The 41,170-nt window shown below is 61.6% G+C and carries 36 protein-coding genes and 1 tRNA gene; 23 read left to right on the top strand and 14 right to left on the bottom strand.

The window, feature by feature from the left end; genetic code table 11:
- Nucleotides 1–505 precede the first annotated feature (505 nt).
- Nucleotides 506–1,465 carry a tetratricopeptide repeat protein gene (locus SH809_05720; protein MDZ4699184.1) on the bottom strand — a complete coding sequence of 320 codons (960 nt, stop codon included), beginning with the start codon at nt 1,463–1,465 and terminating at the stop codon, nt 506–508.
- A 79-nt stretch (nt 1,466–1,544) separates the two neighbouring features.
- Nucleotides 1,545–3,527: a serine/threonine-protein kinase gene (locus SH809_05725; GenBank protein ID MDZ4699185.1), complete on the bottom strand. Its 1,983-nt coding sequence runs from the start codon at nt 3,525–3,527 to the stop codon at nt 1,545–1,547.
- A gap of 175 nt (nt 3,528–3,702) precedes the next feature.
- Between SH809_05725 and SH809_05730 the strand changes: the two genes are divergently transcribed.
- Complete coding sequence (locus SH809_05730; protein ID MDZ4699186.1) at nt 3,703–4,521, top strand: hypothetical protein; 819 nt, start codon at nt 3,703–3,705, stop codon at nt 4,519–4,521.
- A 262-nt stretch (nt 4,522–4,783) separates the two neighbouring features.
- Entirely contained in the window at nt 4,784–5,470 is a 687-nt protein-coding gene (locus tag SH809_05735) for a 2-phosphosulfolactate phosphatase (protein MDZ4699187.1), read from the top strand.
- Nucleotides 5,471–5,519: 49 nt separating this feature from the next.
- Here SH809_05735 and SH809_05740 read toward each other — a convergent pair whose 3' ends face one another.
- Nucleotides 5,520–6,638: an alpha/beta hydrolase gene (locus SH809_05740; protein ID MDZ4699188.1), complete on the bottom strand. Its 1,119-nt coding sequence runs from the start codon at nt 6,636–6,638 to the stop codon at nt 5,520–5,522.
- A 459-nt stretch (nt 6,639–7,097) separates the two neighbouring features.
- Here SH809_05740 and SH809_05745 point away from each other — a divergent pair, with 459 nt between their 5' ends.
- On the top strand, nt 7,098–7,631 hold the full coding sequence (locus tag SH809_05745; GenBank protein ID MDZ4699189.1) for a DinB family protein: 534 nt from the start codon (nt 7,098–7,100) through the stop codon (nt 7,629–7,631).
- Nucleotides 7,632–7,641: 10 nt separating this feature from the next.
- Here SH809_05745 and SH809_05750 read toward each other — a convergent pair whose 3' ends face one another.
- Nucleotides 7,642–8,049, bottom strand: coding sequence for an ACT domain-containing protein (locus SH809_05750; GenBank protein ID MDZ4699190.1), 408 nt, complete (start codon nt 8,047–8,049; stop codon nt 7,642–7,644).
- Between the two features lie 112 nt (nt 8,050–8,161).
- Here SH809_05750 and SH809_05755 point away from each other — a divergent pair, with 112 nt between their 5' ends.
- Nucleotides 8,162–8,854 carry a DUF1080 domain-containing protein gene (locus tag SH809_05755; protein MDZ4699191.1) on the top strand — a complete coding sequence of 231 codons (693 nt, stop codon included), beginning with the start codon at nt 8,162–8,164 and terminating at the stop codon, nt 8,852–8,854.
- Between the two features lie 77 nt (nt 8,855–8,931).
- Here the strand turns inward: SH809_05755 and SH809_05760 are convergent, their stop codons facing one another.
- Nucleotides 8,932–9,465 (bottom strand): ferritin, encoded by a 534-nt coding sequence (locus SH809_05760; protein ID MDZ4699192.1) that lies wholly within the window; start codon nt 9,463–9,465, stop codon nt 8,932–8,934.
- 145 nt (nt 9,466–9,610) lie between these two features.
- On the opposite strand from SH809_05760, the gene SH809_05765 reads away from it, so the two are divergent.
- The 3 genes from SH809_05765 (at nt 9,611) to SH809_05775 (ending at nt 13,470) form a co-directional block, all read left to right on the top strand.
- The gene (locus tag SH809_05765) at nt 9,611–11,182 is read left to right on the top strand and encodes a response regulator (GenBank protein MDZ4699193.1); all 1,572 of its coding nucleotides are present in this window, start codon (nt 9,611–9,613) and stop codon (nt 11,180–11,182) included.
- Between the two features lie 72 nt (nt 11,183–11,254).
- A complete protein-coding gene (locus SH809_05770; GenBank protein ID MDZ4699194.1) occupies nt 11,255–12,520 on the top strand; it encodes a PP2C family protein-serine/threonine phosphatase in 1,266 nt (421 codons plus the stop codon).
- A gap of 8 nt (nt 12,521–12,528) precedes the next feature.
- On the top strand, nt 12,529–13,470 hold the full coding sequence (locus tag SH809_05775) for a calcium/sodium antiporter (protein ID MDZ4699195.1): 942 nt from the start codon (nt 12,529–12,531) through the stop codon (nt 13,468–13,470).
- A 23-nt stretch (nt 13,471–13,493) separates the two neighbouring features.
- Here the strand turns inward: SH809_05775 and SH809_05780 are convergent, their stop codons facing one another.
- The 4 genes from SH809_05780 to SH809_05795 form a co-directional block, all read right to left on the bottom strand.
- On the bottom strand, nt 13,494–14,021 hold the full coding sequence (locus tag SH809_05780; protein MDZ4699196.1) for a DsrE/DsrF/DrsH-like family protein: 528 nt from the start codon (nt 14,019–14,021) through the stop codon (nt 13,494–13,496).
- 57 nt (nt 14,022–14,078) lie between these two features.
- Nucleotides 14,079–14,390, bottom strand: a complete 312-nt coding sequence (locus SH809_05785; GenBank protein MDZ4699197.1) for a TusE/DsrC/DsvC family sulfur relay protein — start codon at nt 14,388–14,390, stop codon at nt 14,079–14,081.
- A gap of 18 nt (nt 14,391–14,408) precedes the next feature.
- Nucleotides 14,409–15,662: an FAD/NAD(P)-binding oxidoreductase gene (locus SH809_05790; protein MDZ4699198.1), complete on the bottom strand. Its 1,254-nt coding sequence runs from the start codon at nt 15,660–15,662 to the stop codon at nt 14,409–14,411.
- Between the two features lie 266 nt (nt 15,663–15,928).
- Nucleotides 15,929–18,064 (bottom strand): carboxypeptidase-like regulatory domain-containing protein, encoded by a 2,136-nt coding sequence (locus SH809_05795; GenBank protein ID MDZ4699199.1) that lies wholly within the window; start codon nt 18,062–18,064, stop codon nt 15,929–15,931.
- A 200-nt stretch (nt 18,065–18,264) separates the two neighbouring features.
- On the opposite strand from SH809_05795, the gene SH809_05800 reads away from it, so the two are divergent.
- From SH809_05800 to SH809_05815, 4 genes are all read left to right on the top strand, one after another.
- Nucleotides 18,265–18,543, top strand: a complete 279-nt coding sequence (locus tag SH809_05800) for a PAS domain S-box protein (protein MDZ4699200.1) — start codon at nt 18,265–18,267, stop codon at nt 18,541–18,543.
- 34 nt (nt 18,544–18,577) lie between these two features.
- The gene (locus tag SH809_05805; GenBank protein MDZ4699201.1) at nt 18,578–19,162 is read left to right on the top strand and encodes a hypothetical protein; all 585 of its coding nucleotides are present in this window, start codon (nt 18,578–18,580) and stop codon (nt 19,160–19,162) included.
- 268 nt (nt 19,163–19,430) lie between these two features.
- The gene (locus SH809_05810; GenBank protein ID MDZ4699202.1) at nt 19,431–19,640 is read left to right on the top strand and encodes a cold shock domain-containing protein; all 210 of its coding nucleotides are present in this window, start codon (nt 19,431–19,433) and stop codon (nt 19,638–19,640) included.
- A 232-nt stretch (nt 19,641–19,872) separates the two neighbouring features.
- Nucleotides 19,873–20,013, top strand: a complete 141-nt coding sequence (locus SH809_05815; protein ID MDZ4699203.1) for a hypothetical protein — start codon at nt 19,873–19,875, stop codon at nt 20,011–20,013.
- A 530-nt stretch (nt 20,014–20,543) separates the two neighbouring features.
- Here the strand turns inward: SH809_05815 and SH809_05820 are convergent.
- Nucleotides 20,544–21,359, bottom strand: coding sequence for a hypothetical protein (locus SH809_05820; GenBank protein MDZ4699204.1), 816 nt, complete (start codon nt 21,357–21,359; stop codon nt 20,544–20,546).
- 274 nt (nt 21,360–21,633) lie between these two features.
- Here SH809_05820 and SH809_05825 point away from each other — a divergent pair, with 274 nt between their 5' ends.
- Genes SH809_05825 through SH809_05835 form a run of 3 tightly spaced genes read left to right on the top strand, consistent with a single transcriptional unit; the run spans nt 21,634 to nt 22,162 of the window.
- Nucleotides 21,634–21,891 carry a type II toxin-antitoxin system RelB/DinJ family antitoxin gene (locus SH809_05825; protein MDZ4699205.1) on the top strand — a complete coding sequence of 86 codons (258 nt, stop codon included), beginning with the start codon at nt 21,634–21,636 and terminating at the stop codon, nt 21,889–21,891.
- On the top strand, nt 21,892–22,101 hold the full coding sequence (locus SH809_05830) for a type II toxin-antitoxin system mRNA interferase toxin, RelE/StbE family (protein MDZ4699206.1): 210 nt from the start codon (nt 21,892–21,894) through the stop codon (nt 22,099–22,101).
- Nucleotides 22,091–22,162 carry a hypothetical protein gene (locus SH809_05835; protein MDZ4699207.1) on the top strand — a complete coding sequence of 24 codons (72 nt, stop codon included), beginning with the start codon at nt 22,091–22,093 and terminating at the stop codon, nt 22,160–22,162. The genes SH809_05830 and SH809_05835 overlap by 11 nt, the downstream gene beginning before the upstream one ends.
- Nucleotides 22,163–22,269: 107 nt before the next feature.
- Here the strand turns inward: SH809_05835 and SH809_05840 are convergent.
- Together SH809_05840 and SH809_05845 are read right to left on the bottom strand one after the other, a co-directional pair.
- Nucleotides 22,270–22,342, bottom strand: a tRNA-Glu gene (locus tag SH809_05840).
- Nucleotides 22,343–22,388: 46 nt separating this feature from the next.
- Complete coding sequence (locus SH809_05845) at nt 22,389–23,456, bottom strand: hypothetical protein (protein MDZ4699208.1); 1,068 nt, start codon at nt 23,454–23,456, stop codon at nt 22,389–22,391.
- Between the two features lie 191 nt (nt 23,457–23,647).
- Between SH809_05845 and SH809_05850 the strand changes: the two genes are divergently transcribed.
- Entirely contained in the window at nt 23,648–26,131 is a 2,484-nt protein-coding gene (locus tag SH809_05850) for a TonB-dependent receptor (protein MDZ4699209.1), read from the top strand.
- A 7-nt stretch (nt 26,132–26,138) separates the two neighbouring features.
- Here the strand turns inward: SH809_05850 and SH809_05855 are convergent, their stop codons facing one another.
- Nucleotides 26,139–27,359: an MFS transporter gene (locus SH809_05855; protein MDZ4699210.1), complete on the bottom strand. Its 1,221-nt coding sequence runs from the start codon at nt 27,357–27,359 to the stop codon at nt 26,139–26,141.
- A 269-nt stretch (nt 27,360–27,628) separates the two neighbouring features.
- Between SH809_05855 and SH809_05860 the strand changes: the two genes are divergently transcribed.
- The 7 genes from SH809_05860 (at nt 27,629) to SH809_05890 (ending at nt 39,558) form a co-directional block, all read left to right on the top strand.
- Nucleotides 27,629–30,490, top strand: a complete 2,862-nt coding sequence (locus SH809_05860; protein ID MDZ4699211.1) for a TonB-dependent receptor — start codon at nt 27,629–27,631, stop codon at nt 30,488–30,490.
- Between the two features lie 184 nt (nt 30,491–30,674).
- Nucleotides 30,675–32,342, top strand: a complete 1,668-nt coding sequence (locus SH809_05865) for a T9SS type A sorting domain-containing protein (GenBank protein ID MDZ4699212.1) — start codon at nt 30,675–30,677, stop codon at nt 32,340–32,342.
- A gap of 189 nt (nt 32,343–32,531) precedes the next feature.
- Complete coding sequence (locus tag SH809_05870; GenBank protein ID MDZ4699213.1) at nt 32,532–33,371, top strand: UDP-2,3-diacylglucosamine diphosphatase; 840 nt, start codon at nt 32,532–32,534, stop codon at nt 33,369–33,371.
- Nucleotides 33,372–33,413: 42 nt separating this feature from the next.
- On the top strand, nt 33,414–34,538 hold the full coding sequence (locus tag SH809_05875) for a glycosyltransferase family protein (protein MDZ4699214.1): 1,125 nt from the start codon (nt 33,414–33,416) through the stop codon (nt 34,536–34,538).
- A 247-nt stretch (nt 34,539–34,785) separates the two neighbouring features.
- Nucleotides 34,786–35,589, top strand: coding sequence for an energy transducer TonB (locus SH809_05880; protein ID MDZ4699215.1), 804 nt, complete (start codon nt 34,786–34,788; stop codon nt 35,587–35,589).
- 154 nt (nt 35,590–35,743) lie between these two features.
- Entirely contained in the window at nt 35,744–37,519 is a 1,776-nt protein-coding gene (gene recJ / locus SH809_05885; GenBank protein MDZ4699216.1) for a single-stranded-DNA-specific exonuclease RecJ, read from the top strand.
- A gap of 278 nt (nt 37,520–37,797) precedes the next feature.
- Complete coding sequence (locus SH809_05890; GenBank protein MDZ4699217.1) at nt 37,798–39,558, top strand: FG-GAP-like repeat-containing protein; 1,761 nt, start codon at nt 37,798–37,800, stop codon at nt 39,556–39,558.
- An 18-nt stretch (nt 39,559–39,576) separates the two neighbouring features.
- Here the strand turns inward: SH809_05890 and SH809_05895 are convergent, their stop codons facing one another.
- Nucleotides 39,577–40,311 carry a hypothetical protein gene (locus SH809_05895; protein ID MDZ4699218.1) on the bottom strand — a complete coding sequence of 245 codons (735 nt, stop codon included), beginning with the start codon at nt 40,309–40,311 and terminating at the stop codon, nt 39,577–39,579.
- Between the two features lie 439 nt (nt 40,312–40,750).
- On the opposite strand from SH809_05895, the gene SH809_05900 reads away from it, so the two are divergent.
- On the top strand, nt 40,751–41,170 hold a 420-nt coding region (locus SH809_05900), incomplete at its 3' end, for a sodium:solute symporter (GenBank protein MDZ4699219.1).

A 41,170-nucleotide genomic window follows, 5' to 3' on the forward strand; every position in this document is an offset into this window, starting at 1 on the left:
AGGCTGGGTACAGGCCGAAGGCGGTAGCTGCGACCATGACCGACGCGGTGAGCCAACGCGCTGCCGCGGTTTTTCGAAGCCGCCCCGCTCCGGTTTTCCGGGCGGCTTTAGGGGCGGATGGTCTGGATCTGGCGGTGCTCACGGTAATTGGAATGGGGAAACAGGGCGAGGCTGTGGCAGCCGGAGGGGAGATCATCCGGGCCGGCGTTGCAGGGACGGCATCGTCTCGTTGCTTTGCAGCCGCTCTTTACGCAACGCTCGGTAATATATGAATCGGACATACATTCGCCTGATAGGCGCGTTTTACTCCGTTCTACTCGTTTCGGCCCCGCCGCGGCACGTAGACGCGCAATCACCCGCCGCCTCGTCCCTCCTCTCCCCGGCCGAGTTTCTCGGGTACGAACCGGGGGATCGGTTCACCCTGCATCACCGCATGGTGGCTTATTTCGAACACGTCGCCGCCCACTCGCCGAGGGTATGGGGGACACGATGTATCGTGTCCCTACTAGAACCACGTGGCGGCGAGGCCAATCTGGGCGAACCCCGGGTTCTGTGGACCGGTGACTATGGCGCCGGCGACACGCGTCTGCCCACCCTCCGCGATGACCGCCAACAGATTGGCGAAGGGGCTGAGCGCGAACCGTTTGCCCTGGCCGAGGCGGATGTCGTAGCCCAGGCCCAGCTGAACGCTTATGCCGCCGGTGTCGATGCGAACGGACTCACCTTCCAGCGCCAGGCCGCCGAGGCCGAGTCCTCCTTTCAGGAAAAAATCTGTCGTTGCGGTCGGATAAAACCGGATGATGGCCGAAAGCGAGCTGATGGCGGCAGAGCGGGGGTTGTCGTCGACGGAACGGCCCCAGTGGTTGAACTCGCCGCCGATCAATAGGCGGTCGTTCAGCGAGCCGCCCATGGCGATGGCCAGGCCGGCGCCGTTGCCGCCACGCCAGGGGTCGCCTTCGGGCAACAGGTCGCAGGCGCGGCAGGTCAGTTCGTTGCCAGCCGGACCAATCCCGGCGCTCACCCAGAAGCCCGACCGGTGGGCTGCGCTTCGTGGCGCGGGGATGGGGGCCGGGATGGGAGCCGGCTGAAGCTCGCTCCGCACCTCGGAAAACAGGTCCACAAATCCGGGTTTGAAGTTTTCCTCGGGCACCAGCTCGACGGAGGGGTCGTTTTTCAGCAGGTTGCGGAGCGAGTCGCGCGCCTGTTCAATCTGCAGATTGGCGTAATAAATCATACCCAGAAGCAGGTACGCCTGCCGGGCTTCTTCTTTCGAGAACTCTCCGCGTTCGAGGCAGACAGAGATACGCTGGCTGGAGCGCTCGAACAGGCCGGCGTCGAACTCGGTCTGCGCCATTTCCAGGGCGCGCGGGCAGGGGCTGCTATCCTGGGCACGAGCCGGCAGGATAGTGAGAGCGCCTGCCAGGAACAGGAGGGCGAAGAGGCGAGAAACGGACGAAGGGTTCATGGGATACGCTATAGCTAAATGACGTTCAGAGAGGGCGAACGACAGGTAATGCGCAGACGCCGGACAAAACTATCCCGGATCACCCCTCTTTTTTTAGATGGACCACCACGCGCGCCCGCTCCCCGAAGGCGTAGCGGTCGAGATTGACGGTGTCTCGGCCCAGACGCTGATAACAGCCGGCGGGGCTCTCGGGCTGGATATCTACCTGGCGGTACCCCGGCAGGCTGGCCTCGATCCGACGGACGCCTGGCGGCAATCGCAGGGTCTGTGGGGTGGTGTCCGGGGTATTTACGCCATCGATTGTGATGGCGGCGTTGGCAAGGGGCCGGCCCGTGTCCGCGTCTTCGGCGGCGACGATGACGAAGACGGGCGTCAAGAAGTCAACAGCGAGCGGGAGCGGCGTGTCGGGGGATAGGGTGATGGCACAACGCCATTCGCCGTACGCGGCGTTGACGACCCGGGCGGTGTAGTCGCCAGCTTCCACCGCGACATCCTCCATCGCCGCGCCGCTTGCGGTGGGGGTATCGTCCAAGAACAGGTCTCCCGATGGGCTGAAAGCCAGCCGGAGCAGGGATCGCGGCGCAATGGATACAGGCGCACCGGTGGTGTCAGCCACGGAAGCGGACGTATCGGGCGTGCCGGCCAGGTCGATGCCGGGCGTGGTGGGATCCAGCTCTGTCACCGGATGCGTGGCCGGCGGCTCAATTCCGCGGTCATCCGTCTGTGAATCCGTCGACACACTGGATGGATCCGGCAGGGAGATGGCCACGGCGCCATCGGATCGGCTGCCTGGTATGTTTGAAAGCGTCTCTAGCGGTGATTCGGGGGTCGGCAATTGCGTGGAATCGGCAGCGAGCAGCGACGAAGCCGGGATGTCCGAAAGGGCGGGCGGCCGATTCAGAACATAGATCAGGCCGCCGATCGCACCGATGGCCCCGATCGCGCCCCACAGGAGAGGTTTTTGACTGGATGGAGGCGGCGGAAGCGGTGGTTGAAGGGGCGGCGGAGGGGGCTCCCGTCGGGGCTGGTCAAGCGCCTGGATAGCGCGCAGCATCTCCTCGGCGGTGGCGAATCGGTCGTCCGGGCCTTTGGCCATGGCGCGTTCCACCACGGCGGAGAGAGCGACCGGAATCTCAAGTAGCCGGGGATAGAGTGGCTCGATGGGGCCTTCGACGATTTGCCGGCGAAGGGAGTATTCGTCGGAGCGGCGATCGTAGGGCAGCTCGCCGGCAAGCATCTCATACAGCATAACGCCCAGCGCGTAGAGATCGGCGCGGCCATCGATGTCGCGTGCGCCGCGGACTTGCTCCGGAGCCATGTACAGCAGGGTGCCGATGGCGCCGTGGGTCATCGTCTGCGCCGCGCCGCCGAGTTGTTTGGCAATGCCGAAGTCGAGCACCTTGACGAGAGGCCGGCCCTCGTCGTCGCGGGCGAGCATGACGTTCGCCGGCTTGAGGTCGCGATGGACGATGGCTAACCGGTGGGCCTTGCTCAGCGCCGTGAGCAGCTGGCGGGTGAGGAACAGCGCCTCTTTTGGCGAGAGCCGCCCGCGTCGGCGGAGGTATTCGGCCAGGGTCGGACCCTGGACGTATTCCATGACGATAAAGGTATCCGGCCCTTCATCCTGCAATGCATGAATACGCACCACATGGGGGTCCTCGAGCCGGGCGAGCGTCCGCGCCTCCTGTTCGAAGCGCTGGCGGACGGTGGGGTTGCGCGCCAGCTGAGGCGTCATGGTCTTCAGGGCGACCACCTTGTCGAGCCGCACGTCGCGCGCCTCGTAGACCACGCCCATCCCGCCGCGCGCGATCACCCGGACCACCTCGTACGGGCCGATCCGCCTGCCCTCGGGCAGGTCGTCATTCTCCGTCGCGGCCTCGGCGACAGCCGGCGACTCGAGGAAGGCCTCGTCGCGGTCCTGCTCGCGCAGCAACTGCAACACGCGGTCGCGCACGCCGGCGTCGTCCGGGCAGGCCGTGGCGAGGTACTGTACCCATTCGGATGGATCCAACTCGTTGGCCGCCCGAAAGAGATGTCTGATGCGTGTCCAGCTATCGGTCATGGCGCCGGTTTCCTACGGCCGTTTCGGTCGAATGCCTGCCGCGGCAAATCTACGGCATGCGCTCGATACCGATCGAGGGAAGTTTCGTTTCGCTTCTGCGCATTGGGAGATGTGAACAGGAATCGGGGTGCGACTCCGATTCGACTCGATCAACCACATCTTTATCGCTACGCCAATGAAAACCTATATCACTTCGTTCCGCTTCGCCCTTCTTGCTGCTTTACTCCTCTTCGTCGCGGCGTGCGACAGTGTGGAATCACAGCCGGAACCCGTCGCGCCCGCGGCCTTGCCCGAGGCAGCGTTTGGCATGGACATCAGCTTGTTCAACGCCGGCGCCTCCAAAGAAGGTAGCCAGGGCACGAACTTTCTCTCCGCCGCCATCCGGGTACTCATCGTCAATACCGGCATCTACAGTGCTTTGTATATCCCGGCGCAAGTGACGGCCGCCGCACAGGTTGTCGAGCCCATATGGGACGGAGAAGCCTTCATCTGGGCCGCCGATACCCTGGTGAACGGACAGAAAGAAGGCTTCCAACTGACCGCCCGGCCGGATGGGGACGCCATCCTCTGGGAAATGGAGGTTTCTGGGTACGACGATCGCAACGACGTTCGCTTCGAAGACTTTCTCCTCTACGAAGCCCGCACCGGGCTTACTTCCAACGAAGGCACGTTCAGCATCATCTATCCGACGGAACAGGGCCCTGTTCGACTGCTCGACGGGACCTACGCGATCATCGACGAGGCTTCGGACAGCACGGTGCGTTTCTCAGTGCCGGCGGACGTCCCGGAGATCGGCGGCATGAAGGCCACCTACCGGCAGGACGGTGTGTGGTTTACGCTGGACTTCACCGAGCCCGATCCCGCCAAACGCCATGTCATGCGCTGGAACACGGAAACCAACGAGGGCTCCGTCACGGCCTACGACTACAACACCGGGGAAGAAGCCTGCTGGGACGCGGCGCTTCAGAACGTGGAATGCCCTGTGGGCAGCTGAAGAATGGGCTCTGACCCCGGTCATGAGGTTTCTTCCGCCCGCGGTGGGGTGGCCTCTGGCCGGGGTCATGAAGCTCGCTTCACTCGCGGTCATTAGATTTTAGGAAACACCGGAGGCGGGCAGCCGTTGCGGATTCCTTCGGCCGTTGCGTCGTTTCACTGGACAAACCTGCCAACCTGCAATCCTTCGGGCGCGTCGGCTTCGCCGCCGTCCCTCAGGACAGGCCTGCCAACCTGTAACCTGCCAACCTGCAACCATTCCCATGGAAATCCGAATTGAAAGCCTCTTAGTTGGCGCGCGTCGCGCGGCGGGGGTTGTTGTGGTCATCGATGTGTTTCGCGCGTTCACCACGGCGTCCGTTGCGTTCACGCGGGGGGTGGATCGGATCGTGATGGTGGCCGAGCCGCCCGAGGCGCTGGCGCTTCGGGCGCGGGGGGTGGGATCGATCTGTGTAGGTGAGGTGGATGGCAAGATGCCGGCCGGCTTCGATTTTGGCAACTCGCCGCATGAGCTGTGGGACGCCGACATTGCGGGGAAGACGCTTATCCAGTCCACCCGCGCCGGCACTGTGGGTGTTACGACCGTGGCGGCCAACGCGGAGGCCATCTTTGCCGCCGCCCTGATCAACGCCCGCGCCACGGCCGAAGCGATCCGCGCGATGGCGCCGCCGCTCGTCACCCTGGTGGCGATGGGTTACCAGGGGCGGTTTCGCGCGGATGAGGACGAGCAGTGCGCGCTTTACCTGAGGGCATTGCTCGAGGGCCGGCAGCCCGACCGCGACGCCGTCCGCTCGCTGGTTCTATCGGGAAACGAAACCGACAAATTCCGCGACCCCTCGAAACCCTACCTGCACTGGGAAGATGTCGAACATGCTCTTCGCATCGACGAGGCGCCGGTGGTGATCCGGGTTCGGGAAGAGAGCGGCGTGCTTGTGGCAAGAAAGCTGTAGGATCAGATTTCCTTAAACCCTGCAACCGCGGAGCCGCAGTCATCCGTCGTCAGGGGGTGAAGGCGTAGTGCGGATACGTCTGCGCCAGGACCGAATCCACCAGCACACGGTGGAATTGGTCGGGCTTCTCGAACTCCGGCATATGAGCGGCGTCCTCGAACCAGATGATGTGTTTTCCTGCTGGCGCTTCGAGCTGTTCGTAGTATTTTTTGACCAGCTCGGACGGCGTGTTAAAATCATGCCGGCCTGCGATGAAATAGACGGGCACCTGGATGCGGGGCACGGTCTCGAACAGGTTGATCTGGCCGAGGTCGGTCCACAGGTTGCGCACAGCAAAGTTGGGATCAGCGCTGATTTCGAGGATCTCGAGCAGGGTATACTCCGGGCTAAGCAGCATTTTACCCATGAAGTCGGACAAAAAGCTGCCGGCGGCCTCTCGTTCTTCGTAGATCGTCCCGCCAAACCGACGCAGCCACTTGCGCTGCTTGTTCATCGTCAGGTAATTCCATGGCGGGGGGCCCATCTCGTTCAGTTCGCGCAACGCTTCCCTGTTATTGGTGTTGCGCGCCTCGCGGAGCGTAAACTCGTACGAGAGCGATTCGGCGCGGGCCGTGTTCACCAGCTGACCCGTTCCTATGACGGCATAAAACGATTCGGGATACCGCTCGGCTACCATCATACCCAGCGCCGAACCCCACGAATTGCCGGCGAGGTAGATTTTGGGCACATTAAATCGACGCTTCAGGACGTCCACCAGTTCTTTGGTGTCGCTGACAAACCGGTCGACATTCATCTCGTTGGGTGTCAGACCGGGGCGGTACGATTTGCCGGATCCGAGCTGATCCCAGTAGACGACGACAAAATCTTCCTCGAGCTTCAGCCCGAAATCGCGCGCACGCGGAATGACAAATGACCCCGGTCCCCCGTGCAGATACAGCAATACGGGATTGGTCTGCCTCTGGCCGCGGATCAATACCCACTGCTCCTCGCCGCCTAGCGGGACGTTGCCGAGCAGATCGATGCCCCCCGGTGTGGTGATCTTGGTCAGATCCACCACTCGGTTTTGCTCGTACATACGGTAGAGCAACCCTGTGGAAAGAAGCGCAACCAACGCCAGCAGCGACAGGAAAAAAAACTTCAGTACGGAAGTTATTGGATGTTCTTCCATGGCCTGCGCGCGAACTACCTGTGCGCTATTGGGGCTTGGGCTGTTGGGGGAATCGGGGAGCTCACCATGGCCGATGTTCGCTACGGGTGTGTTGCCGCTCTGAGAACGGACGTTATTTCATTTTTCGTGACAGAGCAGAAGGTAACGGACTGTCAACGGCCGATTAGGATCTACGCAGGACGCGTCGCCGGGAACGGTTTCAAGGGAGGCGCTACTTCCGCCTCTTGATAGTTAACCGCCTAAAATGTTCCTGATTACTTAAAAATGCACGGCGATCATGCACCAACAAACGTGCAAAAACAGTGCCTTGTTGCTGGTCTCGCGCCATGGCCGGCCTTTCTCGTATCGTCCACCTTATCCTCCGCCGTATCGGAGAATGCCGCATCGGAATCGTTCGATCGCTTCCGGCGTTGCAGCCCTTCACGACGCTATCACCCACCTCACTGAACGTCCACAGCCATGAACCGTTTGATTCGTCCCGCCCTTTTTGCACTCCTTCTGGTTGCGCCGGCCATGGCCCATGCGCAGCAAGCCCCGGCCCATTTTGCCGAGGCCTTTCTGCCCAAATTTACCTATTCGGCGGAGCGGCTCGTCGCGCTCGCCGAAGCCACGCCGGCCGAGCTGTTTTCATGGCGTCCCGGCGAGGGCACGATGACGATGGAGCACGTCTATATGCACATTGCCCATTACAATTACATGTACCCGGTCGAAAATATGGGCGCGGCGGCTCCGGCCGGTTTGGATATGAGCGCGATTGAGGCGATCACTGGGAAGGAAGCGGTGCTGGAGACGCTTCGCGCTTCGATTGCCTTCACGCAGGCGCTGGCCGAGTCGATGACTGCCGAAGAGCTGGCGGCTTCCACGACGCTGTATGGTCAATCCACCCAGAAATGGGACGTGCTTTTCCAGCTTCAATCCCACCTCAGCGAACACATGGGCCAGCTCATCGCCTACGCCCGGATGAACGACATCGTCCCGCCGTGGTCACGGTAATGATTCAAGCTTACCCGATTAAGGGGTACAAATTTTCACTTTTCACTCTTTCCACCTCATGCCCGGCTTCGCGAAGCGTGGCGACAGCAGCGTCTAGCCGGTCGGTGCGGACGAGCAGGTAGTCGGTGTCGAAGGTAGAGACTACAAAAACGGGGAGTCCGGCGGCGGCCAGGGGAGCCGTCAGGCCGGCGACGATCCCGGTCAGCTCAAAATCCAGGGGACCCCTTGCCTGGAGCATCCGCCAGCCGGTTTCGGTCTTCCAGCCGATCTGCGCCCGATCGGCGGGTAGGACGATCGAAAGCTCCTCCGGCGTCCGCGTGACGCTGCAAAACCCTGCGTCCAGAATGTCCGGCGGCAGAGCGGCATCCGCGGGGAGCCGGCAGACGGCCATGGGGTCTGGAAGGAGGGTGAGGTGCATAACGGCATCGTTTTTATCGGTTGATGGTGAATTCCCCGGGATTCCATTAACTTACACGTACGCGGGGTATAAAGAACCGCTTCCTGCCTCAGGGCACATTTCCACGAACGACATGAGTACGATCTCCATGAAATCCTGGATGACACTTTCCTGCCTGGCGGCGCTTGTCCTCGCCGGCTGCCAGCCGCAAGCCACCCCCGAGGCCGCCGACGCGGCGCCCATGACGACAGCTGCCGCGGGCGAATGGATCAGCCTGTTCGACGGCGCCACCCTCGAGGGCTGGACCTTCAACGAAGATACGGGCACGTTCCGGGTTGAGAATGGGGTCCTCATCGTCGATGGACCGCGTTCCCACCTGTTCTACACTGGCCCGGTGGGCGATCACAATTTCAAGAACTTCGAGTGGAAGGCGGACATCATGACGATGCCCGGCGCCAACTCGGGGATGTACATCCACACCGAGTTTCAGCCGGACGGCTGGCCCGCGAAGGGCTACGAGATCCAGGTGAACAACTCGCACAGCGACTGGCGCCGGAGCGCCGGCCTTTACGGGATCGACGACGTACGCGAGGCGCCGGCGAAGGATAACGAGTGGTTCACGCAGCACATTGTCGTAAACGGTAGCCAGATCGTTACGATGGTGAACGGCGATACGATGATCACCTACAACGAGCCGCCGAACGCCGAACGCCCGGAAGACATGGCCGGCCGCCGGCTCTCCAGCGGCACCATCGCCATCCAGGGCCACGACCCGGAGAGCGTGATCCACTATAAGAACATCATGGTCAGGCTACTGCCGGATTGAGGTTGTTCCCCCCTGGCCCCGAGCATCGTTAGTTGATCTTCAGGAGAGTACGCCGGGGGCGTTCTCTCCCGGAGAGCCTACACCGCCTGATCCGCTGGCCGTGCGCCCATCTCACGGTCGAGCAGGTAGAGATTGGCGCCGTCGTTCCCGATGAGCGTGAGGGTGTCGATGATCGAGCGCGCGTTATCCTCCTCCTCTACCTGCTCATTGATGAACCAGTGGAGGAGCATTTCGAGCGGGTAGTCCTTGTGTTCCCGGGCGACATCGTACAGGCTGTTGATGCGACCGGTGATATAGCGTTCGTGTTCGAGGACCTGTTCGAAGGCCTCGCCGGGCGTTTTGAACTTGCTTTTCGGCTTACCGATAGCGTCCAGAGTGATGTTGCCATTACGCTGCAAGACAAAGTCGAAAAACTTCATGGCATGCATCGTCTCTTCTTCCCACTGGAGGCGTAGCCAGTGCGCGAAGCCTTTCAGGTTCATCGATTCAAACTGAGCCGACATCTGGAGGTAGAGGTAGGCGGATTCAAACTCGGCCTGGATCTGCTCGTTGAGTGCTTTTTCGACGGCCGGCGCCATATGGTTTCGGCTGGAGGAGGCGGCTTTTGACATGGGTGTAGCCCTGGCGTGGTGATTGGGTTCGCGCAAATGGAACGTTCGGTTCTGGAACCGATTAACTTTCCCGCTCTTCTAGCCGGGAAGCGGAGGAGACGTTCCTCAACCATCTTCAGTTACGCGCTAGGCTATCCGGGTACCTATGCCAGCACCACATATTCTCTGGGCCGACGACGAGATCGATCTTCTCAGGCCGCATATCCTGTTCCTGGAGTCCAGGGGCTACCGGGTCTCGAGTGCCACAAATGGTGCCGATGCCGTGGAACGGGTTCGCCGGGAGCGATTCGAAGTCGTATTGCTGGACGAGCAGATGCCGGGCATGGGCGGTCTGGAAGCGCTGGCCGCGATCAAGCGGATCGCGCCGGATCTGCCGGTCGTGATCGTCACGAAGAGCGAGGAAGAAGATTTGATGGAGCAGGCGCTGGGCGACCAGATCAGCGACTATCTCACCAAGCCGGTGAATCCGAGCCAGATCCTGCTGACGATCAAGCGGCTGCTGGAGAGCTCCCGGCTGCTCAACGAGAAAGCGTCCCAGCAGTATCTACAATCGTTCGGTCAGATCAGTTCGATGCTGGCCGCACCGTTATCTCACTCGGAATGGGTCGACTTATATTTGCGGCTGATCGCCTACGACCTTTCCCTGGGCGACGACAACGGCGTGCGGCAGGTGCTCGAAGATCAGTATCAGGAAGCGAACCGGGAGTTCGGACGGTTCATCGAGGAGTCCTACCGGGCCTGGGTCGCCGGCCTGGATCGCCCGCCCGACGCCAGCCGGCCCCTGCTGTCGCACGAGGTGGTGCCGCGGGTCGTGCTCCCGGAAGTCGGCGATGGCCGGCCGGTGATCTTTTTTGTGATCGATTGCATGCGGCACGATCAGTGGCTCGAATTCGAGTCCATGCTCGCGCCCCTTTTCGCCATCGAAAAGTCGTTTTATTACTCTATCCTGCCTACCGCCACTCCGTACGCCCGGAATGCCATTTTTAGCGGACTGATGCCGAACGACCTCGAGCGTCGTTACCCCGCGCTGTGGTCCGAGGGGGAGGAGGACGAGCACAGCCGCAACCGCAACGAAGAGGCTTTCCTGGGCGACATGATCGCGCGCCAGAAGCCGGGGATCCGGATGCGGTACGAGAAACTCGTGACCACCCAACACGGCCGGGACTTCGCGCAGAATATTGTCGCGTTTACCCAGAGCGATCTCAGCGCCATCGTTGTCAACTTCGTCGACATCCTGGCGCACAGCCGGTCGGACTCCGCGGTGCTCAAGGAGCTGGCGCCGGACGTGCCGGCGTACCGCTCCCTCACGCGCACCTGGTTCCAGCATTCCTGGCTCTACCAGGCCTTTCAGACGCTGGCCGAAAAAGACTGCACGATTATCGTCACCAGCGACCACGGGGCCGTCCGCAGTCTCCGCCCGACGCGCGTCATCGGGGATCGCGAGACGTCCACGGCGCTGCGTTATAAGTACGGCCGTAACCTCAAGTGCGATAGCAAGCACGCGATATTCGTCAAGAACCCACAGGAGTTTGGCCTGCCGGGGCGGGGCATCCACACGAATTATATCATCGCGAAGGAAGATTATTACTTTGTCTACCCGACGAACTTCCACCACTACGTGAATCTCTACCGCGACACGATGCAGCACGGCGGCGCCTCGATGGAGGAGATGATCCTGCCGATCGTGAAGCTCAAGCCGCGGCGGCGGAACGATTAGCGATTAACCATTATAGATTGGTAAAGAGAACGTTTAACGTCGAAAACGTTGCTCGACCATGTCCCCCTCTTTATGTCCATGCTCCCTCCCGAGGTAGAATCGCCTTTTGACGGGCTTGATGCCATCGACACGATCGGCGAGTTGATGCTGGCGTCCCATTACGATCCCGAAGCGTTGTTGCAGGCGATCACCGATATCACCGTTCGCAAGATGGGCGTGAAGGGATGTGTATTGCGCATGCTGAACCCCGAGACGGGAGAACTCGGCATTCGATCCGTGACCGGTTTGAGTGAACGATTTCTGTTTTCAGCGCCCGTAATCGATGCAAAGAACCGATTTCAAACAGTGATCGAGGAGCAGGGCGTCTACCGATTGCTGGATGTGCGCGCCGGCCAGGAGTTACAGTTCTCCGCAGCCGCGCTGGAAGAAGGCATCGCCTCGTTGCTGGCGGTAGGGCTCTTCAAGGACAAGAAAGTCATCGGCAGCCTGTCGGTCTACACCGCGCATCCGGTGTCGTTTTCGCATTACCACGAGCGGACGTTGCGCGTGCTGGCCCGATATGCGGTGATGGCCATCGAACTCGCGCGTCTCTATCGACAGGAATTGCAGGCGAAGCTCCAATCCCGCGACCTCTCCATCGCCGCCGGCATCCAGCATCGCATGCTCCCCGCGGTGATCCCGACAATCGAGGGATTTGATCTGGCCGCACGCCTGAACCCCTGGTACGAAGTGGGCGGGGATTTCTACGACATCGCGCGTATGGATGAGGAGTTACTGGGACTGGCGATGGGCGACGTGGCCGGCAAGGGGATGCCGGCGGCCCTCCTGATGTCGGGCGCACTCATGGCGCTGCGATCCCAGATGGGCAACAGCCGCCGCCTGCCCGAGATCGTCTCAGCGGTCAACGAGTTGCTCACGCGCGATACCCGAGCCGAAGAATACGCCAGCCTTATTTGCTGCCGGCTGGATCTTGAAGAATATGTTCTCTGTTACGTGAACGCCGGTCACCCCCCGCCCCTGTTGTTGCGAAATGGACGATTTACCATCCTCGACACCGGTGGCATGCCGCTGGGCATCCGGACGGGCATGACGTTCGACGAAGGCGTTATTCCACTGGAATCGGGTGACCTGATCGTCTTCCGTACCGATGGCTGTACGACGGCGACCGATTCGCGTGGCCGTCTATTTGGTGAGCGGCGTTTCCGTAGTGCCATCCGTGCAAACGCAGGCGAACGTTCGTCCAGAATCGCCGACGCCATTCTGGCGGCGCTACGCCGGTTCGTGGGCGCCGCCGGCATGCGCGATGATCAAACCCTCATGGTCCTTCGTATAGAATAACCTCAGATATGACGACGGCTCTGTTTCTTGTTGGTGGACTCATTCTGCTCTATTTTGGCGCTGAAGCGCTCGTGCGTGGCGGCGCCGCGCTGGCGCTTCGTCTCGGGATCGCTCCTCTTATCGTCGGACTAACCGTGGTGGCGTTTGGCACCAGCGCCCCGGAGATGGTCGTAAGTGTGAGCGCGGCGACGACGGGGGCCGGCGGCATCGCCCTCGGCAACGTGATTGGATCGAACATTTGCAACATCGCGCTGATTCTGGGGCTGGCGGCGGTGATCCGCCCGATGAATGTGCAAGTCCAGCTGATCCGACTGGACATCCCGATCATGATCGGCGCGTCGGTGGCCCTTGTGGTGCTCCTGGCCGATGGAAGCCTCGGCCGGCTCGATGGCGCGTTGCTCGCCGGCACGATGGCGGTCTATCTCTGGTTCCTGATCGCAATGGCCCGACGCGACCGGAACGCGCTCGCCGGCGCCATGGAGGATACGGTCCACGCAACGTCGATTCCGACTGGGCGCGGGATCGTGATGGTCGTGGTCGGGCTCGCGCTGCTCATACTTGGCGGCATGTTCTTCGTCGACGGCGCCGTGGCGTTGGCGGAAGGCCTCGGGGTGAGCGAGCGGGTGATCGGCCTAACGGTAATCGCTATTGGCACCAGCTTGCCCGAACTTGCCACATCGGTGGTGGCGTCGATCAAAAACGAAGGCGACATGTCGATCGGCAACGTGATCGGCTCGAATATCTTCAACATTCTCGCCATTCTGGGCATCAGCGCCCTCGTTGCGCCGCTTACCGCGACGGCGTTTTCGCTGCTCGATTTTGGCGTCATGCTGGGCGTGGCCATCTGCCTGTTTCCATTGGTCCGCTCCGGATTCCGCATAAGCCGACTGGAAGGCGCGTTTTTGCTGGTGGTGTACGTCGTGTATGTCACCGTTGTCATCGTGCGCTGACCGTGCCGCGGGCCGATCATCCGTTAAATAAAGATGATCTGCGTGTTGGCGCCTTCGGCCAGGGCGTACATCTCACCCACGGTGATGATGTCCTCCAGTTCGTCGATGAAGTCTTCCCGTTTCAGCTTGAACATGTCGACGGCCAGCCGGCAGGCGTGGATCTTCCCACCGCTTTCCGAGATGATCTGCAGGAATTCGGAGACGGGCGGGATATCCAACTTCTCCATCTCCTTCTTCATCATCGTAGACACCAGCGCCTCGAAGCCCGGCAGGCCGGCGAGGATCGTGGGCATCTGTCGCATCATGGCCGGGTTACCGACGGTGGCGGTGTGCAGATGGTCCTGCGTGTCTTTCTTGATCGCCTCAAGCCCGAAAAACGTGAAGAAGAGTTCGGCCTGGATGCCCTCCATGAGGGCGCCGTTGGCCATGATGAGGCCGGCGTAGACATCCTCCAGCGTCCCCTTCGAGACGATGACGAGCACTTTCTTGACGGGGTGTTTTTCCGGCCGGGGCACCGTAGCCGTTCCGGCGAGTTCAGCGGTGGCTTCCATGAGCGTGTCCGTGTGTGGGAGTATGGGTGTGAAGCGAAACGTTCAACGCATCAACGTTCAAACACAACTCACCGGCTTCGGAATGCCGGCGATGCGGCTGGCTTTTTTGAGTGGACCGCCGGGGAAGAGGTCGTAGAACTCCTTGATCGTGGTCACGTCGGACTTTCCAACGCGGCGAATCGTTAGCTTTTCGCCGGCCGCGTCCTGCGCTCGGAGATAGTTGAGCACATCGAAGTGGCGATCGGTGAGCGCGATGCCTTCTTCGCGAGCGATTTCCTGGGCCAGATCGGGCGTCCATTCCGCGGGATCGGTGAAGTAGCCTTCGGCGTCGAGGTGGACCGGTGTGCCGGCGAGCAGGGTGCTTGTCATGGTCGTGTCAGGTTGATTTCAGGAGACGGCTTCTTCTTCGAGTTCCTTGCCGGCGATGGACATATGCGCCGGCACGGGGAGTTCTTTCCCGGTCAGTAGCATGTGCCAGTAGACCCAGCGGAAGAAGAGCTTGCCCATGTGGTTGATTCTGGATTCCTTCAGCAGACTCATCGGGCCGAGGTGCGGCAGCGGGAATTTGCCCGGCAGCGGCTCGGTGACGTAGTTGAAGTCGATGAGCGTCGCTTTCCCGAACCCGGTTTCGATGAAACAGTTGGCGTGGCCGTCGAAGGAGGCCGTGAGCGGTTCGCCGGCTATGTAGTGGAGCACGTTTTCGATGAGCGTTTCGCTCATGAAATGGGCCACGGAGCCGGCCTTGGACGTCGGGACATTGGTAGCATCCCCGATGACGAACATATTCGGGAATGCTTTCGACTGGAGCGTGTGTTTATCGGTCGGGATGTAGTTGAGGTCGTCGTCGTCGCTCAGGTCGCTGGCCTCGACGAAGTCTGCCCCCATGTTAACCGGCACGGAGACGAGCAGGTCGAACGGGACTTCCTTGCCGTCGTAGGAGACGAGCTTTTTCTCGGCCTCGTCGACACGTTCCAGGTAAAAGTCCGGCACGACGTTGATGCCCTTCTTCTCGAGCAGGCCGGAGAGCACTTCGGTGGCTTTGGGCTTGGTGAAGGCGCCGGCGAGGGGGGTGACGTAGAAGATATCCACCTTATCCCGCATGCCCTTCTCGGTGAAGTAGGCGTCGGCCAGGAAGGCGAATTCGAGGGGCGCGACGGGGCACTTGATGATGGTTTCGGCCAGGTTGATAACGAGCCGGCCGCCTTCCCAGTCCTCCAGCTTTCGCGCCAGACGGCTGGCGCCGTCGTGCGTGTAGAAGTCGAAGATGTCGGTATACCAGAGATCCCCTTTCAGGCCCGGGGTTTCTTCCGGCCGCGGCGAGGTGCCGGTGGCGACGATCAGCACATCGTACGAGAGCATGTCGCCGCTGGCGAGGCGGACCTGGCTGGTGTCGCCCAGCACTTCCTCCACCTCATCCCAGATTACGTTGACGCCCTCGGGGAAGAAGTCGGTCTTGGCGCGCATGACTTCCTCCGGTTGGTAGATGCCGAACGGGATGAAGAGGAAGCCTGGTTGGTAGTAGTGGACGCGCTCTTTATCGACAATGGTCAGCTGCCATGCCGAAAGGTCGAGCCGGCGGTGCAACTTGTTGAGCATCATCGTGCCGGCTGTGCCGGCGCCCAGGATCAGCAGCTTTTTCATACCCGTTACCTGTTAAAGAGAAGGCCAATCTGCCGTGAAACTGTCACCGGGCAAAATAGCTGATGGCGCCTCCCAGGATTGCCGGGCGTCAGTCAATGGACGGGTAGTGCATGCGCTGTAGGGGTTGACGGGGAATACACTACACCCTTGTGGGTGCGTAAAAACGGTTCAAGGTTCGAGGGTTAAGGTTCAAAGGACCGCGCATCCTTGAACATTAAACCCCGAACCTTGAACCTTAATCCTTGAACCTTAAACCTTAAACCGTTCTAGCGTGCCAGCGGGTCGGGGCGGAGCTGGAATTTCATCACCTTGCTGGGCGTCCCTTTGCCGCCTTCCATGTGAAACGGCGCGCGGGTGCTGATGGTGGTCCAGATACCGCGGCCTTTCCAGCCGGCGTCGGCGTCGTCGATACGGCCATCCATCCATTTTGTATAATACCCGAGCGGATAGGGTACGCGCATGACGACCCATTCACCGTCCTTGAGGGCGAGCAGGCCTTCGGAGGCGTTGCCCGTGTTGATGGGGACGTTTTCGCCGAGGCCGAGGGTATTAAACTGGTCGACCCACGTATAGTAGCTCGCTTCGGCGCTGCCGGCGTAGTCGACCCCGCCGATCTGCGGCAACGGTTCGGCAAAGAACTCCCAGCCTTCAGGGCAATGCTGGCCGGTAGCGGTGGGGCCGTTGAGCGCGCCGGTGCACTTGCGGCGGTCGAAGCTGGCGAGATGCCCACTGGCCAGCGCCACCCAGGCGACGCCGTTGCGGTCGACGTCCATCCCACGGGGCGACCATCCCACGACGGGCTCTCCGTTGTCATCCAGTGGCAGTTCAAAGCGTTCGGCCAGGGCCGTGTGCGTCGGGTCGGTGCCGGGGTTGAGGCGAACGACAGAGCCGGGGTAGCCCAGCGACGAGGCCCAGACGGAGCCGTCGGTGGCCGGCGAGACGGCGTAAAAGCCCGACGTGATCCGCATGTCCTTGTTCGGATCCACGGGCTGGTTGGGTTCTATCCAGGCATCCCGCTGTCCGTTGCCGTTGGTATCCAGGATGAGGGGTGTCCATCCCTGGGCGGCCATTTCGTCACCCGTTTCGTCGAACAACTTTCGGTTGAGCCAGCCCACGACCTGCCCTCCGCCGCTTGTCCACAACGTGTGGTTTTCGTCCTCGGCGAACATCAGGTGGTGGGTGCTGAAGCAGGTGCCCACGTGCGTGAGTTGCTCGGTGGCGGGGTCGTACACGGCCAGGTGCCGGCCGGCGCGATTCACCGGAAACACCTTCGCGGAGGGGTGATCCGAGCCCTCTTTGCAGACGTCCGGGTTATCGGGCGGGCGGACGGTGGCGGTGAGCCACACGCGGCCGCGTTCGTCGAGCATCGGGTTGTGGACGTTGGTCTTGCTGTCCCACAACACGTCATCTTCCCAATAGGGTGAGGGTTCGAGCATCTCCGGGCCGGAGGAAGGCATCGTGGCGGGGTCGCGGACGGTGAGGGGGATTCGGCTGGCCGCGTTGGTCATCGGGTCGACGACCGGGATATAATCCGAGCTCAACTCCAATGCGCCGTAGACCGGTCCGTTGGCGTTGACCGTCGGGTCCCGCCGGTCAGTGGAGACGACGTCGTGGAGGTAGTGCTTCGGGTCAGCCCAGTCCCACTGAGTAATAACGATGTTGCGTTCGACGCCCTCCGGGCGGGGCGGCGTCTCCGGGACATCGCCGGCGGCGATCCGGTCGGTCCAGTCGGCAAACATCTCCAACACTCGGTCGCTACCCAGGGAAGCGACGGTGCTCGTCATCTGGCCACCGGCCTGGCCGGACTTGAGCCGGCGTTCCCAGGCCTGTTCAGTCGTCGGGTGCTCCGGAAATGCAGGGTGGAAGGACCGCGTCCCGATGCTGCCCAGGGCGTGGCAGGCCGTGCAGGTGCCGGACTTGACGGTGCGCAGGAAGTCGGCCTGCGTTTTTAGATTCGGCGACAGGCCGTTACCCTCTGGCCCGGTGCCCGGGAAGTCGGTTCTGGGGGGTACTTCCAGCAACGAGAGCCAGTAGCCGGCCGGGTAATAGTGTGCGGCAGCGCGCTCGTCCGGCGCGGGCACCGCCTGGAGGTCGAGCGCCCGGCCCGGCTGCGCCTGGACCTTCGGGGAGTCGGTCAATCCGTAACCACGGACCCATACGTCGTACGTGGCGGCCGGCAGCTCGGGCAGCACGTACCGCCCCTCATCGTCCGTGACGACGATCTTGGCGAAGGTAGTAGCCAACTCCTCCGTTTCGGCGATCACCCATACGCCGGCTTCGGGACCGTTCGGCCCGGTGACGACGCCTTCGATCACGTCATCCGGATGCTCGGGCGCACAGCCGCCCAGAGCCAATAGGGTGAGAAGAAGGTAGGGGAGAAGCGGATGTGATCGGATCTGCATGGCGTTAAGGCGCACAAACGGGCCGAAGTAGGTGGATGGGAGGGGCGGAATCGCACGGATTTCGCGCGATGTTTGACAAAATGGACGATCCAGACTATACCTGAAGGTAGCCGCAGGGCGGATGAGTAACAAGCGTCTTCGCCCCGCCGGCTCGTCGATATCCTCGCCCATTCTATTTCCAAGTAATCGCTGTACCTGGCATGGCCCGTCCTACCATCTCTCCGCTCAACAAAGCCCGCGACTTCTTCTTCTCTGAACTTTTATTCTCGGTTACGGATAAACGCGGCATCATCGAGTTCGGCAACGATGTCTTCGCACGGATCGCCGGCTATTCGCTGAAGGAGATGGTGGGTGAGCCTCATAACATCATCCGTCATTCGGACATGCCACGGGCGGTGTTCAAGGTGTTATGGGACTACCTGGAGGCCGGCCAGACGATCGTCGCTCAATGCCGAGATCGCCTCCAACCACCTCGGTGAGCGGGGGCTAGCGCTGGCGGAGATTGCCGGCCAGATGAGCGCCCAGACCGCTGCCAGGATTGGTTTGATCGGCTCGCTCCACAGCTCGATTTTCGACCTCCAGGGGCCGCTGCTCCGGTTGGTGTTCGACGTGCTCGTCGCCACCCTCGACATTGAAATGGCCAACCTGTTCCTCGACGAAGTAACGGCCGTTGGAGACGGTGTGGAAGAAATCCTGGAGGAAGACGATCAGATGACGGGGTACATCACGATGCTCGTCCATCTATTTGATGTACGGGCGGAAACGCTTATCCCCAACCTGATCGATATCAGCGGCCGGCTGCAAACGATTCGCGACCTTCTCTCCCGCCTCCAGCGGTATATGCGGATGCTGAGCGTCGTCCAGATTTCGGGCCAGGTCGAGGCCGCGCGTATCCCGGATTCGTTAAACTTCTCCGCCATCTTCGAGGAAGTACTCAGCCAGCTCAACCAGGCCAACCGGCAGGTGAACGGCTTTGGTAAACTCGTGTCCGATCGGCTACGGGAGAATGCGGCCGTGCCGGAATCCGCCCAGGGGCTGGGAACGCTGCTCGTCCATACGCGCGAAACTACCGCGGCGCTAACACCGGCTCCGGCGTGAAGCCGTCCTACCCGGGCCTCAACGGCTCCACCGCTACCCGCCCAACGCACCCCTCCGCCCCGCCGCATGTCTCGGTCCCCTAGAGGTATTTTGAGTCGCCGGCAGACAATAACGTGTCTGCGCCGAACTTTGCTAAGTGATGTGGGTTGATAGGTCCGAGTTATACCAACAACACTTCGCTGGCACGACACATTAGGACCCCTCGTAAGGCTTACTTCAGGACTCTCTTGTTAAACGCGCTCAGTGACGAAACGAAACAAACACGACAATGGCAGACGGTAAAGTAAAGTGGTTCAACACCGAAAAAGGTTTCGGATTCATCGAACCGAGCGACGGGAGCAAGGACATCTTCGTTCACCGTAACAACGTGGAAGGCCTCGGCTGGGACGACGGCCTTCGCGATGGCGAAGAAGTAACCTACGAAGTGGAGCGCACGCCGAAAGGCCTCAGCGCAGCCAACGTAAAGCGTGTACGTTAACACGACCCGTTGGCGGGGTTAACGCCTCGCATTTCTGGTTTCCAAAAAAGCCTGGCCGATTCGGTCAGGCTTTTTTTGTGTGCATCCGGCAAAATCTGTATGAGGGTCGCCGCCATAGACCACCTACGCTGTTACCCGAAACGGCAGAGATCGGCGCGGCACGCAGGACATACTCATCCGGGATAGGCCGGTAAAAGAATTTGTCGACGCCCTCGTAAAAGCCGGCCAACGGGTGCAGTACGTGCAGGTGGGCGGCGGCGGCCATGCTTTTTTCGATTGGAAGCTGGACCAGCGAACGAAGGATACCTTCCACCAGTACGGCGTTTACTACGCGGCGGGGATGAAGGCGTTTTTTGCGTCGGTGCTGCTGTAGCTGCAGGAGTAGTTCCGAAAGCACGTATCAGACGCAAAAACCCTCCAGATGATCGTCTGCCATCGGCATGACCCTATGTGTCGGGCGTACTGGCTTGGTTTGGGTCCGTACGGACACGCCATGGCGTGTCCCTTCCACGCTCCGAAGCATTGTCATGACCGATAGGAATGCCTCAAAAGCCTGTCATGGTGAGCCTTCGATCGATATCGATCGAAGTGTCGAACCACCTCAAGGAGCGACCGCGCTTCGATCCATTCGTGGTGCTGCCGCGTCAGTAAGTCTCCCCGCCTCCGAGGGGGCAGATTTTCGATAACTTGCGATTGCCATCCAGTAGAGACGCTCCTGTGGAGCGTATCAGCGAGGTTTACGCATTCCAGAACGGGTTCCGGTAACCTTCAGTAGACGCTCCACAGGAGCGTCTCTACGACCTTTATATTAACAGACGCCCCACTGGGGGCGTCTACATGTATCCTGTGGCGACCGCCCAGAGTAGACGCTTCACCCTTCTACCTTGCGAAGGCGTTTTGCCGTCAGTCGCGTCGCAGCAGGAACAGCCGGAATTCGGATTCCGGTAGCACTTGCTGCTGGATGGCGCCCACCGTTCCATACGAGTCGTACAGACCGGCTTCATCCGTGAAGGCCCTCCCGATGATTTCCATGATGCCTGGAAACGTCGTACCGTCCGTTCGCCAGACCACCGTGCGTTGCGCGATCAGGCCAGGGAAGATGGAGGCGTCGATAAGGTCACCATTCATCTGGATGATGAGGCCCGGCGTCTCGGGCAACAGGTCGAAATCGGCGCCATGTCGGACAAGCTGCTCATCCAGGGAGATGGTGTGTTGGGAGGGGTCGAGGACAAAGCGGGCTGCAGTGTCGTCTACACTGAAATCGACGACGATTTCCTCCGGGTAAGTGAGTTCCTGGCGCTGGACTATGATGGCGTACACCGTGAGGTTTACGCTGTCCTCGGGCGTGCTTGAGTGCTTTTCAGCTGTTGGCCGCAGAAAGGGATTGGGGCTACCCAGTGATGGCCAATAGGGCGATTCTGGAACCTGCAGGAGGTAAACCGTGGCCGTTAAGTCCTCGTCCACGAGCTGTTCGGTCGACGAACCATACCCTTTGGCTGAAATCCTGAATCGTTGGGATGGAAATCGACTCAGTGGAACGGCCAATTCCTGGTCGATGCTCAGGCGAGCGAACGGCGTGGGGGCTGCCGTAGAATCAAGGAGCACCGCCTCGTCGTAGGGACTGAGCGAGACGACGACTTGGGCCGGCGGTTTGTCAATGGCCGTGTCGCAGGAGGTCAAGACGAGCACCAGGCACGCGAGCAAACAAAATGATTTCATGATGTTGACCGGTTTATGGAGGAGTTTCAGAAACCCGTATCAACGATCATGGAAAATGTGTAAAGTTAATGGGATATGCTGGCCGATAACACAGGGAGTTTCAACGTTGTTTCCGGACGCGTCATCGCAGAGACTCTCGGCCAATACCCTGGGTGGCGCAGTGTGCGTAGGGTTCAGATAACGTACGGTAGGAAGAAAACAGAGCCATGAAAGAAGGGAACCTTAAGGAGCATGCTGTATATGCATTGTACGCACAAAGAAACGCACATGTACGATGAGCAAGACCAGCACCATTTCAGCCCGAATCAATACGGACGACAAGCAGCGGGCAGAGGCCATATTCAGCCAACTCGGAATTTCGGCTTCACAGGCTATTGCCATGTTCTACAAGCAAGTACATCTTCGAAATGGCATCCCTTTTCCTGTTGAGATTCCGAACAAGAAGACAAAGAAGGGGATTGCTGATGCGAAAACGGGCAAAGGGGATGTTTTTGATTCGACGGAAGCGTTGTTCGACGATCTGGGCTTGTAGATGAAATCGATTTGTCGCACCAATCAGTTTAAGAAAGACGTCCGTAAAGCCGAACGACGCGGCAAGAATTTGGAGAAGCTTAAAGAGGTTATTGTGCGGCTGTCTCAGGACGAGGGATTGCCGATAGCCTGGCGCGACCACGAATTGACCGGCGAATGTAAAAGGAGTCCGCGACCTCCATATCGAGCCGGACTGGCTGGTGTTGTATGAAAATTCCTCAGAAGAATTGGTCTTGATCAGAACGGGGAGCCACGCAGATCTATTCGAATAGCTCGGATGGCAAAGATTGTGGTGTAAGGGGGGATATGCTCTCGTAGGACAATGGCTTCAATCCAAAAAAATGCCCTCCGAAAACATCGGAAGGCATTTTGAACCGGGTACCGCGTACGGGATTCGAACCCGTGTTACCAGCGTGAGAGGCTAGCGTCCTGGACCCCTAGACGAACGCGGCAAGTACTCCCCCACAACGCCGGCCCCGTCGCCATGTTTCGCGGGCCTCAGGGTATCGCGAGGGGTTCGAAAAACGCGACCACGCGGTCGAAGCTGCCAGTCATCTCCAGCGGATTGTGGCCCGCCCCGGGATAGATGTAGGACTCAAACGCCGGCGCCGTCCGCCCCAGCGCGGCCATCGCGTCGATCAGCGCCACGGCCTGGCTCACGTTGACCGTCACGTCCGCATCGCCGTGGTGGAGTTGGAGGCGGGGGAGGCGCTCGGCGAAGAGGACGGCAGAGCGACGAACCAGCTCGGGGCGCACGTCGGCGATGGTTATCTGTCCGTCCTTCAGCGGCTGGATGTAGGTCTCGTTGAGATAGTCGAATCCCGGCAGATCGCGCGGGATGTCGAGCAGGGCGTCCGCCACGATCTCCTGCACGTACGGCCCGAAGAAGTCGGTCGGCCCGAAAAACGCCACGATGCCGTCCAACCCGGGCCGGCGCGCGCCTAATAACAGCGCCACGCCGGCGCCTCGACTCAGGCCAAGAACGTTGATCTGACTGGTGTCGGCCAGTGGCGTGATGGCAGGCAGCGCCTCCAGCAGCGCCAGCGTGTCGTCCACGTCGCGATCGAGTGGGCTTGGCGGAGCGGTGGACAGGTACGTCACGCCGTTGACGCCAAGTGGCTCGCTCCGGAACGACGGGGCGACGAACACGAACCGGTTGACCACCTGGTCGACCCCCACGGTCAGCAGTGCCAGCGTTTCGTCGATGTCCACGCCGCCGTCCCCGGGATGGGTGTATAGGAAGACGGGCAGCGGACCTGTCGCGCCCAGGGGGACGGCTACGGCCGAATAGTGGATGCCCTGGTCGACCGTCTGGGCTACTACGTACAGGACGCTGAACGTGAACGGGGCCACCAGTACGGTGTCCTGCCGGACGATGGTCGCCTCTCCCGAAGAAACCGTTCTCCCGGCCCATTCCACTGATACCGCATCGATCTCCGCGCGTGTGGGCGGAGCAAAGAGTACATCCAGGTCCACCCCCTCGATCACGCGCTCGTCGCCCGGCGACATGGAGTCGCAGCCGGCCCAGATCAGAACAAGAAGAACGAGGCCGATTCGAAGGATCATGGGCGTTGAAAATGGCAGGCGATGACGATGGATCCTGTTCAATGGCCTTCCGACCGTCCCGTTCCGCGAAGACGAACACGGTACTCTTAACGATTATTTCGCGATTCGGCACTCCATAGGGCTGGACATCTGGCTTTTGTTTATTTAGATTCGGTCTAAGTAAGCATAGCATATCCAAATCAATGACGCCGATGGTTCTCCGCTTTCTACGCCGGCCTGGAGCCGTGCTCGGTATACTCCTTATGTTTCCCTTCGCCGCACATGCGCAGCGTGCCGGTCTTGGCGGGGTTATCGTGTCGCACGAAACCGGAGCGCCACTGCCCGGGATCAACGTATACCTGGACGGCGCTGGCGTGGGCGACATCAGCGGTCGAAATGGGGCCTATGCCATCGACGGGGCGCTGGCAGGCCGGTACCTGCTGGTGGCTCACGGCTTGGGATTCGAGACCTTTCGCGACTCGATCTCACTGTCGCCAGGCGAAACCCGGGTGCAGGACATCCGGTTGGCGGAGCGACCGGTGGACCTCGATGAGATTGTCGTCGAGCGTCTGAGCATGACGGGTGGATATGGTGGCGTGCTGGACATCCCGGGCGCGGCGCATTACATCGGGCCACGCGAGTTGGAGACCTTTTCGTTTAACGACATCCACCGCATCCTGCGCCAGGTGCCAGGGGTGCACGTGCAGGATGAAGACGGGTTCGGGCTCCGGCCGAACATCGGCATGCGGGGAACGGGGTCCGAGCGGAGTTCTAAAATCACCGTCATGGAGGATGGCATCCTGATGGCGCCGGCGCCCTACGCCGCGCCGGCCGCCTACTACTTCCCCACCGCCGGCCGCATGGAGGGCGTGGAAGTGCGCAAAGGGTCGAGCCAGATCAAATACGGCCCCTATACCACCGGCGGCGCGATCAATTTGATTTCGACCCAGATCCCCGACCGGTTCGTTGGCCGGCTCGATGCCCTCGCCGGCACCCGCGACGACCGGACGCTCCACGCGACGATCGGGCACACGATAGGCCGTGTCGGCTTCCTGGTGGAGACCTACCAGGCGCAGTCGGACGGCTTCAAATCCCTCGAAACGGGTGGCTCGACAGGATTCGACAAGAAGGACCTTATCGCGAAGCTCCGCTTCACCTCCGCGCCCCGGGCGCGGGTCTACCAGTCCCTTACCCTGAAAGCCGGCCTGACCGACGAGCGGTCCGACGAGACCTACCTCGGCCTTACCGAAGCCGACTTCGCGCAGCAGCCGTATCTGCGCTACGCCGGGTCGCAGGAGGATGTGATGGATGCCGCGCATTCGCACTTCACGGCGCGCCACGTGATCCGACCTACCGACAAGATCGACCTCACGACCACGCTGTACCGCACAAACTTCGAGCGTAACTGGTACAAGCTGGATCGTGTACAGACGGCGGCAGACGGGTTCGTGTCGATCACGGATGTGCTGGATACCCCGGAGGCGTATGGCGATGCCTACAACGCCCTGCGCGGCACGCCGGCCGCCGACGATCATCTGCTCGAGGTCAAAAACAACAATCGGACGTATTACGGCCAGGGCGTGCAGAGCATCCTGGGCATAACCCTCCCGGGCGGGCGGGCGTTGCACGAAGTGGAAGTCGGACTTCGGTTTCACCAGGACGAAGAGGATCGCTTCCAGTGGTCGGATCTGTATCGGATGGAGGCCGGCGTGGCCGGCGGCCCCGGGCAGATGGTGCTTACGGAGGCTGGCACACCCGGCACTGAAAGCAACCGAATCAGCCAGGCGCGGGCACTGGCGGCGCACGTTCAATACCGGCTCAGCGCCGGCCGGCTCACCGTGACGCCAGGCGCTCGGCTCGAGCACATCGAGCTCTCGCGGGACGACTACGGCCGGGCAGATCCCCAGAGGACAGGTTCCGCGCTCACCGCCCGCACGAACCGGGTCGACGCCTTTATGCCAGGAATTGGCATCGACAGGCAGATCGGCGTCAATGGCCATCTGTTCGCGGGCATCCACAAAGGGTTTGCGCCGCCGGATTCGCGCGAGGGCACCCGGCCAGAGCAGAGCGTCAACTACGAGTTCGGCGGCCGCTATCGCCGCGGCGTTACCGGAGCCGAGGCGGTGGTGTACTTCAGCGACTATAGTAACCTGTTGGGGGTAGATCTGGCGGCGGCCGGCGGGCAGGGCACGATCGATCAATTCAATGGCGGCGAAGTGAATGCCTACGGACTGGAGGTGTCGGCGGAGCATCCGATTGCCCCGGAGGGATCGGTGGTGCATTTCCCCATCCGGATCAGCTATACCCTCAGCCGGGCGGTTTTCCAGAACAGCTTTGACAGCGACTTCGAGGCCTGGGGGGGAGTGGCCAAAGGCGATGAATTGCCCTACCTCCCGCGTCACCGCGTGTCGTTGATCGTGGCGGCCTCCATGGACCGGGCCACGGTGAGTCTGGGGGCGGCCTATGCCGATCGAATGCGGACCCGCGCCGGCCAGAGCGCCTTTATCGACCGCGAAAGCACCGATGCGCACCTGGTGCTGGATGTGTCGGGCGAGTTTACCGTGAGCCCGAATTTGCGCTTGTTCGCCTCTGTGCGGAACGTGACAGATCAGGCGTACATCGTGGCGCGCCGGCCGGCTGGCATCCGTCCGGGGTTGCCGCGAACGGCGATCGTGGGGTTAAAAACAACCTTCTGACCGGTTGTTATCCGGGTGCGGGTGCGGCGGCGGCGGATGTGTCCGTGGGCTCCGGAAGATAAAAATGGACGATGGCGGCCATGGCCAGCATCGCGACCGAAGCCATGATCGTGTTACTCGCGTAGCCGTAGTTCGTGTAGGCCGCGCCGGCCAGGCCGCTACCGAGGCCCATACCGATCTGGCCGATGGCGATCGTGAGGCTCATGAGACTGCCGCGGCGTTCCGCCGGCACCAGCGCCGTGATGAGCGACTGGAACGGGCTGATACGCATTGCGATCATGATCATCGAGAACGCAAAAAAAGCGAACGCCATCCAGCGGCCCGAGACGAGGAACGTCGTCAGCAGCATGACGAGCCCCAGCCCGATGCACGACGACACGATGAGCGGTTTACGTCCAATCCGATCCGAAAGCTGGCCGGCCATCGGCCCCGTCGCCACGTTCATGATCCCCCCGATAAAAAAGAGGAGCACGATGTCGTTGTTCTGGAGCCCGATATAGTGTTCGAGCCACGTGGGGAGGTAGACGAGGTACATGCCGACGCTGGCGAACATGAGCACGTAGGCGAGCGTGGCGGCCGAGATTTTCGGGTCGCGGAGAAGGATTCCGTAGTTGGTGATGGCGCGGCCGATCGTCAGGCGATCCGTATTCCGGGCGACATTCGGCTGGGGGACAAATCGCCACACCAGCGCCACCGCGACCACCATCGTGAGGCCGAACACGACAAACGGCCAGCGAAAGCTATACAGGCCGGCAATGAACTTCCCGAGCGGGATGCCGGCGATCTGGCCGGCCGCCACCGCGCTCATCACCCAGCCGTTGGCCCACCCTCGCTTCTCATAGGGAAAGTAGTCGCCCACATACGACACCGCCGCTCCGCTGAGCATCCCGCCGGCGATGCCCGAGAGTCCGCGAACGGTCAGGAGCGCGAAGAAGGTGTTGGCCGCGGCGTGAAGCAGGAGCGTGATCGACATCGCGCTGCATCCGATGAGCAGGATGCGCCGCCGGCCGACCTTATCCGAAATCGGCCCGATCACCAGGGCGAATATGCCCAGCATCGCCGCGTAGATCGTTACCAGCCATCCCAGGTTGGCTTCGGGGATACCCAGTTCGCGACTGATGTTGGGTAAGATGGGGGAGACAATGATCACCTGGCTGCTGGCGGAGAACATCATGAGCCACAATGCGGCGAGCACAACACGAGGACTGGAGGATGAAGCGTCTCGCATAACTACAGATCAAGAGGGCGGCGGCAGGAGTGCATGGCCGGCATAATAAGAAGTGAGCGGGTAGCGGCGAAACGCATCACGTGCCGCGGATGTTGCGGGCGCGCCATCATTCTGCCATGTCAATGGTACGAGCCCGGGCGCTCCAGGGCCGGGGCGCCATGTTACGGAGGCTTAATACTGGGATAACATAATGGTAACACATGGAGGCTACACTGGCGTCCAAACCCACCGTTGGTTCTCCCGGTATCGATAGCAACGCTCTGAACATAATGAAATCGCGCCCATCCGGACGACTTTTCCTGTTGATTTTTGGAAGTCTGCTGTTCTTCTCCACGCCCCTTTTCGCTCAAAAAGGCGCCATCACCGGCGTCGTCGTCGATGCCGAGACGGGCGAAACCCTTATTGGGGCAAACGTGCTGATTGAAGGCACGGCGACGGGTACCACAACCGATTTCGACGGCCGCTACGCCATTCACGCGCTCGATGCCGGCATGTATTCGGTCGTGTTCTCGTATATCGGCTATAACTCGGTCACTGTCTCCGGCGTAGAGGTCGTCGCGGATGAGACCGTTCGCGTGGACATCACACTAAGCGCCGAGGCCATCGGGCTGGGCGAGGTGATCGTCGAGGCGCGTGCCGTGCAAAACACGGAGGCTTCGCTGCTCCGCGAACGCCAGAAATCGATTTCCGTCAGCGACGCCATCAGCGCCGAGGCCATCTCCCGCTCCGGCAGCGGCGACGCCGCCGGCGCGATGACCAAAGTGACAGGCGCCTCGGTGGTCGGGGGCAAATACGTCTACATCCGCGGCCTCGGCGAGCGGTACTCGAGCACCCAGCTCAATGGCGCCACGCTTCCGAGCGCCGACCCGGACAAGCAGGCGTTCCAGCTGGACCTCTTCCCGACGAGCCTGCTCGACAACATCGTCACGACCAAGACCTTCACGCCGGACAAGCCGGGTTCGTTCACGGGCGGCCTCGTCAACGTCGGCACGAAGAACTTCCCGGATACGTTCACACTCCAGTTTACCACGTCCTCCTCGTACAACGACCAGTCCAGCCTCTCAAATAGCTTCCTGAGCTACGACCTTGGCGACCTCGACTGGCTCGGCTACGACGACGGCAACCGGGACATCCCGGCGATCTTCCAGGATCCGAATCTCCAGATCCCCACCGAGGTCGAGGCCCGTTTCGATCCCACCAAGGCCCAACTGCTCGACAACGTCTCCCGCGCCTTCCGGCCGGAGATGGAGCCCACCGTGGCCCGCGCGCCGGTCAATAGCGGCTTCTCTATGGCGTTCGGCAATCAGATTCCTTTCCTCGGCCGGCCGCTCGGCGTCATCGCCAGCCTGACGTATAATCGCGCGACATCGTTCTACGACAACGGCGCCGCTGGCCGCTACGAACTCGTCGGTGGCACCGTCCAGCAGATCGACCAGTTGACTCCGCTGCGCAACCTGGTCGATACCCGCGGATCCCAGGAAGCCAACTGGGGTGGCGTGGCCACGCTGTCCTATAAGCCGCACCCGAATCACGAACTGTCCACGACATTTCTGCGGACCCAGAACGGCACTTCGGATACCCGCTACCTCGAAGGGTTCTGGCAGGACCTGTCGGGTAATTCGACCTTTCAGACCCGCGTACTGGGCTACCAGGAACGCAGCCTGAATTCGCTGCAGTTTAAAGGCGAACATGCCGTGCGGACCGTGACAGCCGAGTGGCGCGCCTCGTTTGCGACCAGCGTGCAGGACGAGCCTGATCTTCGCTACTTCTCGAACCACTTCACCCTTGTTGACGCCGATACGGTATACCAGAAGCCGGCCTCGCTCTACCCCTCGCCGGCGCGGTTCTTCCGCAACCTGGAGGAGCAGAACCAGGAGTATGGATTGGACCTCTCGGTGCCGTTTAAACTCGCCGGCAAAAGCAGCAAGGTCATGTTCGGCGGCAATTATATCGACGTACATCGCGACTTTAACGAGCGCCGGTTCGAGTACCGCCAGGGCGCAGGGTTCTCCTACAGCGCCTTCGGCGGCGACAACGACGCGTTTTTTGCTTCCACCGGCATCATCGGCACCGGCACGGCCGGCCGGCCGACCTTCGGCAACTACATCATCGACGCGTCGTCCCTCAAGAGCAACTACACAGGCGACCAGACGATCTCGGCCGGCTATGCCATGGCCGACTTACTCCTCACACGGAAGCTGCGCCTCATTGGCGGCGTGCGCCTCGAAGCGACCCGCATGACCACCCAGAGCGCCGACAGCGCCCTCGTCGCCGGCCGGCTGGAGAACGACGATTATCTGCCCTCTGTCAACCTGGTCTATGCACTCACCGACAACATGAACCTGCGCGCCGCGGCCACGCAGACGCTGGCTCGCCCCACGTTCCGCGAGCTGGCGCCCTACGCAACGTTCGACTTCGTGGGCGACTTCGTTTTCTCGGGTAGCTCGAACCTCAAGCGGACGCTCGTCACGAACTACGACCTTCGGTGGGAGTGGTTTGTGCGCCCCGGTGAGATCCTCGCCGTCAGCGGATTCTACAAGGGCTTCGAAAACCCGATCGAGCGCGTGATCCAGACCAGCGTCGGCAACAACACGATGTCGATCCAGAACGTGGCGACCGGTCGGGTCGTCGGGGCCGAGTTCGAGTTCCGCCGCCGGCTCGACGCCTTCGCGTCGATCCTGGAGAATTTCGATGTCGGCGGCAACCTCGCCCTGGTGCATTCCGAGGTGGACATCCCCGAGGAAGAACTCATGGTCATCCGCTCGGCGGATGCCGAGGCGGCCACGAGCCGTCCGCTCGAAGGCCAGTCGCCCTTCGTCGTCAACTTCGACCTCACCTACCAGAAGCCCGAATGGGGCTCGATAGCCAGCATCTACTACAACGCCTTCGGCGATCGCCTCCGCGTGGTGTCCGAAGGCGCTGCGCCGGACATCTACGAGCGCGCCCGCGGGACGGTGGATATCATCTACTCCCAGCGGATCTGGCGTAGCGTGAGCCTCAAGTTCGCCGTCAAGAACATCACGGACAGCGATGCGACGCTGAGCCAGTCGTTTAAAGACATCGACTACGTCTACCAGCAGTTCGAAGCGGGCAGAACGTACTCGCTCAGCTTTACCTACAAAGTTGAATAGCGGCGAACGCGGCTTGATGGCCTGTTCCAGCGAACAGCGCGCGGGGTGGCTCAGATGAGCCACCCCGACGTGTTTCTGGGAGGTGTTAAGCCATCGTTACCGAATCGTTGCGGTACTATGACCAACTCGTCTGCCGCCGCACTCAAACCCACCACGGCTATACTCACCAACACATAAGAGCATCATGCAACGGCTACTACTTCTTGCGTTTACGATTATCGCGCTGCCTATGGCCGCGTTTGCACAACCGGAGATCCGCGTGACGGACGCGGACATTGCTCCAGGTTCGGTGACGACGTGGACGTCGGCGAACACGTACATCCTGGACGGTGTGGTGTTCGTGGAAGACGGCGCGACGCTGATCATCGAGCCGGGTACGGTGATCAAGGCGGAATCGGGCCAGGGCAACGAGGCCTCGGCGCTGGTTGTGACGAAGGACGCGACGATCCTGGCGGAAGGGACGGCTTCGACCCCGATCGTGTTCACGTCGGTGCTGGACAACGGGAGCCTGACGTTCCAGGACCGCGGCCTGTGGGGCGGCGTGGTGATCCTGGGCCAGGCCTCGACAAACAACCCGACGGACGGCGGCGTGAAGGAGGTAGAGGGAATCAATGAGATCGTGGCCGAGGGAGACGACCGGGCAGAGTACGGTGGCACGGACGACGCGCACAACTCGGGCATCTTCCGGTACGTTTCGATCCGCCACTCGGGAATCGCGGTGGGCGACCAGGCCGGCAACGAGATCCAGGGCCTGACCCTCGGCGGCGTGGGCTCGGGCACGGTGATCGAATACGTGGAGTCGTTCGCAAGCGCGGACGACGGGTTCGAGTGGTTCGGGGGTACGGTGAACACGAAGTACCTGGTGTCGGCGTTCAACGAAGACGACGCGTTCGACTGGGACGAAGGGTACCGCGGCAAGGGCCAGTTCTGGTTCGCGATCCAGGGGAACGACGTGGGTGGCCGTACGGCGGAGCAGGACGGCGCGCTGGGGAACGAGTTTTTCGAGCCGTATTCGATCCCTCAGCTCTCGAACGTGACGTACATCGGCCCGGACGCCGGCACGGCGGAAGGGGACGGCGCGGAGATGCTGATCTTCCGTGACAACAGCGGCGGCAAGTACTGGAATTCGATCTTCACGGAGTACAGCGCATTGACCGGCGGGAACGGGATTCTGGTGGAAGTGGTGGCGGGCGATGCGAACAAGCCGGCGGACAGCGAGGACCGGATGGCGAACGGCGATCTGGTGCTGGCGAACAACCTGTGGTGGGGCTTCGGGGACAACTCGATCGGAGCGATCGCGCCGCAGGACTTTGTTCAGACCCACCTGCTGGCGAACGCAAACCGGATCGCGAACCCGCAGCTTCGGGGGGTGAGTCGTGAGGCGGACGGCGGCCTGGACCCTCGGCCGGCGGTGGGCAGCCCGGCACTCGACGCCACCCAGGTGGCCGACCCGGGCGATGCGTTTTTTACGACGGTCCCCTACGTGGGGGCCTTTGGCGATGAAAATTGGTTGGTGGGATGGACCGCTCTGGGCGCACTAGGCTTCACGACCGGCGTCGCCATCGAGCCGATCTCCAGCGAAGTGCCGTCGTTCTTCGCGCTGAAGCAGAACTACCCGAATCCGTTTAACCCGACGACGACGATCGAATTCCAGCTGGTCAGCGCCGGCGCGATCCGCCTCGCGGTGTACGACGTGCTGGGCCGCGAAGTGGCCCTGCTCGCCGACGGCGTCCAGCCTGCCGGCACGTACAGCGTCCGCTTCGACGCGCGGGACATGGCTTCGGGTCTTTACTTCTACACGCTGGAGGGTAACGGGGTTAACAGCACCCGCAAGATGCTGCTGATCAAGTAAAGACGCTATAGCATCGGTTTCGGGGGGACGCTGGCGATCGCCGGCGTCCCCCCTTTTTGTATCCACCAGGACGGCACCATAATTTGCTAATCCGGCGATCATCATCCGGTAATCCCGTTCTCGTATCCTCTCCTATCAGGACACACGCCCGATCTGGGCTCATTCTGGCTAGAACACGGCTTACGGGCTATGGGGAACGGCGGACCCAATCGATACCGTACGATCTGGATCTCGGATTTTCACCTCGGCACCCGCCACATGAAGGCGGAGGCCCTGCTCGACTTTCTCCGCTGCAATGAATCGGAATACCTCTACCTCGTCGGCGATATCTTCGACGGCTGGGCACTCGGGAAAGCCTGGTACTGGCCGCAGGCTCACAACGATATCATCCAGAAGATTCTTCGAAAGGCCCGAAAAGGCACGCGGGTGACCTACATCCCCGGCAATCATGACGAGTTTGCGCGCGGCTTCGTGGATCAGCAATTCGGGGGGATCGTAACACGGTTGAATGCCATGCACACCACCTGTGACGGCAGGCAATTCATCGTCTTGCATGGCGACGAGTTTGACGGGGTCGTCCAGTACGCGCAGTGGCTGTCGGTCCTCGGCGCGCGCGCCTATCAGTTGACACTCAGCGCCAATTACTGGTACAACCGGCTACGAAAACGCCTGAACCTGCCGTACTGGTCGCTTTCCGCGTATGTGAAGTATAAGACGAAGCGGGCGGTGCAGCACATCGCTCATTTTGAACGGTTTGTAGCGCAAGAAGCCCGCAAATACGAAGTGGATGGGGTGATCTGTGGCCACATCCACCACGCGGAGATGCGAACGATCGATGGCGTGCAGTATGGCAACTCCGGCGATTGGGTGGAGAGTTGCACGGCGCTCGTCGAACACGTGGACGGTACGCTCGAGATCATTCGCTGGGACGGTTCTACCGATGCCGGTGAAAATTCGGGCAATGAATCGGGCCACGATGAACTAGAGCTTCCCCTGCGATTCGCCATGAACGGCTTACATCCTCACTGAACTGGTGCGATCTCGGTTGTTTCGCCGGCGTACCGAGCTCGTATGCCCATGACTCCACTGAACTGCCTGTTTATCGTCCAGGGTGAAGGGCGCGGTCACATGACCCAGGCCCTCGCCCTCAAGGCTATCCTCGAAGACGCCGGCCACCGAGTCGCCGGCGTGCTGATGGGAAAAAGCAGCGGCCGGCGGGTGCCCACGTTTTTTACCGAGAAAATTGGCACACCGGTCACCTATTTCGATAGCCCCAACTTCGCGTTGGACGCCACGCAGAAATCGGTCGATATGGGCGCCACTATCGTCCAGAACGTACGCATGGGCGGCGCCTTTCGAGCGAGCATCGACACGATCCACACCGCGATCGAAGCCACGCGACCAGACGTCATTGTCAACTTCTTCGAGCCGCTGTTTGGGGCGTATGTGCTGCTGTACCGGCCGACGGCGCCGGTGGTGTGCATCGGGCATCAGTACATGTACCACCACCCCGTCTATCCTTTTCCGCCGGGCATGTGGGCCCAGCGGTTCGGCGCCAAAAATTTCACCCGGCTCTCATCGTTTGGGGCGTCGCGCCGGCTGGCGCTCTCCTATTACCCCGCGCCGTCGCGTCCGCGCCTCGCTGTCCTCCCCCCGCTCCTGCGCCCCGAAGTGTTCGAGCAGCCCCTGGATGCCACGATAGAAGAGCCGTTTTATCTGATGTACCTGCTCAACCAGGGGTACGCCGACGAAGTCATCGCCTGGCACCGGCATCATCCGGAGCGCCGGTTGCACTGCTTCTGGGACAACCCGCAGACTCCCGAGCCGTGGGATTATTCGCCGACCCTCACGTTTCATCCGCTGAGCGATCGGAAATTTCTGGAGATGATGGCCCGATGCAGCGGGCTTGTCTGCACGGCCGGCTTCGAATCCACCTGCGAAGCCATGTACTATGGCAAGACGATCCTCGCCGTGCCGGTCCGCGGACACGCGGAGCAATACTGGAACGCGCTCGACCTCGCCGGCTTCGGCGGCGGCGTCTATGCCGCGTCGTTTGAGATCGAGCGTCTGGAAGAAGCCCGCAACGTCCTCCTGCCTCCCACGCAGATCTTCCGCGCCTGGGTGGACCAGGCCCCCGAACGGTATCTCCGCGAAATCGAAGGGGTCGTTGCCAGCAGAAACCTCTCGATTCGATGAAAAAAGCCCGACTCCTTACGGGGAGCCGGGCTCTTGCTTCGAATGCTACGCATCAGCATCCCTAACCGATGGTCAAGGTACGACCGCCCTGCCGGCCTCGCTGAAAGGAACTGTTAAGAAACGAGTGTAAGGGTTTCGCCGACGTCTCGACTAGCCAGTAGCCTGTGAAAAGACGCGTAGCGGGATGCCGTACTTGCCGGGGAAGCCATCAGGGGCACCCGTCACGGCAATCCACAGAGATGACGTCATGAGATCCTCCTTTCTGAATGAATCGTCCCAGCCTGGCCACGCGACCGGGCACCCGTCGAATCCCCCGCCCGTCCGCTGGGCGCCCAGGCACGCCGTCAATGAGCTGAGTAAGCGATTCGCGCAACGCGTGGATCGGTTCACGGCGTGCGACCTCAGCTATGGCCTGGCGTTGCCCGCCGGCCTGGTGCTGGCGCTGGGGGTCGTCGTTCTGGCATTCCACATCCCCGTTTCGAGCCACTCGGACTACACGATCGTGGAGGTGCGGCAGGAGTTGGTGACGCTCGAGGAGATCCTTCAAACGCGCCAGGAGTTGCCGCCGCCGGCACCACCCCGCCCGCCGGTGCCCATCGAAGTACCGAACGACCAGGTGCTCGACGAAAGCGTCGAACTGCAATTCGATGCCTCCCTTGATCTGGATGAAGCCCTTGTGGACGTAAAACCTCCTCCTCCTCCGCCGACGGTGGAAGAAGAGGAGGAAGTGTCGAACGAAATCTTCGTGGCCGTCGAAGACATGCCTGTCCTGATCGGTGGGTTGTCCAGCCTTACATCGGCCATCGAATACCCGGAGATGGCGCGTAAGGCCGGGGTCGAGGGAAGGGTGATCGTGCAGATCATCATTGACGAACAGGGGATTCCGCGAGACCCCATCATCGTCCGCTCGGTGAGCGGTCTCTTGGACGAAGAGGCCATGCGGGCCGTGATGTTACAGCGGTTCACGCCGGGCCGGCAACGCGGACGCGCCGTGAAAGTAAAGCTGGCCATTCCCGTGATGTTCAGGCTGCGTAACGTCAGTGCCAACTAAATCGGCAACGAAACGCTTGAAATGGGTATACACGGCAGGCCCCAAACGTCTAGGTAAATAAGAGCGGCTCGAGGAGCCAGGCGCGCCGTTTCATCCCGAGACGGCGCGCCGTATCTTCGCCGACCCCTATGACGTCTTTGCACCCCGTTTCTGCATGAAATACCGCTGGGTCCTGCGCCCCTACGAAAAGCCGGAGATCACCGCCCGGCTTCAGTGCGACCTCAACAACCTGCCGGAAGCCCTGGTGCGCGCTCTGGTGCTCCGTGGCATCGAGGACTTCGACCAGGCGAAGCACTATTTCCGGCCATCCCTCGCGCATCTCCATGATCCCTTTTTGATGAAGGATATGGACGTCGCGGCCGACCGCATCGTTCGGGCCATCGAGGCCGGCGAGTCCATCCTGGTGTTTGGCGACTACGACGTGGACGGTACGACGGCCGCCGCCCTCATGACCCGCTTCCTCCGTGAACAGGGCGCCGATGCCCAGTTTTTTATCCCGGACCGGATCGAGCACGGGTATGGGCTCAACACCACCGCCATCGACCGCGCCGCCGACGCCGGCCGCTCGCTGATGATCGCGCTCGACTGCGGCATCACGGCTCATGCCGAGGCTTCGCACGCCCGCGCTCGCGGCGTCGACCTCGTGATCTGCGACCATCACAAGGCGCTCGACACCGTGCCGGACGCCGTCGCCGTGCTGGACCCCAAACGCAACGACTGCAGCTACCCGTTCAAAGAGCTCTCCGGCTGCGGTATCGGCTTCAAGGTGATCCAGGCCGTTCTCGCGCGCCGCGGCCAGCCTGCCGAGGACGCCTTTGCTTACCTCGACCTCGTTGCGATCTCGACGGCCAGCGACATCGTCCCCCTGGAGGGCGAAAACCGGGTGTTGATGATCGAAGGGTTGAAGCGGCTACAAGAAAAACCGAGCCTCGGCGTCCGGGTGCTCGCCCGAACGGCCGGCGTGGACCTGGCGGCCTGCACGACCTCCGACATCGTGTTCGGCCTCGGGCCCCGCATCAACGCGGCCGGCCGGCTCGGCGACGCCAGCCGGGCCGTCGAACTCCTCCTGGCGGAGGATGAGGACGTGGCCAGCTCGCTGGCCGAGGCGCTCGAGAAGGTCAACCTGGAACGGCGCACGCTCGATCAGGAAACGGTGCGCGAGGCGACGGTGCTCGCCGAGCGTCAGCTGGGGAGCCGGTATCCCCACGCCGTCGTCGTCCACCGCGACACGTGGCACCCCGGCGTGATCGGCATCGTCGCGAGCCGGCTCGTCGAGCGGTTTTATCGCCCCACCGTCATGCTGGCCACCGTCAACAACCAGATCAAAGGCTCGGCGCGCTCGATCAGCGGTATCAATATCTACGACGCCCTGAAGGGGTGTTCGGATCTGCTCAAAACCTTTGGAGGGCACGATTTTGCCGCAGGCCTCGCGCTCGAGCGCTCCAACCTCGAAGCATTCCAGGCGCGGTTCAACGAGGTCGTGGGGTCCATGATCACGGCCGACATGCTCAGTCCGTCCATCTCCGTCGACTCCACCGTGGACCTCGCCCAGGTCGACGGCATCCAGGGGCGGTTCTGGAAAGTGCTCAAGCAGTTCGCTCCGTTCGGGCCGGCGAATCACAAGCCCGTGTTCCATGCCCGCGACGTCGTCCTCGCCGGCGATCCCCGCCTCATCGGGAAGGACGGCAGCCACATCAAGTTCAGCGTCCGCGGGCAGGGTGCGGCCGCGTTGCCGCTGGACGCCATCGGGTTTGATATGAAGGACCACTTCGACGCCCTCCTGGCGAGCCGCCGGCAGGGCCGGCCTATCGAACTGTTGTTTTCGATCGAAGAAAATACCTGGAACGGATCGACCACCCTCCAGCTCAAAACGCGTGATCTCCGGTTACAGGGCGAGGCCCCCACGTTCGGCGAATCGGCGGCCGCTTAACCCGCTCCTCCGGCCGGCCGATACCCTCACCTCACCGGCCGCATACGCCCCATCGCCCCACGATCTCCGGCCGATTTCGAAAACGCTTACGCAGCCGCCCGTGGCCGCGTGCCCGCGCAACGACGTACTAGATGACGTCTGATCGCGCACGGCATGCCTCCAGAGCGGCGCCCCCGGCCGGCCCGGGCATGCGGCTTTCGCCACCAGACATCCCCCTCTCGATGGCGGTTCGCCCCCTCCCGCTGTACCCTCCTCCATTTACGACGACAGGACCAGCCATGGCTACTCCGATCGCTACGATCCGTGGGCGGCGGTGTGTGTGTTGGATCCGGGACCACGCCGCCGGCGTGACGCTGCCCGGGATCGTTTTGTTAGGTGTCCTCATCACCTGGCCCGCCAGCGGCCAGGTGGCTCCTTCCTTCGAAAAAAGGACAGTGGATGCCGATTTCGACGGGATGCACGCCGTCGAAGCCGCCGATATGGACGGCGACGGCGACATCGATCTGCTCGGCGCCGCGATGAACGCCAGCGACATCGTCTGGTGGGAAAACGGCGATGGAGCCGGCGGCGCATGGACCAAGCACATCGTCGCGGACGCCTTTGCTAGCGCCCGCTATGTCGTCGCCGCCGACCTCGACGGCGACGGCGACCATGACCTCGTCGGCGCGGCGGCGGTCGCCGACGCGATCGTCTGGTGGGAAAACGCCGACGGAGCGGCCGGCGCCTGGAATGCCCATACCGTCACCGATTCGTTCGACTTCGCCATGCACGTCCGCGTGGCCGACCTCGACGGAGACGGCGACCCGGACCTCGTAGGCGCTGCCCTCAAGGCCGACGCCATTCTCTGGTGGGAAAACGCCGACGGAGCGGCTGGCGCCTGGACGGAACACACCGTCGACGCCGCCTTCGACGGCGCCCGGCAGGTGGCGCTGGTCGACCTCGATGGGGATGGCGACACCGATATCCTCGGCGCCGCGGATGTGGGCGACGAGATGGCCTGGTGGGAAAATGCCAACGCGGCTTCCGCATGGACGAAACACCCGATCGACCCCAATTTCGACGGTGCCAACTCCGTACATGCGATCGACCTCGACGGCGACGGCGACCTCGACGTGCTCGGCTCCGCCGACGCGGCCGATCAGGTGGCCTGGTGGCAGAACGATGGCACGGCCCTGAACTGGACGCGTCGGGCCGTCGACGCCTCATTCGACGGCGCCTTCTCCACGTTTCCGTCTGATCTCGATGGCGACGGCGATCTGGATGTTGTTGCCGCGGCCGCCGAAGGAGACCTCGTCGCCTGGTGGGAAAACGTACAGGGCGATGGCGTGACCTGGCGCGAGCATCCAGTAGAGGATTTCTTCGAATTCGCGACCCATGTCTGCGCCGCGGATGTAGATGGGGATGGGGATCAGGACCTGATTGGCGGACGCTTCGGCGGAGAAGTAGCGTGGTGGGAAAACACGCCCGACCATCCCGTGCTACCCGTCGACCTGGTGACGTTCGATCTGATGGCATCCGGCGGCGAAGTGACGCTCCGGTGGGAGACCGCCTCCGAGACCAACAACGCCGGCTTCGAGGTGCAGCGCGCCGTGGAGGGCCGCTTTTATCCGCTCGCGTTTGTGACGGGGGCCGGCACGACGGCCTCCCCGCAGAGCTATCGGTTCACCGTGAGCGGCATCGGCGCGGGTCGGCAGCTGTTTCGGCTCAAGCAGGTCGACTTCGACGGGCGCTTTTCCTACAGCCCGGAGCGCACTGTCGCCGTACCCATGGCCGGAACCCACGAACAGACAACCGTCTACCCAAACCCGTTTAACCCGCGAGCGCAGTTCACCCTTACGCTCGGGGCGTCGCAACAGGTGCGGCTGGAAGTGTTTGATATGATGGGCCGCCGCGTGGCCGTGTTGCACGATGGGGCGCTGGAGGCCGAGCGGCCGTATGGGTTTATGTTCGACGCCGGCGGGCTTCCAGGAGGGCTTTACCTGTTCCAGGCGACGGGGGACCTCTTCACCACTACCGAATCCGCTCTACTGGTCAAGTAACTGTCGTTCAGGCAGCCGTCAGGAGACCGGCACGATGAAGCAGCGGCAGAGGAGGATGTTCTCGAACGAGCCCTTCGGGTCGCCAGGGTAATCGATTTTTTCGTCGGAGACGAGGAACGAGTCGTAAAGCCCCACTTCCTGGCGTTCGACGAGTTGGTGGGCGCGGCGGACTTTTTCGTCGCGCTGCGTGATCCAGCATTTGCGGTCGACCTTACCTGTGCTCTTGAAGTTTTCCACGCGCGTTTTATTCTCGGCCGTGTGGAGGAACGTGTCCGTCACGAGCCAGGCGAGCACGAACGCCTCGAGCCGGCTGTAGCCACGGCACGTGGAGGCGATGCCGTCGGTGATGCGGTCGATCGTCGGGCCGTAGTCCAGCATCCGGGTCTGGGCGTAGGGGCCGAGGTGGGCGGGGTCGATTTTAGGCGGGCGGTTCAGAAAGCGCGTGGTGCGTTTGAGGAACCCGAGCGAGTCTTCGTCTTCTCCTTCGTTTTCCTCGTTGGGGTCGTAGTCCAGCGGCAGGCAACGCGCGAGCACGCGGTGTACGTCCATCTTCACGATCAGCTTGAACTTTTCGAGCAGCTGACGCAGCGCTTCTTCATTGCCGCGGTTGATGACGATCTTGACGTTGTAAACCTCCGTGTAAATGCTATAGTCGAACGCACCGGTCTCCATGCCGTTAAGCAAAAACGCGCTGATCTGGGGGTCGATTTTATCGCCCAGGCCACGTAGCAACAGAGAGAGTTCGTGACGCATAGGCGTCTGTTTAGCGGGCTATTAGACAGTGGTACCGGATAGCGACGTGGCCGGCGAGATGTGGGTCAGTATGAAGCAGCGTCGTCAATCGTGTAGCGCACGGGTTGTGCGCAGGATTTGCCGAGAGTGGCGAAAGGTAATGTATCGCCAGGAATGCATAAACGGTAAGGACATACTTTATCGTAATCTTTACGAAATACAGGCGTCACGGACGAATTTTTACGGCCTGAATGTAATTAGTAGGTATAGGCTGTCTTGCAGAGCCCCTGCTGTCCCCACCGGAGCGGTTGGGCGCGTTGCTTATCGCCAAAATAATTTGTAAATCAGGGGAGTTTTTCGCGACCGCCTCGTCTGGACCGCCCGCTTCCCTCCGGAACACGGGTGGCTTAACGACGGAGGGCGTGCTTCCACTCGCTGTGTCTGGCAGGCTCTGACCGTAATGAACGTAGTCTTCACCTGGCTCGATTGGTTCTGGGTCGTCATGTTTCTGGTGCTGATGATCGGTAGCGGGGTATTGTTTTACCGATTGGGTAAGCGGTCGGAGTCCGACTTCTTCCTTGCCGGCCGCGGCCTGCCGTGGTGGCTGCCGGCGTCATCCGTCTATGCCACCCACACTGCCACCGACACCCCCATGTGGATCACGGGCGTGATCTATAAATACGGGATGGTCGGGATCTGGTACACGTTTTTCTCCGCCTGGGCCGCCATCAGCGCGTTTGTCTCCACGCGGATTTTCAGGCGTTCGCTGGCCTACACGCAGGCGGAGTGGAACGTGATCCGGTTTACCGGGCTCGGGGCGGAAATGATGCGGGGGTGGATGGCCGGCTGGCAGGTGTTCATGAACATGTTCATCCTGGGC

Source organism: Rhodothermales bacterium (assembly GCA_034439735.1).
Taxonomy (GTDB): domain Bacteria; phylum Bacteroidota; class Rhodothermia; order Rhodothermales; family JAHQVL01; genus JAWKNW01.

What these genes read in the sequence shown, in the direction of transcription:
- SH809_05720 (MDZ4699184.1), bottom strand. Translation starts at nt 1,465, where the DNA reads ATGAACCCTTCGTCCGTTTCTCGCCTCTTCGCCCTCCTGTTCCTGGCA.
- SH809_05725 (MDZ4699185.1), bottom strand. Translation starts at nt 3,527, where the DNA reads ATGACCGATAGCTGGACACGCATCAGACATCTCTTTCGGGCGGCCAAC.
- SH809_05730 (MDZ4699186.1), top strand. Translation starts at nt 3,703, where the DNA reads ATGAAAACCTATATCACTTCGTTCCGCTTCGCCCTTCTTGCTGCTTTA.
- SH809_05735 (MDZ4699187.1), top strand. Translation starts at nt 4,784, where the DNA reads ATGGAAATCCGAATTGAAAGCCTCTTAGTTGGCGCGCGTCGCGCGGCG.
- SH809_05740 (MDZ4699188.1), bottom strand. Translation starts at nt 6,638, where the DNA reads ATGGAAGAACATCCAATAACTTCCGTACTGAAGTTTTTTTTCCTGTCG.
- SH809_05745 (MDZ4699189.1), top strand. Translation starts at nt 7,098, where the DNA reads ATGAACCGTTTGATTCGTCCCGCCCTTTTTGCACTCCTTCTGGTTGCG.
- SH809_05750 (MDZ4699190.1), bottom strand. Translation starts at nt 8,049, where the DNA reads ATGCACCTCACCCTCCTTCCAGACCCCATGGCCGTCTGCCGGCTCCCC.
- SH809_05755 (MDZ4699191.1), top strand. Translation starts at nt 8,162, where the DNA reads ATGAGTACGATCTCCATGAAATCCTGGATGACACTTTCCTGCCTGGCG.
- SH809_05760 (MDZ4699192.1), bottom strand. Translation starts at nt 9,465, where the DNA reads ATGTCAAAAGCCGCCTCCTCCAGCCGAAACCATATGGCGCCGGCCGTC.
- SH809_05765 (MDZ4699193.1), top strand. Translation starts at nt 9,611, where the DNA reads ATGCCAGCACCACATATTCTCTGGGCCGACGACGAGATCGATCTTCTC.
- SH809_05770 (MDZ4699194.1), top strand. Translation starts at nt 11,255, where the DNA reads ATGTCCATGCTCCCTCCCGAGGTAGAATCGCCTTTTGACGGGCTTGAT.
- SH809_05775 (MDZ4699195.1), top strand. Translation starts at nt 12,529, where the DNA reads ATGACGACGGCTCTGTTTCTTGTTGGTGGACTCATTCTGCTCTATTTT.
- SH809_05780 (MDZ4699196.1), bottom strand. Translation starts at nt 14,021, where the DNA reads ATGGAAGCCACCGCTGAACTCGCCGGAACGGCTACGGTGCCCCGGCCG.
- SH809_05785 (MDZ4699197.1), bottom strand. Translation starts at nt 14,390, where the DNA reads ATGACAAGCACCCTGCTCGCCGGCACACCGGTCCACCTCGACGCCGAA.
- SH809_05790 (MDZ4699198.1), bottom strand. Translation starts at nt 15,662, where the DNA reads ATGAAAAAGCTGCTGATCCTGGGCGCCGGCACAGCCGGCACGATGATG.
- SH809_05795 (MDZ4699199.1), bottom strand. Translation starts at nt 18,064, where the DNA reads ATGCAGATCCGATCACATCCGCTTCTCCCCTACCTTCTTCTCACCCTA.
- SH809_05800 (MDZ4699200.1), top strand. Translation starts at nt 18,265, where the DNA reads ATGGCCCGTCCTACCATCTCTCCGCTCAACAAAGCCCGCGACTTCTTC.
- SH809_05805 (MDZ4699201.1), top strand. Translation starts at nt 18,578, where the DNA reads ATGAGCGCCCAGACCGCTGCCAGGATTGGTTTGATCGGCTCGCTCCAC.
- SH809_05810 (MDZ4699202.1), top strand. Translation starts at nt 19,431, where the DNA reads ATGGCAGACGGTAAAGTAAAGTGGTTCAACACCGAAAAAGGTTTCGGA.
- SH809_05820 (MDZ4699204.1), bottom strand. Translation starts at nt 21,359, where the DNA reads ATGAAATCATTTTGTTTGCTCGCGTGCCTGGTGCTCGTCTTGACCTCC.
- SH809_05825 (MDZ4699205.1), top strand. Translation starts at nt 21,634, where the DNA reads ATGAGCAAGACCAGCACCATTTCAGCCCGAATCAATACGGACGACAAG.
- SH809_05830 (MDZ4699206.1), top strand. Translation starts at nt 21,892, where the DNA reads ATGAAATCGATTTGTCGCACCAATCAGTTTAAGAAAGACGTCCGTAAA.
- SH809_05845 (MDZ4699208.1), bottom strand. Translation starts at nt 23,456, where the DNA reads ATGATCCTTCGAATCGGCCTCGTTCTTCTTGTTCTGATCTGGGCCGGC.
- SH809_05850 (MDZ4699209.1), top strand. Translation starts at nt 23,648, where the DNA reads ATGGTTCTCCGCTTTCTACGCCGGCCTGGAGCCGTGCTCGGTATACTC.
- SH809_05855 (MDZ4699210.1), bottom strand. Translation starts at nt 27,359, where the DNA reads ATGCGAGACGCTTCATCCTCCAGTCCTCGTGTTGTGCTCGCCGCATTG.
- SH809_05860 (MDZ4699211.1), top strand. Translation starts at nt 27,629, where the DNA reads ATGAAATCGCGCCCATCCGGACGACTTTTCCTGTTGATTTTTGGAAGT.
- SH809_05865 (MDZ4699212.1), top strand. Translation starts at nt 30,675, where the DNA reads ATGCAACGGCTACTACTTCTTGCGTTTACGATTATCGCGCTGCCTATG.
- SH809_05870 (MDZ4699213.1), top strand. Translation starts at nt 32,532, where the DNA reads ATGGGGAACGGCGGACCCAATCGATACCGTACGATCTGGATCTCGGAT.
- SH809_05875 (MDZ4699214.1), top strand. Translation starts at nt 33,414, where the DNA reads ATGCCCATGACTCCACTGAACTGCCTGTTTATCGTCCAGGGTGAAGGG.
- SH809_05880 (MDZ4699215.1), top strand. Translation starts at nt 34,786, where the DNA reads ATGAGATCCTCCTTTCTGAATGAATCGTCCCAGCCTGGCCACGCGACC.
- recJ (MDZ4699216.1), top strand. Translation starts at nt 35,744, where the DNA reads ATGAAATACCGCTGGGTCCTGCGCCCCTACGAAAAGCCGGAGATCACC.
- SH809_05890 (MDZ4699217.1), top strand. Translation starts at nt 37,798, where the DNA reads ATGGCTACTCCGATCGCTACGATCCGTGGGCGGCGGTGTGTGTGTTGG.
- SH809_05895 (MDZ4699218.1), bottom strand. Translation starts at nt 40,311, where the DNA reads ATGCGTCACGAACTCTCTCTGTTGCTACGTGGCCTGGGCGATAAAATC.